Annotated in this window: 47 protein-coding genes and 1 other RNA gene (2 of these 48 cut by a window edge); 25 read left to right on the top strand and 23 right to left on the bottom strand. The window is 47.3% G+C overall.

Translation table 11 applies throughout. The annotated features are described in order from the left end of the window. The 4 genes from IM638_08005 to IM638_07990 all read left to right on the top strand — a co-directional run. Window positions 1-707: the 3' portion of a carboxypeptidase-like regulatory domain-containing protein gene (locus tag IM638_08005; protein ID MCA6362967.1), read on the top strand. It extends 1,951 nt beyond the left edge of the window; 707 of the gene's 2,658 nt are visible here — the last part of the coding sequence; its start codon lies off the left edge, out of view; its stop codon occupies window positions 705-707. 248 nt (window positions 708-955) lie between these two features. After that, window positions 956-3,577 carry a carboxypeptidase-like regulatory domain-containing protein gene (locus tag IM638_08000; protein MCA6362966.1) on the top strand — a complete coding sequence of 874 codons (2,622 nt, stop codon included), beginning with the start codon at window positions 956-958 and terminating at the stop codon, window positions 3,575-3,577. A 596-nt stretch (window positions 3,578-4,173) separates the two neighbouring features. Beyond that, the gene (truA, locus tag IM638_07995) at window positions 4,174-4,956 is read left to right on the top strand and encodes a tRNA pseudouridine(38-40) synthase TruA (GenBank protein MCA6362965.1); all 783 of its coding nucleotides are present in this window, start codon (window positions 4,174-4,176) and stop codon (window positions 4,954-4,956) included. After that, on the top strand, window positions 4,953-6,764 hold the full coding sequence (locus IM638_07990; GenBank protein MCA6362964.1) for an ABC transporter ATP-binding protein: 1,812 nt from the start codon (window positions 4,953-4,955) through the stop codon (window positions 6,762-6,764). The genes truA and IM638_07990 overlap by 4 nt, the downstream gene beginning before the upstream one ends. 2 nt (window positions 6,765-6,766) lie before the next feature. On the opposite strand, the gene IM638_07985 is transcribed toward IM638_07990, so the two are convergent. Genes IM638_07985 through IM638_07935 form a run of 11 tightly spaced genes read right to left on the bottom strand, consistent with a single transcriptional unit; the run spans window position 6,767 to window position 19,281 of the window. Continuing rightward, entirely contained in the window at window positions 6,767-8,275 is a 1,509-nt protein-coding gene (locus tag IM638_07985) for a glycosyltransferase family 39 protein (protein ID MCA6362963.1), read from the bottom strand. 4 nt (window positions 8,276-8,279) lie between these two features. Further along, a complete protein-coding gene (locus tag IM638_07980; protein MCA6362962.1) occupies window positions 8,280-9,803 on the bottom strand; it encodes an AMP-binding protein in 1,524 nt (507 codons plus the stop codon). Beyond that, on the bottom strand, window positions 9,800-10,387 hold the full coding sequence (locus IM638_07975; protein ID MCA6362961.1) for an SRPBCC family protein: 588 nt from the start codon (window positions 10,385-10,387) through the stop codon (window positions 9,800-9,802). Before IM638_07975 ends, IM638_07980 begins: the two co-directional genes overlap by 4 nt. Further along, window positions 10,387-11,394: a hypothetical protein gene (locus IM638_07970; protein ID MCA6362960.1), complete on the bottom strand. Its 1,008-nt coding sequence runs from the start codon at window positions 11,392-11,394 to the stop codon at window positions 10,387-10,389. Before IM638_07970 ends, IM638_07975 begins: the two co-directional genes overlap by 1 nt. 18 nt (window positions 11,395-11,412) lie before the next feature. After that, window positions 11,413-12,117 (bottom strand): phosphatidate cytidylyltransferase, encoded by a 705-nt coding sequence (locus tag IM638_07965; GenBank protein ID MCA6362959.1) that lies wholly within the window; start codon window positions 12,115-12,117, stop codon window positions 11,413-11,415. Beyond that, complete coding sequence (locus tag IM638_07960) at window positions 12,110-13,210, bottom strand: DUF3419 family protein (GenBank protein ID MCA6362958.1); 1,101 nt, start codon at window positions 13,208-13,210, stop codon at window positions 12,110-12,112. The genes IM638_07965 and IM638_07960 overlap by 8 nt, the downstream gene beginning before the upstream one ends. Then, window positions 13,203-15,776, bottom strand: coding sequence for a phosphoenolpyruvate synthase (locus IM638_07955; GenBank protein ID MCA6362957.1), 2,574 nt, complete (start codon window positions 15,774-15,776; stop codon window positions 13,203-13,205). The genes IM638_07960 and IM638_07955 overlap by 8 nt, the downstream gene beginning before the upstream one ends. Window positions 15,777-15,782: 6 nt before the next feature. Then, a complete protein-coding gene (locus IM638_07950) occupies window positions 15,783-16,634 on the bottom strand; it encodes a PIG-L family deacetylase (GenBank protein MCA6362956.1) in 852 nt (283 codons plus the stop codon). A 37-nt stretch (window positions 16,635-16,671) separates the two neighbouring features. Further along, the gene (locus tag IM638_07945) at window positions 16,672-17,622 is read right to left on the bottom strand and encodes a UbiA family prenyltransferase (protein MCA6362955.1); all 951 of its coding nucleotides are present in this window, start codon (window positions 17,620-17,622) and stop codon (window positions 16,672-16,674) included. A gap of 8 nt (window positions 17,623-17,630) precedes the next feature. Further along, window positions 17,631-17,999, bottom strand: a complete 369-nt coding sequence (locus tag IM638_07940; GenBank protein ID MCA6362954.1) for a hypothetical protein — start codon at window positions 17,997-17,999, stop codon at window positions 17,631-17,633. Window positions 18,000-18,003: 4 nt separating this feature from the next. Further along, complete coding sequence (locus tag IM638_07935; GenBank protein MCA6362953.1) at window positions 18,004-19,281, bottom strand: hydroxymethylglutaryl-CoA reductase; 1,278 nt, start codon at window positions 19,279-19,281, stop codon at window positions 18,004-18,006. A 283-nt stretch (window positions 19,282-19,564) separates the two neighbouring features. Between IM638_07935 and IM638_07930 the strand changes: the two genes are divergently transcribed. Together IM638_07930 and IM638_07925 are read left to right on the top strand one after the other, a co-directional pair. Further along, complete coding sequence (locus tag IM638_07930; GenBank protein MCA6362952.1) at window positions 19,565-20,143, top strand: CDP-alcohol phosphatidyltransferase family protein; 579 nt, start codon at window positions 19,565-19,567, stop codon at window positions 20,141-20,143. Between the two features lie 2 nt (window positions 20,144-20,145). After that, on the top strand, window positions 20,146-20,919 hold the full coding sequence (locus IM638_07925; protein MCA6362951.1) for a phosphatidate cytidylyltransferase: 774 nt from the start codon (window positions 20,146-20,148) through the stop codon (window positions 20,917-20,919). A 12-nt stretch (window positions 20,920-20,931) separates the two neighbouring features. Here IM638_07925 and IM638_07920 read toward each other — a convergent pair whose 3' ends face one another. Both IM638_07920 and uvrA read right to left on the bottom strand, forming a co-directional pair. Then, window positions 20,932-21,921 (bottom strand): K+ channel, inward rectifier, encoded by a 990-nt coding sequence (locus IM638_07920; protein ID MCA6362950.1) that lies wholly within the window; start codon window positions 21,919-21,921, stop codon window positions 20,932-20,934. A gap of 126 nt (window positions 21,922-22,047) precedes the next feature. After that, window positions 22,048-24,924, bottom strand: a complete 2,877-nt coding sequence (uvrA, locus tag IM638_07915; GenBank protein ID MCA6362949.1) for an excinuclease ABC subunit UvrA — start codon at window positions 24,922-24,924, stop codon at window positions 22,048-22,050. 270 nt (window positions 24,925-25,194) lie between these two features. Here uvrA and IM638_07910 point away from each other — a divergent pair, with 270 nt between their 5' ends. The 5 genes from IM638_07910 to IM638_07890 all read left to right on the top strand — a co-directional run bounded on the left by IM638_07910 (window position 25,195) and on the right by IM638_07890 (window position 28,977). Beyond that, window positions 25,195-25,779, top strand: coding sequence for a sigma-70 family RNA polymerase sigma factor (locus IM638_07910; GenBank protein ID MCA6362948.1), 585 nt, complete (start codon window positions 25,195-25,197; stop codon window positions 25,777-25,779). 111 nt (window positions 25,780-25,890) lie between these two features. Beyond that, window positions 25,891-26,079 (top strand): hypothetical protein, encoded by a 189-nt coding sequence (locus tag IM638_07905; protein MCA6362947.1) that lies wholly within the window; start codon window positions 25,891-25,893, stop codon window positions 26,077-26,079. A 226-nt stretch (window positions 26,080-26,305) separates the two neighbouring features. Beyond that, a complete protein-coding gene (locus tag IM638_07900; GenBank protein ID MCA6362946.1) occupies window positions 26,306-26,542 on the top strand; it encodes a hypothetical protein in 237 nt (78 codons plus the stop codon). Window positions 26,543-26,656: 114 nt separating this feature from the next. Then, window positions 26,657-27,199 carry a hypothetical protein gene (locus IM638_07895; protein MCA6362945.1) on the top strand — a complete coding sequence of 181 codons (543 nt, stop codon included), beginning with the start codon at window positions 26,657-26,659 and terminating at the stop codon, window positions 27,197-27,199. A 293-nt stretch (window positions 27,200-27,492) separates the two neighbouring features. Then, entirely contained in the window at window positions 27,493-28,977 is a 1,485-nt protein-coding gene (locus IM638_07890; protein ID MCA6362944.1) for a DUF2779 domain-containing protein, read from the top strand. 425 nt (window positions 28,978-29,402) lie between these two features. Here IM638_07890 and IM638_07885 read toward each other — a convergent pair whose 3' ends face one another. Next, a complete protein-coding gene (locus tag IM638_07885; protein MCA6362943.1) occupies window positions 29,403-30,779 on the bottom strand; it encodes a deoxyguanosinetriphosphate triphosphohydrolase in 1,377 nt (458 codons plus the stop codon). Window positions 30,780-30,794: 15 nt separating this feature from the next. Then, window positions 30,795-31,184, bottom strand: a complete 390-nt coding sequence (locus IM638_07880) for a phage holin family protein (GenBank protein ID MCA6362942.1) — start codon at window positions 31,182-31,184, stop codon at window positions 30,795-30,797. Window positions 31,185-31,347: 163 nt separating this feature from the next. Here IM638_07880 and IM638_07875 point away from each other — a divergent pair, with 163 nt between their 5' ends. After that, window positions 31,348-32,088, top strand: coding sequence for a DUF4476 domain-containing protein (locus tag IM638_07875; protein ID MCA6362941.1), 741 nt, complete (start codon window positions 31,348-31,350; stop codon window positions 32,086-32,088). A 267-nt stretch (window positions 32,089-32,355) separates the two neighbouring features. Here IM638_07875 and IM638_07870 read toward each other — a convergent pair whose 3' ends face one another. The 4 genes from IM638_07870 to sppA all read right to left on the bottom strand — a co-directional run bounded on the left by IM638_07870 (window position 32,356) and on the right by sppA (window position 37,298). Then, window positions 32,356-33,933: an FAD-dependent monooxygenase gene (locus IM638_07870; GenBank protein ID MCA6362940.1), complete on the bottom strand. Its 1,578-nt coding sequence runs from the start codon at window positions 33,931-33,933 to the stop codon at window positions 32,356-32,358. 3 nt (window positions 33,934-33,936) lie between these two features. After that, window positions 33,937-34,659 (bottom strand): PorT family protein, encoded by a 723-nt coding sequence (locus IM638_07865; protein MCA6362939.1) that lies wholly within the window; start codon window positions 34,657-34,659, stop codon window positions 33,937-33,939. A gap of 89 nt (window positions 34,660-34,748) precedes the next feature. After that, window positions 34,749-35,480 carry a bifunctional demethylmenaquinone methyltransferase/2-methoxy-6-polyprenyl-1,4-benzoquinol methylase UbiE gene (gene ubiE / locus IM638_07860; protein MCA6362938.1) on the bottom strand — a complete coding sequence of 244 codons (732 nt, stop codon included), beginning with the start codon at window positions 35,478-35,480 and terminating at the stop codon, window positions 34,749-34,751. Window positions 35,481-35,522: 42 nt separating this feature from the next. Then, a complete protein-coding gene (gene sppA / locus IM638_07855) occupies window positions 35,523-37,298 on the bottom strand; it encodes a signal peptide peptidase SppA (GenBank protein ID MCA6362937.1) in 1,776 nt (591 codons plus the stop codon). Window positions 37,299-37,353: 55 nt separating this feature from the next. Here sppA and folK point away from each other — a divergent pair, with 55 nt between their 5' ends. From folK to IM638_07835, 4 genes are all read left to right on the top strand, one after another. Then, window positions 37,354-37,875 carry a 2-amino-4-hydroxy-6-hydroxymethyldihydropteridine diphosphokinase gene (folK, locus tag IM638_07850; GenBank protein MCA6362936.1) on the top strand — a complete coding sequence of 174 codons (522 nt, stop codon included), beginning with the start codon at window positions 37,354-37,356 and terminating at the stop codon, window positions 37,873-37,875. Continuing rightward, a complete protein-coding gene (locus IM638_07845) occupies window positions 37,875-38,510 on the top strand; it encodes a deoxynucleoside kinase (GenBank protein MCA6362935.1) in 636 nt (211 codons plus the stop codon). Before folK ends, IM638_07845 begins: the two co-directional genes overlap by 1 nt. 107 nt (window positions 38,511-38,617) lie before the next feature. After that, window positions 38,618-40,333: a hypothetical protein gene (locus tag IM638_07840; GenBank protein MCA6362934.1), complete on the top strand. Its 1,716-nt coding sequence runs from the start codon at window positions 38,618-38,620 to the stop codon at window positions 40,331-40,333. A 242-nt stretch (window positions 40,334-40,575) separates the two neighbouring features. Next, window positions 40,576-43,878, top strand: coding sequence for a glycosyl hydrolase (locus IM638_07835; GenBank protein MCA6362933.1), 3,303 nt, complete (start codon window positions 40,576-40,578; stop codon window positions 43,876-43,878). A 78-nt stretch (window positions 43,879-43,956) separates the two neighbouring features. Here IM638_07835 and IM638_07830 read toward each other — a convergent pair whose 3' ends face one another. Continuing rightward, window positions 43,957-45,156 (bottom strand): alanine dehydrogenase, encoded by a 1,200-nt coding sequence (locus IM638_07830; protein MCA6362932.1) that lies wholly within the window; start codon window positions 45,154-45,156, stop codon window positions 43,957-43,959. Window positions 45,157-45,318: 162 nt separating this feature from the next. On the opposite strand from IM638_07830, the gene ssrA reads away from it, so the two are divergent. Beyond that, window positions 45,319-45,684: a transfer-messenger RNA gene (gene ssrA, locus IM638_07825) on the top strand. 190 nt (window positions 45,685-45,874) lie between these two features. Here the strand turns inward: ssrA and IM638_07820 are convergent. From IM638_07820 to IM638_07810, 3 genes are all read right to left on the bottom strand, one after another. After that, window positions 45,875-46,882 (bottom strand): response regulator, encoded by a 1,008-nt coding sequence (locus tag IM638_07820; GenBank protein ID MCA6362931.1) that lies wholly within the window; start codon window positions 46,880-46,882, stop codon window positions 45,875-45,877. Between the two features lies 1 nt (window position 46,883). Then, complete coding sequence (locus IM638_07815; GenBank protein ID MCA6362930.1) at window positions 46,884-48,398, bottom strand: HAMP domain-containing histidine kinase; 1,515 nt, start codon at window positions 48,396-48,398, stop codon at window positions 46,884-46,886. 421 nt (window positions 48,399-48,819) lie between these two features. Next, window positions 48,820-49,815, bottom strand: a complete 996-nt coding sequence (locus IM638_07810; GenBank protein ID MCA6362929.1) for an ADP-heptose--LPS heptosyltransferase — start codon at window positions 49,813-49,815, stop codon at window positions 48,820-48,822. Between the two features lie 515 nt (window positions 49,816-50,330). Between IM638_07810 and IM638_07805 the strand changes: the two genes are divergently transcribed. The 8 genes from IM638_07805 to vgrG form a co-directional block, all read left to right on the top strand. Then, the gene (locus IM638_07805) at window positions 50,331-51,059 is read left to right on the top strand and encodes a hypothetical protein (protein ID MCA6362928.1); all 729 of its coding nucleotides are present in this window, start codon (window positions 50,331-50,333) and stop codon (window positions 51,057-51,059) included. Between the two features lie 391 nt (window positions 51,060-51,450). Beyond that, window positions 51,451-52,017, top strand: a complete 567-nt coding sequence (locus tag IM638_07800; GenBank protein MCA6362927.1) for a DUF4255 domain-containing protein — start codon at window positions 51,451-51,453, stop codon at window positions 52,015-52,017. A gap of 125 nt (window positions 52,018-52,142) precedes the next feature. Beyond that, window positions 52,143-52,859, top strand: a complete 717-nt coding sequence (locus tag IM638_07795; GenBank protein ID MCA6362926.1) for a hypothetical protein — start codon at window positions 52,143-52,145, stop codon at window positions 52,857-52,859. Between the two features lie 26 nt (window positions 52,860-52,885). Next, window positions 52,886-54,463: a phage tail sheath family protein gene (locus IM638_07790; GenBank protein MCA6362925.1), complete on the top strand. Its 1,578-nt coding sequence runs from the start codon at window positions 52,886-52,888 to the stop codon at window positions 54,461-54,463. Window positions 54,464-54,588: 125 nt separating this feature from the next. Continuing rightward, complete coding sequence (locus IM638_07785; protein ID MCA6362924.1) at window positions 54,589-55,053, top strand: phage tail protein; 465 nt, start codon at window positions 54,589-54,591, stop codon at window positions 55,051-55,053. Then, window positions 55,046-55,519: a phage tail protein gene (locus tag IM638_07780; protein MCA6362923.1), complete on the top strand. Its 474-nt coding sequence runs from the start codon at window positions 55,046-55,048 to the stop codon at window positions 55,517-55,519. Before IM638_07785 ends, IM638_07780 begins: the two co-directional genes overlap by 8 nt. 188 nt (window positions 55,520-55,707) lie before the next feature. Further along, window positions 55,708-56,376, top strand: a complete 669-nt coding sequence (locus tag IM638_07775) for a hypothetical protein (protein ID MCA6362922.1) — start codon at window positions 55,708-55,710, stop codon at window positions 56,374-56,376. Between the two features lie 7 nt (window positions 56,377-56,383). Next, window positions 56,384-57,671 carry the 5' portion of a type VI secretion system tip protein VgrG gene (vgrG, locus tag IM638_07770; protein MCA6362921.1) on the top strand. It continues 515 nt past the right edge of the window, so only the first 1,288 of its 1,803 coding nucleotides appear in the window; its start codon is at window positions 56,384-56,386; the stop codon falls past the right edge of the window.

Here is a 57,671-nt window from a genome sequence, read left to right as displayed (position 1 = left end):
GCCTTTATTCCGCATTGGCACCGCCGGTCAACTTTCCGCGTTACAAAAAGGCCGAAATAAGGCTGGAATTCCGCTACCGGCATAAGCAGAAATATGTAATTAAGAAAAACCGTAAAATCATACTTGGTTCCAAATATCCCGAACTACGTGTGTTTTACCGCAAAGGCATCCCCGGTTTGCTGGGCAGCGAAGTTAATTTCGATTACCTCGAAGTAGGAACTTTTGATGACCTTCGGCTGAAACGTTTCGGGACAAGCCACTTTAACCTGCAGTACGGGGTGTTTCTGAATAAAACCAGCTTGCGAAGGTTGGAATACCGCTATTTCCGGGGCTCTGAAATTTTATTTTTTGTGGCACCGCTTCAGTCATTCCAACTTCTTGGCGAGCGGATGATGTTTACCAATACCTCGTTTTTCAGATTTAATTATATCCATCATTTCGACGGTGCTTTCGGAAGTAAAATACCCCTGCTCGGACGGTTGAAAATAACTACGGCTGTGGGGGGCGGTACATTAATTATCCCCGAATCCAATTTCTACCATCAGGAGTTTTTTGCCGGACTTGAGCGCGTAATCACCCTCTGGGGGCAACCTTTCCGTCTGGGTGTCTTTGCCGTTACATCAGATAATACATTTAATGATCCTGAAATAACCTGGAAAGTAGGCGTGGGCGTATTTAACCCGTTTACCCGCAAATGGAACTGGTAATTTACCGTTGTTCATTCCCCATAGTTGCCGGTTAGTATGTTTGACTGGCAGATAAAAAGGGAAGAATCACAAATTATTTTTGTCCGGACAGTTCGTCCGGACTTTTTTTGCAACTAGTCACGGACTTACCGGTAACGAAATGTTTTCCCTGCGTCTGTAACAATACGCCAACGCCATTCGTCATATTCCCGTGCCATTTGGCATAATACCCGGGTTGACTGTACGGATAAACCCTAACTTTGCGCAAAATGATCGGAATACGTCTTTTATTGCTTTTTTTGACTTTCCCAGCCCTGCTCAGTGCGGGTGTGGTAAAAGGTGTAGTGCGTGATACTACGGGGCAACCGCTACCGTATGTGGCGGTATCTGTAAAGAATTCTGTTTACGGTGTAAATACCAACCTGAACGGCGCCTTTTTTCTTGAACTTAAGCCCGGAAACTATACACTTATCTTCTCGCAGCTCGGACTGGCTACGCAGGAGCAGGCTGTGACCATTGCCGAAGGAAAGCCTGCGATTCTTAATGTGACCATGCGCGTTTCCACCGTTTCCATGAACGCCGTGGAAATTAGTGTCAAGGGCGACCGCGACAAAGGACGCGAGATAATGAAGCAGGTAATTGATAAACGGAGTGAATACTGGGATCGTGTAAACAACTACCAGTGCCGTACGTATCAGAAAATATCACTCGAAAAAGCCAGTACCAATCCCACTGAACGCGACTCGTCGCTGGCCGAACTGGAACGGAAAAAGAAAAAGGAAGATTCAACGGCACGTTATCAAACTAAACAAAAGAAGGAACGTAAGGAAAAAGAACTGAAAGAGGCTCAGGATGCACTTAAAGACAAACGCCTGAATCTTCTCGAATCGGTTACAGAAACCTATTTCGAGCGCCCCGGCCGATTCAAGGAAAATGTGCTTGCCCAGCATGATTTTACCGAGCGGCGTTCAAACAATGTAATGGATGTGAACAACAACAGCGGCATGGGCTTCAACTATGGCGAGCATGAAATTGCGCCTGTGCAGGTGCTCACAGACAATGTGTATCTGCTTGTAAACGATGCACAGTCGGCCGATTTTAACTTTTACCGCAACCAGATTGATGTGCCCAATATTGCCAGCCGTCCGCTGCTCTCACCGGCTGCAGGTACTGCTTTTCTCAATTACCGTTTCGACTTCCTTACCACATTTACCGAAAACGGTAAACAGGTTCATAAAATAGCCGTCAATCCGCTTTTCCGGTCCGATGCACTTTTCTCGGGGTTCATTTTTGTGGAAGACAGCACATGGGCAATCCTCTCGGTAAACCTGAGCGTGAATACCGACGTGCTGCTTTTCTGCAGAGAGTTTAACATCATTATTGATTATGAAGAAGTGGCCTCCGGTATTTATTTGCCGGTGCGCCGTGAGTTTAATTATACCGTGCGCGAAGGCAAGTTCAATATTATCGGTAACATGCGTTCCGATCATTCGCAGTACAAGGTAAACACCACTTTCCCGCCCAAATTGTTCAATGATGAGGTGAAACATTTTGAAGAAGATGCATTCGACAAAGATTCGGCCTACTGGGTGCAAAACCGCACCATTCAGTTGCAGGAACGCGAACTGCGCTATGTGCATGAGGTTGACAGTATTCTGGCTTATCACAACAGTCCGGAGTATAAAATGAGTCAGGACTCGGCCTACAATCACCTTGATGTATGGAGCTTTCTGATCAACGGTATCAGTCACCGCAACCGCGAGAAGCGTTACAATTTTTACATCTCGCCGCTTGCCGATCAGGTTAACCCGTTTGGCGTTGGCGGTTATCGTCATAACCTTAGCGGCAGTTTTAACAAACGCTTCACCAACAATATGCTGCTCGAAACTGATGGGCAAATAGACTATGGTTTTCGCAACCGCGATTTACGTGGCAAAGTGGGCGTGGGCCTTACGTATGTACCACTCAAATTTGTGCGCACCTTTATCCGCTTCGGCGATTTTTACGATATGGTGAACAATTTTGCTTCCATTCAGCAGGTGTTCAGCCGCAGCAACTGGGTGCGCTGCCGTGAGTTTAGTGTGGCACAGCGGATGGAAATTGTAAACGGACTTTTCGGCGAACTTACCTTCGAGTACAGTGATCAGTTTCCGATTACCGGTCTGCAGCTTGAGCAGTGGTCGGGTCAGTTGTTTGGCTCGCTCAATACGCCAATTAACTTCGACCGGTACGTAAAAACCGAAATCAAGCTCGAACTCAAGTATCGTTTCCGTCAGAAATACATGATCCGCAAAAAGCAGAAAATCATTCTCGGCTCAAAGTATCCCGAACTGCGTTTCTTCTACCGCAAAGGCATTCCCGGCCTGCTGGGCAGCGAAGTGAATTTCGATTACATCGAATTCGGTTCAGTTGATGAGCTGCAGATGAAACGCTTTGGCTTTCTGAGCTGGAATGTATTGTTTGGCGCATTCCTCAATAAAGCCAACCTGCGTTTGCTTGAGCACAAATATTTCCGTGGTTCCGATTCATTCATTTTCTCCGATCCCCTTCGCTCGTTTCAGTTGCTCGGGCCTACACTGAGTACGGCAAGCAGTTTTGTGCGGATCAACTTCATTCACCATTTCGAAGGTGCGTTCGGCAGCAAAATTCCGCTTTTCGGTAGGTTGAAAATTACCGCAGCTTTGGGTGGCGGCACACTTATTATTCCTGATGCCGGCTTCTACCATCAGGAAGTATTCGCCGGACTGGAACGTGTAATCCGTATCCGCCAACAGCTTTTCCGTCTTGGAGTATTCGCCGTAACGGCCGATAACACGTTCGAAAAGCCAACATTGACCTGGAAAGTGGGCTTCAGTTTTTACAACGCGCTTACGCGCCGCTGGAGCTATTGATCACTGCCGTGTCTCAGCAATCGGCGGCTGAGCTTGTTGAAGCCACCGACTGCATCTCAGTAATTGGTGGCTGAGCCTGTTGAAGCCACCGACTGCATCTCAGTAATTGGTGGCTGAGCCTGTCGAAGCCACCGATTGCTGTGCCACCACGACAATCTCAGCCCCCCCGATAATTCCCCTAAAACAAAACAGACAAATTCATCCTCCGGTATTTTTACCTCGGAGGCTTGAGCCCGCTAAAACAAAACAGACAAATTCATCCTCCGGGATTTTAACCTCGGAGGCTTGAGCCCGCTAAAACAAAACAGACAAATTCATCCTCCGAGGTTTCTTTTAACCTCGGAGGATTGCACACAAAATAATTTTGTTTTAGGTATAAAATGTAAAAAAAAAGCAGGAGCGAACCTCAGGCAGCAATTAAAAACCGCTCGGCTCCAGCCTTCCATTACAAGCGCATCGTTGTATTTAAAAGCATCGCGGAAAGCTTTCCATTACAGTCTGGGCTATAAATTCATACTGTCCGGCGCATCAAATCCGGTTTGTTACTCCACAACACCGGCCGCAAATCCGTATTTTTGCAATTCTCAATTCAGCACGTGGCTCGTTACTTCCTTTTTCTTGCGTATGAAGGTACCCGCTATCAGGGCTGGCAGGTGCAGCCGCACACTACCGATACCGTGCAAGCCGTGCTTAACGCCAAACTCAGCATGCTGCTTCGCGAGCCTGTGGAAGTAACCGGCTGCGGCCGCACCGATACAGGCGTGCATGCCTCGGCGTTCTACGCACATTTTGATGCTACTGCCGAACAGCTGCCCGAATCGCCCGAACGCTTTGTGTATCACCTCAACGCCGTGCTCCCGGCCGACATTGCCGTGTATGCCGCACAACGCATGCCCGACAATGCCCACGCCCGTTTCGATGCCACCTACCGCGAATACGAATATCACATTACCCGCATCAAAAATCCGTTTGGCGGCACACAATCCTGGCTCCTGCGCGATGAACTGGATGTGGCACACATGAACGCCTGCGCCACACTTTTTTTGCAGCAAACCGATTTTGGAGCATTCTGCAAAAGCGGCGGCAATGCCAAAACCACGCTCTGCAGCGTAAGCCGCGCATACTGGCGCAGCGAGGGGCATACACTCATTTTTACCATTGGCGCCAACCGCTTTCTGCGCAACATGGTACGCGCTGCCGTAGGCACGTTGCTCGATGCCGGCCGCGGTAAACTCAGCGTGGAAGATGTGCAGCGCATCCTGCAATCGGGCAACCGCTCCGAAGCCGGACAGTCGGTGCCGGCACGCGGACTTTTTCTTACCCGTGTGCATTACCCGGCACACCTCAATTTACAAACCGATATGCTTCCCCGCCAATGAGTGCTGTTTCTGGAAAAACGTTCGACTGGAGTTTGCTGCGCCGCATTATGACGTATGTGCGTCCGCACAAACTTTTATTTGCGCGGGCAGTCGCATTTACTGTTATCCTCTCTTTTCTCTCGGTGGTGCGGCCCATGCTCATCCGCCATTCAGTGAACGAATTTGTGCAGCCCGCTTCATCGGCTGCCGAAGCAGAGTCGCTTAAAGCGCAGCTGCTTGTGTTTTGCCTCGCCATGATTTTGCTGCTTGTTACCGAAGCATTTCTGCAATACTTCAACGGCTTCAGCACATCCAAACTTGGCCAGCGCATTGTGAAAGACCTGCGCATACAGCTGCACAAAAAAGTACTCGGCTTCCGTTCCGGCTATTTCGACCGCACGCCCATCGGTACACTCGTTACACGTGTGGTGTCTGATATCGAAGCCATAAACGATGTATTCTCGCAAGGCTTCATTGTTATTGCCGGCGATATGCTCACCATTGTCATTTACCTCGTGGCCATGCTGGCTGTAAGCTGGAAAATTACGCTCGTGGTGCTTACTACCATTCCAATCATGTTCCTTGCCACATGGTGGTTTAAAAACGCCGTGAAACAGTCGTTTACCGATGTACGCAACGAAGTATCGCGCCTCAATACGTTTGTGCAGGAACACATTACCGGCATGCGCATTGTGCAGGTGTTCAACCGCGAGAACGTGGAAATGGATCGTTTCCGGGAAATCAATTCCAAACACCGCGATGCAAACGTGCGCGGGGTGTGGTACTACTCCGTGTTCTTTCCTGTGGTGGAAATTCTGGTGTCCATTTCACTCGGTTTGCTGGTGTGGTTTGCCGGTAAACAGATATACGGCTTCAATGCCGATCCGGGCGATGTGGCGTTTTTTGTAATCCTCATCAACCAGTTTTTCCGCCCCATCCGCATGCTGGCCGATCGTATCAATACCCTCCAAATGGGCATGGTGGCTTCGGAACGTGTGTTTAAGGTAATGGACACAAACGATGTGATCAGCCGCAGCGGCAGCACCGACGCCTCGCACATAAATGGTGATATTGAATTTGAAAAAGTATGGTTTACCTACCAGACCGAAGACGAAGCGGCAACCGATACGCATTGGATTCTTCGCGGCATTTCGTTTAAGGCCTCAGCCGGCGAAAGCATTGCCATTGTAGGCTCCACAGGTTCCGGAAAAAGTACCACCATCAATCTCCTCAGCCGCTTTTATGAGTACCAGAAAGGCAGCATCCGCATTGATGGGAAAGAAGTGCGCGACTATGAGCTTTCTTCGCTTCGCCGGAATATTGGTGTGGTGTTGCAGGATGTATTCCTTTTTTCCGACAGTATCCGCAATAACATTACGCTCAACAATCCCGCCATCACCGAAACACAGGTAATTGAAGCCGCCAAAGCCGTAGGCGCTCATGACTTTATTATGAGTCTGCCCGGCGGCTATGATTATGATGTAAAGGAACGTGGCGGCATGCTCTCGGCCGGGCAGCGCCAGCTCATTGCGTTCATCCGTGCGTATGTATATAACCCGCGCATCCTCGTGCTCGACGAAGCCACGGCCTCTGTGGATACTGAGTCAGAACGTATGATTCAGCACGCCACACGCAAACTCACCGAAGGACGTACATCAATCATCATCGCGCATCGTCTGGCCACCATCCGCAACGCCAGCCGCATTATGGTGATGGATCACGGTGAAATAATTGAGATGGGAACGCACGATGAATTGTTGCTGCGCGAAAACGGACAGTACCGGAAATTGTTTGAATTGCAGTTCAGGGAAGAGCTGGCGGGGGAGTAGGTTTAATCTTCCTGCACCGCTCCACGCAACGCATCCGCATTGATCACCTCCACATCAGACAAGGGCAATTCCGTTTCTGCATCCGCATTAATCACCAGCCGGTAGCCCAACGCCCGCAACGCTTTCAGCTTATCCGCATCCGGAACTATCGGATAAGCCAAACACCCCGTATAAAACATCGTTTCCACAGGACGGTTCATATTGAAGTAAATGGTTTTCGGATGCGGGTTGTTCGAGTTTATTTGCCGAAGCTGCTGTACCCACCGCGGATTGCGGGTGTTGCCGTCGAAAAACTTAATGCGTTCATTGCTGTATCGAAGCGTAAAAAAAGCAAACACAGTCAGCAACACCGGCGAAATAATTTTCCAGTTTCTTTTTTCGCTGAGATCAATCAGCATGCTGCAAAATTCACCTGCTATGATAAAAGCGGCCGGAGCCGTAAACAACGTGTAACCGGTCATGCGTGTGGCGGCAAGGGTGAAAAAAAGCAGCGGTACCCCAAGCCATGTGAGCAGAATAAGATTATTCCAGCGTGGTTTGCGTAGTGTTTTGTAGATAAACCAGCCTAGCACAATCAGAAAGTAATCGCCAAATGCAATCGACATTTTCTCGAAGTGAAAATACCACGGACCACTATGGCCTTCAAGCGCCTCTGTAAAATGCCGTAAATTATAGCTTTGTTCCCATTTCCACTCGTCGGGAAAATAAATGGCTGAGTAAATTTGCCACGGCAGTACGAGTATTGCAATTGCGGTACAAAGTAACATGAACTGAAGTATTATTTCGCGCCGCTGAAATTTCGCCGAGTGCACCACGGCAAGCAGCCAGAGTGGTAATACAATAAGCGCAGGCAGCCAGCGTGTAAGAATTGCCGCCGACACAGCCACTGCCGTAAGTAAATTGAAAACAGTTTTTTTCGTATCGGCAAAACGCAATGCCATCCATACCCCAAGCGTAATAAAAAACAGATAAAGTACATCGTAATGGTCGGTAGCTGCACGGCCGCCGCTCGTTTCAATAATCAATCCGTTAAGCGAAATGAGCAAGGCCGCAATATAGCCGGTGCGTGTGTCTTTCAACCGTTGCCCGATACGAAAAGTGAACAGTATCAGAAATGTAGTAGCAATGATTGACGGTAACCGGACTCCCCATTCGTTTATTCCTGTAATGTGCATGCTGCCCGCCATGAGCCAGAGCGGAAGCGGTTGTTTATGCAGCCAGATATTATTCGATGTCCAGTCGGTATAATCGAAAGGCAATACATGGTTGGAATACAGTTTTGGTGTAAGCGGTGTTTCCATCATATTGCGCGCCACCAACGCATGAAAGCGTTCGTCCCACTCGTGCAGGTAATTATCCGACGACACATAAATACTCAGCACCGCACCGCAAAGCATGAGCAGGCCTACTGCTGTTTTCGTTTTATGACGTGTAAATGAATACACCGAAACAGCATAAACCGCTACCACTGTAGCACAAACCAGCGAACCTGTGAGAATCGGATTACTCATACATCTACTTCATCATCAACTCCTTCAACTTTCCGTAATCTACTTTCGAAAAATGACGCGGATCTCTTGGGATTTGTGGTAATACGCGGATTTCATCAAACGGATACGCTTCGCTGATTTCACGTTTTATTTTTTCAAGCATTGCATTTTTTAATGGTTCAATTACGGCCACAATTTTCTCGCCCTGTTGCATTATTGTGCCGGCTGCAACACCATCTATCAACCGTAATTTTCCTTCCCACAAAAACGGTGTAAGCATGTGCCCGGCTTTGTCGGTAATAATTGCATTACAGCGACCGCAGAGAAAAAGTTGTCCGTCGTCATTTACAAAGCCTGCATCACCTGTGCGGTGCCAGACTGTGTTTCCGGTAAAGATCTTGTTTTGCTTCACTGCTTCCGGGTTATCAATATAATGACGCAACACATGCGGGCCGCTCACCACAATTTCGCCCACTTCGCCGGAAGATAGTTGCATCGCTTGCAGATGTTGTGCATCATTTACTTCGATGGGCGAATTGGTAATAGGGAGAATGATTACAGTAGCAGCTTTGGCAATGTGACCTACTGCAAGCCCCCGGCTTAGTTCGCCCTGCTGTGTAAGTTCAGAAGCGGTGATGCGGCTTATTGGTTCAGCCTCGGTGGAGCCGTACACTATGTTTATCTGCGCCTGTGCATAGCCTTGCTGCATGGTTGCCGCCTGATCGGGAAACACGGGCGCGCCGCCGGTAAAAATGCGGCGAAGCTGCGTGCTGTCTTTGCCCGGATACAAAGTTGAATGCTTTGCAAGCTGCTCGGCCAGATAAGGCGACGAAATAAAACGGTTTACGCCGTGCGCTGTAATTTGTGTTCGAATGCGCGATGGATTCAGTTTTTTAGGTTTGCGCGAATTGTAATCGGCAATGACAGATGTGATGCCGCTGCCGAGATTGAGCAAAAGGACAATGGGCAGCACGGGCATGTCCACATCATCGGGCGCGGGTTGTATTTCATCCACAAGCGCATCAAACTGCGCCTGCAAAAATGCGTGTGTGCGGTCGGCTGCTTTGGGAATGCCGGTACTGCCTGTGGTGAATGTAATGAGCGCCGTTTCATTAGCTGCTACTGCCTCTGCTTCAGTGGCAGCATCCGTCTTTTTTATGCCTTTGCCCAGCCACACCGGCACACGGCGCAGTTGCGGCGAAAGCAGAAACGCTAGCGCACGAAGTTTGAACGGGGCAATAAATGCTTTGCATTGTGCCATGCGGCAACACAGTTCAAGCCTTTCGCGGCTCACCCATTCGTCGAGAAAAATAGCCACGGCGCCAATGTGAAAAATGGCCAGCACGCTTCGGTAAAGCTCAATACTCATGGGCACAAACACCAGCACACGGTCGCCACGGCCAATGCCTTTACTGCGGTAGTACGCTGCTGCTGTTTTTACTTCGTTGGCAAGTTCGCCAAAGCTTATTGCACGGCCATCGCGGTCGATTATTGCCGCTTTGTGCGGATGTGCAGCGGCCGAAGTAAAAAAATGCCTTGCAATGTTCATCGCTGTTTCTCGATGTTGCGTTTGATGTTGGCTAAGTTACGCGCAAAAATGCTTTCGGCTTTCCACGACGAGAGATGTGTTTTCACAAGCTCCCAAACTGATGGTTCTGCATTTTTGTAAAACAACGAAAGCGTAAGCCGGCATCGTTTGCCGCCATCAAGCGGCGTGTAAAGCTGCTCTGTGTAAAGTCCGTTGGCAGTCATGTCGAAGTCAACCAGGTTGTAAATGGTCAGCTGACGGCGTTTTCCGGGCACAACTTCCGTAATGAGTTCGTCCCATTGCGTTCCTTTTTCATCGGCATTACAATAGCAGCGACGCCGGCAACCTACGGTACCATCGGCAAAACTATCGCTGTTCAGTGTGGTAATGTGATGCACAAATACCGACCATTCGCCCGCTTTTTCCGAGTGTCCGAGATAGGCAAACACTTCTTCGGGTGAAGCATTAATTTCTACTGAATACGCAATGGCTTTGTACGGCAAATTGTCGTGCGATTTATAGCGACTGAAAATCCACACAGCCAGCGCAGCCACAAAAGGCAACACAAGTAATGTGCGGAGAATGAGTTTGCGTCGGTTTTTCATTACAGTGTTTTTTCAAATAAAACATATTCACGTAACAACTCGCCCGAAAATTTCCCGGAAAGGTTTACCGAAGCATTGCCACTGTGCATATAGGCGTGAATTACACTTGTGTAGCCATGTTGTTTGGCATAGCGTGTACCCAGATTGCCCAGCAACGTGCCGATGCCTTTAAATGTACACTGCGGATGCCGAGCTACGGTTTTAATGATGAACCGCTTTTCCGTTTTACAAAAATGATCGGGATAGGCGAGGAGAAGGCCTTGTATTTCGCCCTGCGCATCTTCAATAACTGCGCTGCTTTCCGGTGCAATGTATTTGCTTATATGTGCATAACGCATCATAAAAACTTCTGCACGGATGGGTGCATAAAGTACGTTGTTGGCAAAAGCGGTGGTGCAAAACGTGTACAGTTTTCGCAGACTGCCGGCATCGAAATCGTTTTCAGTTAGTGTGCGGATATGCAGACCTGCAGCGGGGAGTTTTGCCTCGAGTGCAAGAATTTCGGGGCTATCGCAGTGCAACGATTTGTCGATGGTGGAAATGTAATGTTGTGTTTCAGTAAAGCCGGCTTTTTTCCACTGTTCAGGGTATTGCGGGGGATGATAATGCTCGGAAAAAAATAAATCATTGCTATTGCCTTTCCGGAAACGATAGGTGCCCCAGGTGCTTCCGTTCATAGGGCCGAGTATGCGTTTGAAATTCTGCGCACGGGCAAAAGCTTCCGCTTCTGCCAGCAGTGCGGTGGCAGCTTCGTCAGTATCCGCTTCGTAGTTTCCGATAAATAGTGCATCATCTGCATCATCCGCATCACTGCGATACAAAACAGCCACCGCTTCTTTTGTGCCGTTTTGTTCTGCCACCAGCATGAATATGGCGCGGTCTCCGTCGATATCGGTTCCCGTTTTTCTTCTCCACGGTTTCATCTCATCGGGATAGAGTGTGCCATTTAGTTCTCCGAATGCAGCGTCGAATTCATTCTCCTGTTGTGTGATGTAGCGCAAATTCATAGGTGAGTGAATTACAGATTACAGTATTTCCGGTTGATACCAGCCAAGAAAAAAGCCTGCTGCAAGTACAAGTATGGAAATGAGCGGAATAAGCAGGTTGTCGAAACCGTTGCGGCTTATCGCCTCGATAAATGCCCCGAAAGCACCCAGCAGCAATGAAAGTGTAATCAGATTGGAATTGCTGGTTTCAGAAAGTGTATAAAGCAGAATGCCGGACAGCAATGATGCGGAAATAAAAAACATGAGCGAGCCGGTTAGTGTTTTCTTTCCGCTTCCTACCTGAAAAGGTTTCCACGGCCAGCGCTTTCCGCTCAGTGCAGCAATCGGATCGCATACGGCAAGCATAAGTACGGGAATGTAGAAGTAGGCTTTTTGCGGATGCGTGCCTGAAAAGAAATCGTAGAATAAAAATGTACCGTACACGGCCGCCGGATACGAAATACTGCCATGCGATTTACGGTCGATGGCGTTGATGGATTTAAGAAGATTGAATTTTAAACTTGTAAGCAGTATTACTGCAAACGCACCGCAAAGCAAAAGCACAAACCAATGCGAACGCAGAAAAACGGGGAAAAGCAGTGTAAGTACACCTGTACCCAAATGAATGAGCTTGCGCGTGTATTCGGCGCGCACGCCGAATTTATGATATAAAATTTCGCCGGTGCTGAAGAGTGCAAGAAAACACGCACCCAGCCAGAGGCAATGTATAAGCTGATTATCCATTTTTCAGAATATCGAGATGAAAGCGGTGATAGAAAAAGCCTTTGTCGCTGGCGCCAAGCCGGTCGGCCACTTCGTTTTGGCGTTGCAGTTTTTCAGGATACAATGCAGCAAGATTTCGCGGCACCATTAAATTCCAGTAGGCAAAACGCGCTCCTGGTTTTGATGCACTGCAAAGCTGCTGGGCAATGGTGGTTGAAATTTCGGCCGATAGGTATTCGAAAATATTGGAGAGGTTGAACGCATCAAACGGACCATACTCGCGGCAGGCTTCTTCGGCATAGCCTTTAAAAAAGACAATGCGCGAAAGATTTGACCGTATGCGTTCGAAATTTTCCTTTCGGGCATAAAGCGGAAGCTGAGGTTCAAACTTACCGGCAAGAATATGGTGCAGAAAATGATTCTGCTGCATGACTTTGCTTTGCAAATGAGTTTCGGCTTTGCCAAAAATATACTTACCTACCGAAACCTTCACCTCATTCATAAACTCCGGATCACGCCCGTATTTGCCCATTACAAAACGGCTGAAGAAAATGCGGAAAAACAAACGCCAGCGCCAGGTATTCCATTCTTCAGTGTAGAATTTTTGCTGTGCATCTGCCGGTTTTTCTTCAAACAGTTTTGCAATACGTTTTTTATTATGAATGAGCGGTAGCAATTTTGAACGAAAGTAGCCGAAGTAACGTTCAAACTTTCCCTGCATAATTACGCCCGCTTCGATGAGCTGTAAATGGTTGTCGCACCAGCGTTGCGCCGGTTCGGGCATTTGGCTGCGTATTTTTTTATAGGTTTCGATGCGTGAAGATGAAGGTGTGAAGCCAAGAAAAGCCAGAAATTCTTCGTGTGTATCGAGTGTAAAAGCCGCCTTTTTCAATTCACCGAGCCAGAGTTGAATTTCATTTACATCAACAGCCACTACAATTTCGGGCGCATTAATGAGCAGTGCAAAACTATTGTCGCCTGCCGAGGCGATTGACAGCACGCGTTCGCCGGGTTTTACCTGCAATGCTTCGGCCAGTATATCGGCATCTTCCCAGCAGTTGGCGTAGCGGATAAAATCGAATTCTACCCGTTGCTGAAGATCGTTTTTACTCATTGTCGAGAATAATTATTTCGCCGGTGCTGCCATCCATTTGCACACGGTCGCCGGTTTTGAGTTGCTGAAGTAATCCGCTTACGCCCACAATGCAGGGTTTCCCCATTTCGCGCGATACGATTGCCGAATGGCTGAGCAGGCTGCCGCGTTCGACCAGAATAGCCGAGGCCGAAGGGAAGAGTGTAATCCAGCCCGGGTCGGTGCTGGCGGTTACAAGAATATCGCCGTTGAGGCTGCTTACACTGTGCGGGTCGTGAATGACCTGCACGCGGGCTGTAATTTTTCCGGGGCAACAGCCAATACCTTTCAGTGCTTTGCCGTTGGCGGTTTCGTGCAGGCTGGCTGCGGGTGGTGCAAAGTTATTTCCTGCATACACAATGCCGCGCGTGGGCACACGCTCCGACGAAGGCAGCGTTTCAAATTTTGTGTAGTCGGCTTTGCGTATGCGTACCAGTTCGCGCAGGTTGCGCAGGTCGGAGGTGCCGCGTATGTAGTTTGCAATTTCGTCGAGACGCAGCCAGAAAATATCGCGTGGCGAATCGATTAGCTGTTCGGCTGCAAATTGTTCGCCAATGGCCAGCATAATGCGGCGCACCATGCCAAAGCCCCGTGTGCGGGCGTAGCGCAGGTTTTCGCGGTTGCTCACCAGATCGCGCGAGCGGCGAAGAGCCAGATTAAACAGCCAGCGTTTAAGCGGCTTTGCGCGGAGTTTACTTTTTACAATGGCTTCGGCCTCGCTGCGCAGCTTCAGATCGAGATTGGCATGCGTGGTTTCGGGCTGCTTCAAAGCCGCTGCAATTACGCGCACAAAAAGTGCAGGCTGCTGGCGGTAGGTAATTGTTTCGAGCTTCAGCTCGCCCACGGTGCGGTCGCCCCAGGCGGCAATATAGCTTTGCATGAGTTGCTGCACAGGCTCGTTTTCTTTCAGCGTCAGCGACGCCAGCACTTCGCTTTCGGGCTTTTCAAACAAGGCCAGCCAGGCGGCATTGCTGCGCACCCGTTTTACAATTTCGTCGATGCGGCGCAGCGGTTCGGTGCTCACAATATCGCGTGCACCGCAAAGCAAATCATTGTGCAGCGTGGCCGCATGGCCGGGGAAATATTTCGCGGTGAGTTTCTGCAACACACCGTACCAGATCATGGCAAAGAAATCATTTACCAGCGGCGCTTTCCATTTTTTCAGCAGGGTTTGCTCAAAGCGTTCATACAGCACAATAAGCTGATCGGCCCGCTGCCGGCTGAAATCAATGGCATCGTATTCCTGCATCACCGCTTCAAAATCGCGCGTAAAGGCGCGGCGCATACCGGGCAATTGCCGCTGGTTTTTCAGCAGCAAACGTATCATGTTCAGTACACGCAAACGCTCGCTGAATTTGCTGCGCACCGTTACATCGTCGAGCGTAAAACGTTCTTTCACGCCCATCATTTTCTCCATAAACTCCGCGTTTAGCTGATAACCCGGAAGCAGCGAAAGCAATTTGTACCAGCTCCGTAAATTATAATACACGCGGCCGTTGAGCAAGCCGAGCATGTTGGCATACACTACCGCATGCTGCTGCCGCTCCGCCTCATTCACTCCCATCATGGAAGTGAACTGAATATACACAGCCTCATACATTTTGCGGATAAACGAAAACGTAAGCGGCGAGGTAAGTCCGGGATACGATTCAATAATGTTGCTGTTGTCCCACACTAAGTATTCGCCTTCGGGGTCGGGAAGTTGTGCGGTGGTGGTAATGGGGCGTGTTTGCAGGAGATACAAATTTCCATCTGCTACGGCAAATTCAATATCCTGCGCACGTCCGTATAGTTTCTTCAACTGATATAGCCAGCTTTCGATGTGACGCAGCTGTGCATTACTCAACGTGCGTGCATTTTGCAACGAAGTTTCCACTTCTGTAAACGCCGTACCGCCTTGTGCCGATGCAGTTACCTTGCGCGGTTTAGTTACAAGCTGTTCCGTAATTTTTTCGGCCGACACGGTAAACGTATCCGCATCAAGCTCGCCCGAAACCAAACCTTCTCCCAAACCCCACACCGCACTTATCACACATTCATTCCTGTTTCCGCTCACCGGATTTATTCCGAAACCTACACCCGCTACATCGGCATTCACCATCACCTGCACAATCACGGCAATATTACTTTTTCCGATACCGTGAAACTGCTGGTACACCTGCACGCGTTTCTCGCAGGCTGAGCGCCACACATCGCGTATGCGCGCTTCAAGCGTATCGGCATTTACGTGGAGATACGATTCATATTGTCCGGCAAAGGATTGTTCTGCACCATCTTCGCCCAATGCCGAAGAGCGCACGGCGAGTTGCGCATCGTGGCCAAACCGGTTAAGCAGTAACTGAATAATTGTATCGGGAATACGGAAAGAGCGGATAAATGCTTCGGCATCGGTTGTGTTTTCAGGCATCCAGCTTTGCAGTAAGCCTGCGGGCAGCACCGCAAAGTCGGGAACCGGAAAGCCTGCATCGGTCAGCAAAAACAGGTTGGAGGCTTTGCCGCCGCAATCGGCACTGCGTTCGGATGCAGGTGTGTTTGAAAAAAGTATCATACAAAACTATTTCACCTCCAGATAATATTCGCGGGCAAACGCCTGATAGTGTGCGGCTGTGTCTTTTATGTCGGGAAGCATCATGAATTTTTTCAGTGTGGCCTGCTGTGTTTTGTATGCCGCTGCAGCATTTCGTTTTACCGGCCAGTAGTTGCGCACATCAACAGCAGCATTGGGTTCGGGAAGTGTTACCTGTCCTGCATATTTTTGTGTGAGCAGATAAGCCGGATTGTTTGAAAGCCACACCTGTTCGAGCTTTTCGGGCATGGTGCTGTGAAGAATACGCTTTACCGGAAAGTTGCTTTCATTTTTATGTGCCGTAAATACACGATACACAGCTTTGCCGGTAAGCCGGTGCTCGGGATGCCCGTATCCGCCAATAATTGTATCGAATGTAACTACCAGCGACGGTTTGTATTTCATCATAAACGTGTAAATCAGCGTTTCGAGACTGTCTGTTTTTTCATTCCAGAATACAAGATTGTTTTGCTCTACATTGGCCCACGGATTGTTTGGTAAGTAGAGATGAGCAGATTCTGTAATACCAAGAATTTTCATTGAGTTACTCCATTCCACAGCCCGTTTTGCAGCTTCTTTCGAATCGGCATCTTGCGTAAGTGTGAGCGAATAGATTCTCCAGGCTTTTTCACGAAGTAATTGTGCCGTACCGGCACAACAAATCACATCATCATCGTGCGGAAAAACAAACAGCGCAGTTTTATTTTCTTCCTCACAATTCAAAACAGGCACGGTAAAATCCTGTGCATTACGAAATGCATCATAGTTTATTTTATCCGACTTTCCGAAAACGGATAGAATAAGCACAAGGACAAACAGTAAAATACGAATAGCCGGCATTTGACGGGTTTTGGGTAAAGGGTGGATAAAAGATAGTTTATTTCATCAATTCAACTACCATCGGAATTCCGCCCAGACTCAAATACATGGCAATGGTCCAGAGTGCGGATGCGTATTCAATAAATTTTGCACGTTTGGTTGTCATTTTCTGCAGGAATAAAATTGCGGGAATGCTTATGACTAATGCAATGCAAAGCATGGTAATGAATCCCTGCATACCATATCCTGCAAACCACGACGCAGCAATGGCCCAGCCTGCGGTGATGAGTACCATGAGCAACCAGAGCAAAGTGGCTTTGTGCGGGCCATGCATCGACGAGTAGGTGAGAACGCCTTCTTTTTCATCGGCCGGGATGCGGATTTTACGGCCTACTTCAAGTACAATACCGTTGAAATAGGATACCGCGAAGAAAAACAGCAAACCTTTCGGTGCGCTTACACCTTCCTGCAACCAGTCGAGCCCGCTGGCGTAAATGTCGATGAGCGGAATGATGAACATGTGTGAAACCACATACCAGAACTGATGTTTCTTGAGCCATTCGGCCACAAAAAACTCTTTGCCCATGAGCGAAAGGTAAAGTATGACAATGCCCCAGATGATAAGCAGTTTGGGCGCAAACAAGGCATTGAGAATAATTTGCAAAACCACAATGCCGATGCCGATTTTCCGTAATTCGGAAAGCGAAACGAGGCCGCGCGGAACCGGAAGTTCGTTGCGGTAGCGTGCATCATCTTCGGCATCCTTATGCTCATCGAATATGCGCACAAGCAGGAACAGTGAAACAGTTGTAAAAATGCCAAGTGCAAACAGCGACCAGTCCACAAATCCATCAGCACCACGGCAAATTCGCGAGTAGCTGATGGCAGAGAAACTGAATGCCGCCACCAGCGGACCGTGGCCAAACAGCGGGAAACGCTCGCGCTGATAGATCCACAGCCGTTTCAGCAATGGTGCATTATTTTCTTCGGGTTTGCTGTGCGGGTTCATTGTTGAGTTTACTTGAGTGTGAAGCGCGACATTATTTTACGGCCGATCATCCAGGCTACGATGCCCCAGAACGCCCAGAGCAGCGGACTAAGCCAGCCGGGATGCAGGGCGTTTATGAGGTTGCTGCCTGCGGTGGTGTGAAAGAAATCATTCACCTGTGCATGGCCTGATGTGAGTTGTAAGCCGAGGTGGTGCGCCACAGGAATCCAGTACGTTTCGAGAAAAGCCTGTATGGCAATGAGCAGCAGAATGATGAATGCGGCCGGCCATTTTGCTGCACGTTTCGGAAGCAAAGCCAGTACGGTAATGCCCGTAAACACGGCATGTATGAAGCCAATCCACACATACATCAGAATAAGTACAAACTGCGCGTTCATGGTCTTATTTTTTACGTCCCAGCTTTTCGTGTGCCGAGGCAAAGTGTCCGGCAGCGAGTGCAGCGGCAATTGAAATTTCGCCGGAGAGTGCTACTGCGGCGCAGATTTCGGCAAACTTGCGTGCGTTACCTGTGCCGGCGCATTGCATGAGTTCAAGGCATTCGTGTTGTGTAGGCAATGCGGTGCCGCCGCCCACGGTGCCCACAATGAGGTTGGGCAATGTAACGCTGGTGTAAAGGTTGCCCTCGGCGGTGAGCTGCATGCGGGTAATGCCTGTGGCCGCTTCTGCCACGCAGGCTGCATCCTGACCGGTGGCCAGAAAAAGTGCGGTGAGTCCGTTGGCCACATGCCCCTGCGCACCAATAGCGCCGCTTTGAATCACACCAATGGTTGAGCTTTGCCAGTAATCGGCCATGGCTTCGGGTGTGGTTTTGAGCACTTTTTCCACCACCATGCGGCTAACTACGCACTCGGCCGTTACTTTTTTGCCGCGCACACTTGTAAATGAAAGAGCCGTAGCCTTTTTATCGCCCGAGTAATTGCTTTCAATGTACCAGGCCAGCGGTTTTTCCGGTGCTTCGGGCACAAGTGTACTGCAAATGGCATTGGTGCAAATGGTCACCATGTTTTGGCCGGCGGCATCACCGGTTTGAAATTCGAAAGTGAGGATGAGGTGATTGCCTTCGATGTTGGCGCGCACATCGCTAAGTACGGCATGGCGGCTGTGCGCACGCACAATTTCATCCATCTGCTCACGACGGCTGTAGGCAAACGCCAGAAAGCTCACCGCACCCGATACATCAGCAAAACGAAATACCGGGCTGCGCTGCACACCATCAACCAGACAAACTGAAGTAATACCACCGCTAAGCCGCGTAGCCTTTGCCCCACGATGATAGGAAGCTACCAATGCGCCTTCGCTTGTGGCCAGCGGAATATAGTAATCGTCGTTGGCGGCAGTGCCTGTAACACGCAGCGGACCAATTACACCCGTGGGCACCATCGTCATACCGATGTAGTTTTCAATATTACCTTCAAGCTGGCTGAGATCCGTAAATGTTGTTTCTCCGTTGAGGTATTGAAAACTATGGCCGGTTTGCTCTTTCAGAAACTGCAATCGTGTATGTTGTCCGGCGGCCGAAGCCATTTCTTCTATCGGGAAACTATCGCGCGGGGGAAGCTCGGCAGCGCGTGTACGGATGTGCTGAGTAAGTTTGGCGAGACCGTAAATTGCTTCAATTTTACTTAAAGCCTTACTTGTTTTGTCTTCTGAGGAAGCCATGGAGTTTAGTTTTAGTTGTTCTGTTACGTTTAGGGTAATGAACAGAATCAGGGCAAATGTATTGCCAGAGTGAAAACGTCAAAAATGATTTTTCTCTTCGGCCACACAAAAAACAGCATAATATCCTATTCTTCCCAAAAAACACCCGAGTATGATCTGGTTTTTGCAATTTTTGCAAGAGCAACCTGCCGAACAGTAAGTTTTGCAAGAAATAACGGTCAGGACAGCACGAATTACTTTTTATAAAATTTGACGCACATCTTTCGTGTTGTAAACTTGTCTCATGAAAAATATCGGTAAACAAATTCCCAATATCCTCTCAGGCTGGCGGCTGCTTTCGTTTCCGCTGGTGATGTATTTTATTTTTACCCTTCAGCGCGAAGCCTTTATTCTATTACTGAGTATAAATCTGATTACCGATATTCTCGACGGATTGATTGCGCGGGTATTTAAGCTGCAAACAAACTTTGGCGCACGGCTCGATTCTATGGCTGATATGGGGACTTATATCGCCGCATTTACAGCTTTTATTTATCTCGAATGGAGTTTTGTGAGTGAAAAAGGCTGGGCATTTTCAATGCTTGTTTTCCTCTGGATATTGCCACAGGTAATAAGTCTGATCAGGTTTCACCGCCTGCCGCACTTTCATCTCTGGTCGAATAAATTTGCCGGATACCTTCAGGGTATTTTTATTTTTACCTATTTCAACTGGGGAAATTCTGAACTTTATTTCTGGGTGATGTGGAGTGTGAGTGTGCTTGCATTTCTTGAAGAGTTAATTGTGGTATTATACATTCAGCAACTTCGTTCAAATCTGAAGGGAATTTTCTGGATGATGCGTGAACAGGGTAAAATAGCATAACAATGGCGAAATCACTTGGGCTGCAGGTTGAGGAAATCATGTATGGTTTTGCCACTGATTTCTTCGTGAAAACAATTATCGTCAGCTTTGCCGCAGGGGCATTACTTATTTTTTTGATTCTGAAAAAACGCCCCGAACTGAAGCGGGAACTCTGGACCAAGTACATGGTGTATTTGCTTGTGGTGCTTCTCAGTGCTGCGGCTATACTCACCAATTTCGAACTTTGGTGGCTGGGATTAATTTGCGGAACAGGTTTTTATGAGATCATTCGTATCAGTCATAACCCAGTCACAAAACAAAATCTGCCGCAGGTCTTATTGCTCTATCTGGTGATATGCGGTGGCGCTTTTTATCTCACATTTTATGTTGGCCATTATTTGTTCTGGCTTTACGCGCTAATCGTGTTGTTTGACGGGTTTAGCCAGCTTGCCGGACTCTTATTTGGCAGGCATAAACTCGCTCCGCAGATAAGTCCGGCAAAAACATGGGAAGGTCTGGCGGGAGGCTTTACAGCCATTTTGCTCACGCTGTTAATCCTGCCGGGAAATTTAAAGCCGGAAATGATTTTGAGTGCCGCATTACTTTCTCTGCTTATCGCATCAGGAGCAGTTGCGGGCGATTTGCTGGCTTCAAAATGGAAGCGTTTGGCAGGAGTTAAGGATTACGGCAGCTGGATTCCCGCACACGGAGGTATCCTTGATCGGTTTGATGGTTTTATTGGAGCGGCCGGGGTGTTGGGGGGCGTGTATGCAATTTTACGTCCGTTTCTCGATTAGCAATTGCAGCAGCTATACAGTGGGATCTTCAGCCGCTGCAAGTTCGGGTACAGGTTGGGCAAGCGGCGGCAGTTCTACATGTTCAATAGCATCAATCAGGCGCATATCAATTTGGGTGCTTCCGTCGGATTGAAGCGAAAACATGGGAATGAATTTTGCGCCCAAGATAATTTCTCTGCCCTGATAAGAGGTACGGCTGTACACCGTTTGCGAAAACGAATCGTCGAACGCTTTCACGAGAATAAACAACTCTACCTGCTGATCAACAATTTCCTGTTCAGACATGCCGTAAAGCGGGCTGTTTTCATCAATAGGATGAACCAGTGTCCAGCTCAGGGGGAAAAGGTTAATTTTTTTTCGTTCGAGATTGAGCTGATAAAAAGATCGGTTGCCCGCACCGGGTTCAACCATTGCCATGGTTACATCCACCTCCACCTCAATAAGCTGGTTGCTTCGTTTGTTGGTCATACGAAACATGAGGCCACGCTGTGTTTCGCGGTAGGGCGCAATTATGGCGTGTGTGCTGTAAAGAATATTTGCTTTTGGTTTTGAGAAACGTCCGTAGAGCAAACCCGTGGCCATGGCAAATCCCAAAAGACCAATCATTGATTCAATTGCCGCCACCGTACTTGCAAGTGTACCTGTAGGGCTTATTCTTCCGTAGCCCAGTGTGGTAAGTGTTTGCGAACTGAAGAAAAAAGCATCAAAAAAACGCGCCAGCGGGGTTGTGCCTTCAATTCCGGCAAGATGCTCAACGCCAATCAATACATATATTCCGGCAAAGATGATATTGACAACAAAATAGATTGTGAAGATGAGAAAAAGCAGTTTGCCCCACGACATGAACACGAGCGTGTTGTACAGTTCATAGGTTTTGAAGCGGGGCAACCCGATGCGGTTTACGTTAAAGGAACCATCTTTATTTAAATTCCGGGCAGCGGTGTTTTTGGTGCCAAAACCGAGGTCGTTGCTGATGGCGTTGTTGCGGCGGTTTATGCGCATTTTGTTTTGCTCCTTTACGGTGAATGAAGTTAGGAATAAATTAGCTCAGGCAAGTAATTCGTTCGGGTAAAATAATCACTTCCAAAACAGAATTGATTTACAGTGTCTAAATATATCTGTAACAAATTACTTTTTTCCTCCGCTCAGTTTTTCCTTCAAATACATTCCAGTAGCCGATGTTTTACTTTTCACCATCTGCTCCGGCGTACCTTCAAACACCAGATGGCCGCCCTCCTGTCCGCCTTCGGGGCCGAGGTCAATTACCCAGTCGGCGCATTTCACTACATCCATGTTATGCTCAATAATAATGAGCGAATGCCCCTGCGCAAGCAGTGCATGAAATGCATCGAGCAGTTTGCGTATGTCGTGGAAATGCAGGCCGGTGGTGGGTTCGTCGAAAATGAAAAGTGTGGGCGGCTGGTTGTGGCCTAAACCGAGGAACGAAGCAAGTTTGATACGTTGTGCCTCGCCGCCGGAAAGTGTGCTTGACGACTGGCCGAGGTGAACATAACCTAAGCCGGTGTCTTGCAGCGGGCGGAGCTTGTTTACAATTTTTTTGCCGTGGTTGCTGCCGTCGTTGAAGAAGGTAATGGCATCATCAACGGTCATTTCCAGTACATCGGCAATGTGTTTGCCGTTGTGCTGTACTTCCAGCACTTCCTCTTTAAAGCGTTTGCCCTTGCAGCCTTCGCAAAGCAAATGCACATCGGCCATAAACTGCATTTCCACTACTACTTCGCCTTCGCCTTCGCATACTTCGCAGCGGCCGCCTTCTACATTAAATGAGAAGTGTGAAGCCTTGTAGCCGCGCATTTTCGAAAGTTGCTGCTCGGCATAAAGTGCGCGTATTTCGTCGTAGGCTTTTACATACGTTACCGGATTGGAACGTGATGATTTGCCGATGGGATTCTGGTCGATAAATTCAACTGCAGCAATATGTCTGAAATCGCCGCCAAGCCGGTCGAAATGGCCGGTCTGCTCGCCGTAGCCGCCCAGGTGTTTCTGCACGGCAGGGTAGAGGATGCGTTTCACGAGTGTTGATTTACCCGATCCGCTAACGCCGGTTACAACCGTCATTACATCGAGCGGAAATTTTACCGAGATATTTTTGAGGTTGTTTTCGCGGGCGCCGTTTACTTCAATGTGGGCTTTCCACGGACGGCGTTTTGCGGGAATCGGAATTACTTCGCGTCCGGTGAGGTATTTTGCGGTGAGGCCGTTGGAGAGGAGCAAATCTTTGTGTGTGCCGCTGAATACTACTTCACCGCCGAGGCTTCCGGCCATGGGGCCCATGTCAACCATCGCATCCGACGCACGCATGATTTCTTCGTCGTGCTCCACCACAATTACGGTATTGCCAATGTCGCGCAAACCGTGCAGCACGCGTATCAGACGCTCTGTATCGCGCGGATGCAGGCCAATGCTGGGCTCGTCGAGAATATACATCGAACCCACCAGACTGCTTCCAAGCGAAGTAGCCAGGTTAATACGTTGCGATTCGCCGCCGGAAAGGGTTGATGACAAGCGGTTGAGTGTGAGGTAACCTAAACCTACGTCGCAAAGGAAACGCAGGCGGTTTGTAATTTCGGCCAGCAGGCGTTTGGCCACAAGCTGCGCATGTTTGTCGAGCTTTATTTGCTCAAAAAACACCAGCGCATCCTGCACCTGCATGAGCACAATATCGCTTATCGACTTATCAGCCACTTTTACATAGTTGGCATCTTTGCGCAAACGTGTGCCACGGCAGTCGGGACAGGTAGTTTTGCCCCGGTAGCGGGAAAGCATCACGCGGTATTGAATTTTGTAGCTCTGCTCTTCTAGGAATTTGAAAAAGTCGTTCAGTCCCCAAAAATATTTGTTGCCTGTCCACAGCAGTTTGCGCTGGGCTTCGGTAAGTTCATATACCGGTTTATGAATGGGGAAATCGAATTTATAGGCATTCATAACCAGCTTCTCTTTCCATTCGCCCATTTTTTCACCTTTCCAGCAGGCCACGGCATCTTCGTAAATGGACAGGCCTTTGTTGGGAATCACGAGGTCTTCATCAATACCGATTACGTTGCCAAATCCTTCACAGGTTTTGCAGGCACCAATAGGATTATTGAAGCTGAAGAAATGTACGTTTGGCTCATCAAACTGAATGCCGTCGGCCTCAAAGCGGTTGGAGAACAGCAGCTGGCCGGGCGTTTCCGGGGCTTCAGCTTTTTTCTTTTTTCCTTTTGTTGGTGCCGGATCTGGTGCAGCTGCATCGGCCAGTTGAATGATACAATCGCCTTCGCCCTCGTAAAAAGCCGTTTGTACCGAGTCGGCCAGCCGTGAGCGCGAATCTTCGTCGCCAGCATTTACAGCCACACGGTCAATAACAATAAACAATTCCTCTTTAGCTGATAGCTCCGACACGTTTATCTCGTTCAGGCGCAGCATTTCGCCTTTGTAGAGTATGCGTGTAAAACCTTGTTGCAAAAGCAGGCCAAGTTGTTCTTTGAGCAATTTTCCTTCTTTTTTGGGCAGCGGCGAGAGAATATATAAACGTGTCTGGTCGGGAAGGGCCAGAATAGCATCCACCACATCGCTCACCGAATGGCGTTTTACCAGATTGCCGCTTACCGGCGAGTAGGTTTGGCCTACCCGGGCAAACAGTAGCTTGAGATAATCGTAAATTTCGGTTGATGTGCCCACAGTAGAGCGCGGGTTGCGTGTGTTCACCTTTTGCTCAATAGCCACAGCGGGCGAAATACCTTTAATGTATTCGATGGCCGGCTTTTCTATTTTGCCCAGAAACTGCCGGGCATAGGCCGATAGACTTTCCACATAGCGTCGCTGCCCTTCGGCATAGAGCGTGTCGAAAGCCAGCGATGATTTCCCTGACCCGGAAAGCCCTGTAATCACCACAAAGCGGTTGCGGGGCAGCGCCAGATCAACGTTTTTAAGATTATGCATCCGCGCACCTTTAATAATAATGTGCTGTTTCGGATCGAGTTGTTCAATAGAGGATTTAGCCACGTTCGGAAAATAAAGTGCAAAATTACGGCACGATGCTTGATTTTTTACCGAAAGCGTCTATATTTGCCATAGACGATTTCTGAAAAAGAGGTTGCCCGGGAATTTTTTTTATTTTCATGCAACAAATCAAAACGGATTTCGTTTAGGAATACATAAACTTCTTTTATTGTCTCACAGGTCTTAAAAAAGGCCAAAATACAAGTCAGGAATAGCGAAACACCTCTACGTTTTCAAACAGACCCACAGCTGAAAACCCGAAAGGAGGCCACTATGCGCTATGACCAACTGAATGACCAGGAACTGGTTGACCTGTATGTTGCCGGAGACGAATCCTGCCTCGAATTACTGATTCAACGCCATAAAAAGCGTGTATTTTCTTACATTATGATGGTTGTTCGCGACCGTCATCTGGCGGAAGATATTTTTCAGGACACCTTTATTAAGGTAATCCAAACCCTCAAACGCGGTTCTTACAGCGACGAAGGGAAGTTTTTACCCTGGGTGCTGCGTATATCGCACAACCTGATTATCGACCATTTCCGCCGTCAGAAGCGTATGCCGCTGGTGGATGCCGGAGAAGATTTTGATATTTTCTCGGTATTGGTGCTCCGACAGGGCAACCATGAGGACAAACTGGTGAAAAAACAAGTTCGTTCCGACATCCGTCGATTAATCGATAAACTTCCGCAAGAGCAGCGGGAAGTATTGTTGATGCGTCATTATATGGATATGAGTTTCAAGGAGATAGCAGATTTTACGAATGTTAGTATCAACACTGCACTAGGCCGCATGCGTTATGCGCTGATCAATATGCGCCGCATGATGGAGAAACACAATATTGCCCTGTCCGCCTGATAGGTGTTAGGCCATTGAATAAAAAAAACCGGGATTTTCCCGGTTTTTTTTATTCAGGCACAATATGCGCATACCGGGTGCGTTAAGCAATAGAAACCAATCTTCAGTTTAATGAATAAAACATCTACACGAGAATTAAACAGTTTTCCGATAGATCATGCAGAATTGCTTCGCTATGTGGAAAACAATGCCGGAGAAGAGCCTGGAGATCATGTGATAGAAGCCCTGCTTCGTTTTTCAAAATCGCTTGAAGTCCGAAACTCAGAAATCACTGGTAAAACAGAATTAATCTACAACTAAAAGTAAAGGCTGTCTGCAAAGGCAGCTTTTTTTTACGTGTTTATCGGAGTATTAATGATGCATATCTTGTGGGAGATGCAAATTGTGCAGTTTTATTTATGCGTAGCATAAGTATGAAGTAAAGAGGGAAAGATATTAACAGAAATAGTTTTGAACTTGACAAGGGGGTTGGGGAGGGGATACTTTTGTGGGGAAATAAAACGAGACAGCGAACGAAATTGTATTCATGATGGTTAATTTTAAAGAAATTATTGAAGCGTACGGCCCTTACCTGGGATTAATATTAATGCTGCAAATTTCATTTATGATTATGCAGTTCAGATGGTTTAAGCGGGTAATAATGGCTAAAGATCAGGAAATTGAGAGGTTGATTCTGCGCGAAGAGGCTGTAAGCAAACGGCTAATGTTTGTGATCGATCAAAGAATACAGTATCCGGAGGCAGATGCGTTACCAGCTGCCTGATTGCTTTTTTGAATTCATTTTACAGGAGTATGCTGCTTGTGTTTGTCTTACATAAGCAGGTATAACAAATGTGATTTGCGGTGAATGGTATTGATTAATCTTAAAAATATAAAAATGGTACTATTAATTATTCTTACAGTTGCATGTTCGGCTGTGTTTTTAATACAGCACATTTATTTAAAATCAATTTATAATCGCCAGGTTGTTGAAGCACGGTTTCGTATGCTTCACAGCGAGGCAACAATGATGCTTTTTGACGGCGTGTTTTCACAGAAAAATCTTTCACCTACTGATTTGATTTTTTTGAGGAAAATTATTGATCGTCTGTCGTCTGATATTCATCAATTAAAAGCGAACCGGAAGAACTATTTTACGTTGTTCAATTATCTCCGGTTTAGTATTGAAGGCATAAGAAATGAAGAGTCGCAGACATTAGCAATGGCACATGACAAGGATGTGGTAAATCTGCAGCGCAAGGCAGGTGATGCCATGGCAATGGCGTTTCGTGCGTTTGTACCCTGGTTAAGGTTCAGAATACTGTATTTATTGATGAAGGTTGGTTTGTATCTGCTCGTGCTCATTGGTTTGGATCAGTTCAGAGGTATTTATGAACAGCTACTATCGTTAGGCCGGCATCATTCAGGCCGATTGGGGTAGTGAAAATATTGATGTGTACTGGCTGGTATGTGTGGGGAGTAGTTTCGTAGGGTTTGTGCACCGAGGCAAACAATTTGACGGTACTATTCAGCTGTTTTTGGGGGAATTGTTTTACAGAGCCGGGCTGGTTTGTGTTGACTTGGACTGATTGGTTAGCGTAGGTTTGGGGGCATGTATATGCAGGTATAGTAATCAGGGTGGCAAGATTCAGGCTGAATGGAGTAATTGTTTTATTGATGCGGGATATTGCATTGAATTCATAGCTCGAAAGCAATTATTACCTTAGTCCTGTTTTGGCAACTCATTATCTGCTCAGTAAGACCTCTTATATGCGGGGTGTACAATGTGCAAAAGCATTGTTCCTGTATCGTTATTATCCGCAATATCGTGATCCGCTGCCACCATCTCGTCAGGCAGCACTCAATCGCGGGCATGATGTGGGTTTGCTGGCGAGGCAGCTTTATCCGGGAGGCACTGATGCAACACAAGGTAGCGGACCGCGGGCAATTGAGGCGGTAGAGAAAACGCAGTCATTAATTGCCTCGGGCACAGCTGTAATTTATGAGGCTGCATTTGTATATCAGGATGTGCTGGTGCTGGCCGATATACTTGTGCGAAACGGAGAGGCGTGGGAAGTATATGAAGTGAAAAGCTCATTGCGTACTTCGCTTTCTAATCAGCAGGATGCGGCTTTACAATACTATGTAATTTCAGGTTCCGGTTTGCAGGTGAGTGAATTGGCGCTGATTCATATTAACGGAAGTTACACGCGTAACGGAGTGCTAAACCTGCAGCAGTTTTTCAGAAAAACCTCAGTGCTTGCTTTTGCACAGAGCCAGGTTGACTTAATTGCGGCACGTATAGAAGAGCAGAAGCAGTGGTTGAATTCGCCGCAAATACCTGATGTAGATGTGGGGGCACGTTGCTTTACACCCTACAACTGTGATTATATGGGGCATTGCTGGAAAAATTTGCCCCAGCCTTCAGTGTTTGATCTGGCCGGTATGTCGCGGGCCGATCAACAATTATTATTTGCAAAGGGAATGCGTACGCCCGAGCAGGTTCCGGAGAGTGAAGAGCTTTTGCCTTTGGCAAAGTTGCAAATTGCAACCCGGAAAACTGGATTACCCTTTGTGAATAAGGAAAAGCTAAAGACTTACTTAACTGCATTGCAAGGTGAGCTTGACTTTTTGGATATCGAAAATTTTCAGCCTGCGGTTCCGCGATTTTCGGGTACCCGGCCGTTTATGGCATTGCCTTTTGCCTACTCATTACACCGCCGCAATGCGGGGCGGGATGCCTTAACACATTTAAACTTTCTGGCCGAACCGGGTGAAGATCCGCGCCCGGAATTCATAAAGCACTTTCTGGCGCATACCGAAGGCAGCAACCTGATACTGGCTTATGATATATCTGCCGAGCGTTATACATTGCATCAACTGGCACAGCAGTTTCCTGCATTTGCCATAGAAATTAAACAAAGGCTTGACCGATTGCGCGATCTTATGCAACCTTTTGCCGAAGGCTGGTACCACGCTCCGGCGCAAAATGGCTCTATTTCGCTCAAAAATGTTTTGCCTGCGCTAATTCCTGAACTCAGCCATGAGGCCCTGGTAATTAAAAACGGCAGCCACGCCATGGCGGTGTACGATCAGTTGCATCTGGTAACTGACATGTTTTTGCGCGAAGAACGCAAAGAAGAGCTCCGCGAATATTGCCGGCTGGACACACTGGCGATGGTGAAGATTTTTGAAGTGCTTGAGAAAGCCGCGGGCTGAAAAGCTAAGCAGGCCGATGTATTCGTTTTGCTTTAGTCGGTGAGTACACGTTTTTACGTAGCCTTTTGCCGTTGAGTTGATTTTCCAATTACTGATCTGCATGTTGCAGTATGTGCTTCTTTTTATACTCAAGTCTGGAGACTTGAGTATAAAAAACGGAAAGTTTATCAGCTTCGCTGATTGAAACTTTCCGCAGCTTAGTGAAACTTTCCGCAGCTTAGGACTGCTGAAACTTTCCGCAGCTTAGGCTTAGTGTAGAATATTTGTGAATTTGATGCACCGGACGGTAATTAGTTATAGCCCTGACCGAACGGAAAGCCCGCAGGGTGCAGAATGCCAACCAAATCACAATTTACCGAGATTTGCAGGGAGGGCAGGAGCCGAACGGTTTTTTATTGCTTCCCCCAATTCGCTCCTTATTTTATTTACCGGGGCAATTCGATGCCTTTTAATTTCCGGTAAATATTCACGGCATAAGTATCTGTCATGCCCGCCACAAACTCGCAGATGCGGAGGATGCGCAGATAAAGATCGCGGCCATGCGCCTCGCCTTTGAAGAGAAACTGATCGGGCAGGATGCTGAGGATTTTTTCGCTGTAAGGCTTTTTCTTCTTCAACTCTTTACCATATTGATGATCGTCTATGGCGGCATTGATAAAAAGATCAAGCAACTCCGCTACCACATTGAACCCTGCAGCTTCTATTTCGAGTACGGAGCGGCTTTTGTAAATGTTGTTTACTGAGAGATCATTAATTTGTTTGAGTGGTTGTTCGAGTTCGGCCGGAAAAACTTTTAAAAGTGCTTTGTCAAATTTTCCGGAAAGAATTTCACTTTCATGATCCATAAAAGCGGTGAAAGCCTCATCAATAAGACGACTTATGCATACGGCGCGGAGATAGCCCCGCTGCTCGTTTTTGTTTTTTGGGTCGATGCGTTTGAAACGCTCTTCGTTGTAAAAATGGCCGGCCACTTTTTTCAGCAGATCAGTGCCTTCTTTGTCGCCGATGAGGCGCATGCGCAGGCCGTCTTCGAAGTCGATGATGCGGTAGCAGATATCATCAGCCGCTTCAACCAGAAAGGCCAGCGGGTGACGATGCCAGGCGTAGTCGGTGCCGGGAAGTTTTTCGATGCCGAGTTCGGTGAAAATGCGTTCGAAGAGGGCCTGATCATCGGCAAAGTAGCCGTATTTTTTCTGGCTGCCACGCCACTGATGTTCGGTATTGGTTTTGTGCGAACGCGTGGGATATTTGGCAAATGCGGCAAGGGAAGAAAACGTAAGGTTGATGCTGCCGCCGCCTGTTGACTGGTCGTAGGCAGTGAGCAGGCGAAACCCGTTTGCATTGCCTTCGAAGTTTACAAGATCCTGCCAGAGTGTTTCGTCGCCGATGGCGTCTTTAAACCGCTTTCCGTTTCCATTGAGGAAATAGTCGCTGATGGCAGCCTCGCCCGAATGACCGAAAGGCGGATTACCAATATCGTGTGCCAAAGCCGCTGCGGCTACCACGGCGCCAAAGTCTGACGAGTGCAGGTTTTGCAGCTTGTGCCGGGCAATGATTTCGCGCCCTACCATTTTGCCCAGTGAGCGGCCTACGCACGACACTTCGAGACTATGCGTAAGGCGCGTGTGTACAAAATCATTATCGGGCAGCGGAATTACCTGTGTTTTATCCTGCAGCCGGCGAAAGGCCGATGAAAAAACCACGCGGTCGAAATCGCGCTCAAAGTTGGTGCGGTCTTCAGAGGTTTGTCGCGGGCTGCTATCGCCGGGGCGGGTTTCTGAAAACAGGGTTGACCATTGCATACGCAAGCGAAAAAATCAGTTGAAACGATTGAAATTGTTGGTGCCATCGGCCCGCTGCTCATCACGTTTGCGAATGCCTTCGAATACGCCGGTAATAAGAGACAACAGTAAGCTGAAAAGTAATGCCGACCAGAAGCCGCCCACGCCAAACCCATCAATAAACTTGTCGGCCAGCATGACCATTCCGGCATTGATCACAAGCAGGAAAAGCCCCAGCGTAATAAACGTGATGGGAATGGTAAGCACAATGAGTATGGGTTTAATCACACTATTGAGAAAAGCCAGTGCAGCAGCCACAATGAGCGCGGTGGTAAATCCGTCCACATGCACCATACGGTCAGGCAGGATGTAGCAGGTAAGCAAAACCGCCAGTGTGGATATGAGTATGCGAATAATGAATTTCATGTGTTCAAAGTTAAGCGATCAGCCCGAAGCAGTGGCATTACGCTTTACTTTCTTCTTCACAACTTTTAGGGCTTTTGGTACCGGTACAACTGCTCTCATGAAAATTTTGGCACAGCTCTTGGTATGTATAACACAAGGAAAACATCCTGAAAGGAGTTTAGCCATGAAAAAGAAAAGAAACCTCTTACTTATGTTGCTGGGCGTTGCGTGTATGCTGCCCGCGTTGTTAATGGCCCAACAGACCGGCCTTAAACTTACCAATGCTTCAAACGAGGCCATGACTGTTACAATTAACGGGCAGCGTTACGAATCGACATCTCCCGTGCTTGAAATTAATAACCTCACACCCGGCAATCAGTTTATACGTGTAAGCAGTGTGCAAACTACAGGTGCCAATGGCCGTATTGTTCCTCCGCGCCATTTATACAGCGGCTGGATTAATCTTACCCAAGGCGGACAAACCGATGCCCGCATCGACATCCTGAACGGCTTGCAGATTCTTGGAATAAACTGGCCGTGGCAGCAGGGAGGCAACACCAATCCGAACGGGCAAAACCCTTCGTATATACCTTGGCCTTTTCCTCCGGGATGGCCTTTCCCGAACCTGCAAATGGGAATGCCTGAAGCGGATTACCTGCGGCTGAAAACCACGATTGATAACCAGTCGTTTGACAGTAACAAGCTGGCAATTGCCAAGCAGGCAGCAGCCGCCAACCGGATGACAGCGGCACAGGTAGCAGGATTAGTAAGGATGCTGACTTTTGAAAGCAGTAAACTTGAACTGGCCAAGGCGGCGTATGCCAACTGTGTGGACCGTAACAACTATTACCTCGTAAACGATGCCTTTACGTTTAGCAGCAGCATCAGCGAGTTGACGAATTTTACCAGCGGCACAGGCCGTTAGTACACCACAATACCTCAGATACCATCCGCTCGGTATCGGGGCAACAAGGCCGGGTTTTAGTAGCGTTTTTCCCGGCCGGCACTTTGAAGCGGCTGCGTGTTGGTTGCGCAGCCGCTTCTTTTTTGTGGATAACTGAAAAGCGGTTTGTAGTGAGAGATTTCCGTAAGACAGGACATGAATTTGTTTTGTAAACTGATGTCAGTTACAGGAAATTAGTAAGTAAAGTGTTGGAATATTAACAGGATAATTGCAATAAGGGAAAGCGAGTTACGCCAGTTTTTTTGCAATAGCCTCGGCACAACGTTGTCCGTCTATTGCAGCGGATACAATGCCACCGGCGTAACCGGCTCCTTCGCCGCAGGGGTAGAGGTTTGTAATTTGCGGATGCTGAAGTGTATCGTTCTCGCGCGGGATGCGCACTGGCGATGAGGTGCGTGATTCGACGCCCACGATTAATGCTTCGTTGCTCAGGTAGCCTTTCATTTTCTGGCCGAATGCGCGGAAGCCTTCCTGCAGGCGTTTGCCTATTTCGGGCGGGAGGAGTTCGTGCAGCGGAGCCGAAACTACACCGGGCTGGTACGAGCAGCCCGGAAGCTGTGCCGAGAGTTTGCCGTTCACAAAATCGCTCAGCGCCTGTGCGGGTGCGGTTTGTGTTTTACCGCCTGCTTCCCAGGCCATACGTTCGAGCGCCTGCTGATAGCGCAGTGCCGCAAACGGCCCGTGCTTTTCGTATTGCTTCAGTGCGGCCGGATCAACCGCCACCACAATGCCTGAATTGGCGTAGGGATTGTTGCGGCGTGAGGGCGACCAGCCATTGGTAACCACTTGCTCAGGGCCGGTGGCGCAGGGAGCAATAATGCCGCCCGGACACATGCAAAACGAATACACGCCAAGTCCGTTTACCTGCTGCACAAGGCTGTATGACGAGGCCGGCAGGTATTCGCGCACGAGCGGTACTTTGGATGTGGGGCAATGATATTGCACCGAGTCGATGAGTGCCTGAGGATGTTCGGCGCGGACGCCCATGGCAAAGGCTTTCGATTCGATGCGGATGTTGTTGCTGTGCAGCAGCTCGAAAATATCGCGCGCCGAGTGGCCGGTGGCGAGTATGATTTGTGCGGCGGCAAAGCGCACCTCGCTGCCGTTTTGTGTGGCAATGAGGGCTGAGATTTCGCTGCCGCTGCGTTCAATGCCTGTTACTTTGGTGTCAAAATGTACTTCGCCGCCACAGGCACGGATATTTTCGCGCATGGCCACGATAATTTTGGGCAGTCGGTTTGTGCCAATGTGCGGATGTGCTTCGGCAAGAATGACCGGGTCGGCACCATGCGCTACAAACAATTCAAGCACGCGGTTAATGTCGCCGCGTTTACCCGAACGGGTGTAAAGCTTTCCGTCGGAATAGGTGCCCGCGCCGCCTTCGCCAAAACAGTAGTTTGAATCGGGATTTACAATATGCTCTTTATTGAGTGCGGCCAGATCGCGGCGGCGGCGTTGTACATCTTTGCCGCGTTCGAGAATTACCGGCTTCAGTCCGAGTTCAATTAAACGCAGTGCAGCAAAAAGTCCGGCCGGACCGGCGCCTACAATAAGCACAGGTTTGGCCTTGCTCACATCGCGCAACGGCCATTGGGGCAATTCATCGTTTACTTGTTCGTTTATAAAAACCTCCAGCCGCAGGTTTATCTTAATTTGCCGGTTACGCGCATCAACAGACCGGCGCAGCAAACGCCAGCCACTCAGCGATTCGTCGGAAACAGAGAGGTATTCGCAGAGAAAACCGCGCAAATGTCCGTCGTGATAAGCAATTTGCGGCGCAACAACCAGATCAAGCTGCCTGATCATACCTTAGCCTTCAAAGGTGAGTGTAATCCAAAACACCTGCGAACGCAAACGATCGAGTGATTGTGAGTAGATGCCTACGTCTTTTACATGCAGGTTGCGAAGTCCCTGAGTAAGTTTGAGTTCGACACCGAATTTGAAGTAGGGGAGGAAAAGATCAATACCGGCACCCACGTCGTAGGCAAAATCATGTTTATTTATTTTTACAATTTCCTGCCCCGGAATCTGGTTCTTAGCATCGCGCTGCGAAGCCAGATCCAGTGTGTAGCGACCGCCGCCAATCATGTATGCCGCAAAATTATTCATACGTTTGGAGCGCACTTTCAGGTTGAGGGGAAAATCAAGAAAGGTGGATTCTATTTTACGCTGAATATCGTATGATCCGGTATTGGTTTCGAAATGATAATCGAGGTTGCGCTGCCCGAACGCGATATCAGGAGTAAAGCGCAGGGTGAGGTATTCGTGCAACCGGAGTTCGGAAACAATACCGAGATTGAAACCGGTAGAAGGTGAGGAAAGTATGGTTTTGAGGGAATCGCCGCCCACCACATTCGTGAAATCGTTTATGGGGGTCACTAGAAAATTACAGCGGTTTGCGCCGAGGAAAAAGCCAAAGTGAATGACTTCCTTGTAATATCCCGGACGGTTTTGCGAAGCTTTGTAGCGTTGGGCATTGCCAGACAGTGGCAGCAACAAAACAATGAGCAGCAGGAGGCGGATCAGTTTCATACCTAAATCTCTAACGGTATCAAATGTAAGTTATTGCAGCGAGTTTAACGACTGAATAAAAAGACGTAGCAGCTGTAAAAGGTTGGGTGTTATTTTTTGATTCCGGTGTAGATGGAGGCAATGCCAAAGGTGAGGGGCTGGCAGGTCACATCGGTGTAACCTGCTTTGCGCAGCCTTTCGAGGAACTGATCACCATCGGGGAAAGCGTTTACTGATTCGGGGAGATAGGTGTATGCGCGTGCATCTTTCGAGAAAAGTTTGCCGATGAAAGGCAGCATTTTCAGGAAATAAAATGAATAGAGTTGTTTAACCGGGAATTTTCGCGGGCGTGAAAACTCGAGTACAACCAGCATACCGCCGGGGCGAAGGACACGGAACATGCCGCTGAGGCCCTTGTCGAGTGTTTCGAAGTTGCGTACACCAAAAGCAACCGTAATTGCATCGAACGAAGCCTCGTTAAACGGAAGGTTTTCGGAGTCGCCGTAGGTGAGCGTGATTTTTTGTGCAAGCCCCTGCTCATTTATTTTCACGCGGCCGTGGCTGAGCATACCTTCGGAAATATCCACACCGGTGATGTGTGCGGGTTTTAGCTGCTTGTTTATTTCAATGGCAAAATCACCGGTGCCGGTAGCTACATCGAGTACCTGCTGCGGTTTGAGTGCAGTTAGCTTGCGGGTGGCTTTTCGTCTCCAGCCTTTGTGAATGCCTAAGGAAAGCAGTTGATTGAGAAAATCGTAACGGTGGGCAATGTTATCAAACATCGACGCAACCTGCGCTTTTTTACTTTCTTCGGTATTGTACGGAGTTACACTGGAAGCCATGATACAAAGGTAGTTAGTATTTATGCCGGAGCGGGTTAAAACTTAACGAATCTCCACTTCGTATTCCATGCGTGCCTGTACGCCCCGCAACTGAAGCAGTTTGCGTGCACGCAGGAAGCGCCGGTATTCGTCGCTCAGCAGGCCGAGTTCATAATGAGCGGCGGCGAGGCGGGCTTCGGTGCCTGCATTTTTGAGGAAATCGTCGAACGGACTTTTCTGTGCGGGAAAGCTTTTTATGCTGTATTTCTTGCCCAGTTTGCCCATTTGTGCCGCTAAGGCAATGGCTTCCTGCAAGCCGCCCAGTTCGTCAACCAGCCCGATGCGCTTTGCATCCACACCGCTCCACACACGGCCCTGCCCGATGCTGTCAACCTGAGCCAGTGTGAGTTTTCGTCCTTCTGCCACGCGAGTGATAAAGGTTTGATAAACGTTTTCCACACCATCCTGAAACACCTGTGCTTCAAGTGTATCGGTGGCGCGCAGGGTGGTGCCAAAATCGGCATGGGGAGCAGAGTTTACAGTATCGTGTGTGAGGCCGATTTTGTTTTCGAGCATGTTTTTCAGGTTGGGCAGCAGGCCGAATACGCCGATGGAGCCGGTAATGGTGTTGGGCTGAGCCAGAATTTTATCGGCTGCGCAGGCAATGTAGTAGCCGCCGGAGGCCGCCACATCGCCCATAGAAACCACAATGGGCTTTTTACCTTTGGTGAGGCTTACTTCGCGCCAGATTACGTCAGAGGCCAGCGCACTTCCTCCGGGCGAGTTTACACGCAGCACAATGGCTTTTACATTATTGTCGTTGCGGGCATCGCTTATGGCCTGTGCAATGCGAGCCGAACCAATGGTTTCGTCGTCGCCCTGTCCGCTTTCTATGTCGCCCACGGCATACACCACAGCCACGGCGCCCTGATTTTCGTCCGTCTCTTCTTCGGGTGTTTCGGCTGCGGCATACTGGTACTTGCGCAAGGTTACCAGTGCCGGATTGTTACCACCACAACGTTGGGCGAGTAGGGGCATTATCTCATCGCTGTAAACCTGTTTATCAACCATGCGGAAGGAAATGGCTTCCTTCGAAGATCGGATCATAAGTCCGGCGGCCAGCGCTTGCAGCTGATTTTCGGGAATATTGCGCGAGCGGGAAATCCGCTGAAGCATTTGTTTCCAGAGCGCATTTACGTATGACGCGGTTTGCAAACGGTTCGATTCGCTCATTTTTTCGAGATCGAAAGGTTCAACCGCGCTTTTAAACTTGCCGTGGCGGAAAATCTGCACGTCAATCTCCAGCTTATCAAGCATTTTTTTGTAAAAGGTGATTTCTGCACTCAGGCCCACCCATTCAAGCCCGCCTTCAGGGTGTACAAGTACCTCGTCGGCCACGCTTGCTAAGTAGTAGCCTTTCTGCGCGTACATTTCACTGTAGCTGACCACAAATTTTCCTGATTGGCGGAAATCGGCCAGCGCATTGCGTATTTCTTCCACCGTAGCCATGCCTGCGGCCACGTCGGGCGCTTCGAGGTATATGCCTTTGATGTTGGCGTCAGTTTTAGCTTTTGCAATCTGGTCGAGAATAAGATTAAGGCCAATGCTGCTTTCTTCGCCGCTCAGTGCATTGAGTTTGGGAAACGGATTAAGCGGTTCGCGTTCAGCAATTGGTGCATCCAGTTTGAGGTGCAGCACACTGCCCGGAACCACCTCGGTTATCATCCGGTCGTCTTTAAAAGCCGATTTTACGCCACTTATCAGGATGATCACAAATACAATTCCCACAACAGCCACGCCCACAAGTGCGCCGAGCAGAGAGCCAAAAAAGTTTTTCATCAGAAATACGAATCTGTTTGATTGGATGCAAAGATACGCAGCATATCTTCGCACCATGCAGTCAAATTCCGTCAGGGCTTTTCTTTCGCTGGGTTCAAATCTGGGCAACCGGCTGCACATGTTGCATGCCGCACTTGAATTACTGCATCGGCATGATTCGGTAAAGGTTGTTTCTGTTTCGCCTGTTTACCAGACGGCTGCCTGGGGTAAGACCGAGCAGCCTGATTTTTTCAATTGTGCCGCGGAAATTTCCACCAGTCTGGCGCCCGAAGCCCTGCTTGATGTGCTTTTGGCTACCGAGCGAGCACTTGGGCGCGAAAGGCTGGAACGCTGGGGCCCGCGCACCATTGATATTGATCTGCTGTTCTGGGGCGATGTACAGCTTACCACCAACCGCCTTGTGGTTCCGCACCCCGAGCTCCATCGCCGTCGTTTTGTACTGTTGCCGCTGGCCGATATCGCCTCCGGTTTTATCCATCCCGGCGAAAAGGAAACCATTGCCAGCCTTGCCGCCCGCTGCCCTGATCTGCTGGACGTTACCGTTTTGCCTGAACCCATTTCACCACTCAGCTCATAATGTCTTATCCGCCTTACTCATACATCGCCATTGAAGGAAATATTGGTGCGGGCAAAACCACGCTCACACACCTGCTTGCGAACGAACTCGGAGCCGCCCCCCTGCTCGAAGAATTTGCCGATAATCCTTTTCTGGCCCCCTTTTACGAAAACCCCGAACGGTATGCCTTACCGCTCGAACTTTCCTTCCTCGAAGAGCGTTTCCGCCAGCAGAAAGCCGCAATGGATGGAAATAAAAGGTTAATTTCTGATTATATATGGGAAAAGTCGTTTGTTTTTGCCGGAGTAACCCTGCACGGGCACGAATGGGCGCTTTTTCAGCGGTTTTACAGGCATCTCGCCGGTCAGTTACGGAGTCCGGACCTGGTAATTTACCTGCATCGCTCCACATCCCGTCTTCAACAACAAATTGGTATGCGCGGAAGGAGTTATGAACAACAGATACCATCTGAATATTTAGACAAAGTAAGCGCCGGATACCACCGGTTTTTTAAAGAAGAACACCGCATGCCCGTGCTCTGGATCGAGGAAAACGACGAAAAACCGGTATCAGCCGAAGTAATGGCGAAATACATACTATCGATGATTTACGACCAACGGCCCCCCGGTTTGCATCCAATTGTCGCCCGTTTTTGATCGAATGATTTTTCCCGCCCATCCATCTACCGAAAAAACTACTTTCAGGTGTAAAGAATTTAATTAATTTTGCCGCGTACCTGAAAAAAGGATAATAAACCTTAATCATGAAAAACCACCTTTCTGCCCTCGGCCTCGCTGCGATTGCTGTTATGAGCCTTGCCTCATGCTCCGGTCTCAAGAAAATGGCGAAAAAAGAGCCGACCGTAGTTTACACTGTTACTCCCTGTCCGCTTGAAATGCACGGCGACAGCGTAGCTGTTACGGTTAACGTAACCTACCCGGCCAAGTATTTTGCTAAAAAAGCTGTACTTACCGTTACTCCCGAAATGGGCGGTATTAAGTTTAAATCGGCTACCCTGCTCGGCGAAAAAGCGCAGGGAACCGGTACCCGCATCAATTACAAAACGGGTGGTTCTTTCACCTATACCGATAAAGTAGCTTACAACGCTTCAATGGACAATGCCAACCTCGTAGTAAAAGCTACCGGTCAGGTAAAATCCAAAACAAAAGATATGCCCGAGCGCGCTATCTGCAACGACATCAAACTCACCCCCCAGCTGCTGATGAACACCGATAAGTCGGTAATCGGTGCTGACAAATTCGTGAAGTTTGTGAATCGTTCAGCCGAAGGCAAAATTTACTACGAAATCAACAAATCAAACGTTCGTCCGAACGAAATGAAATCAGAAGGCATGAAGCCCCTGAACGATTTTGTAGCACTTGGCAAAGGCAAAGCCTACGAGTTTAAAGGCGCTACCATTTCTTCCTATGCCTCACCTGATGGTGAAATGTCACTCAACGAAAACCTGGCCGAAGAGCGTTTTACCTCCGCTAAAGGCGCTATGGTGAACATGGCTAAAGACAAAAAGAGCCCGCTTCCCGCTGCTCAGGCCGAAACTTTCTACACCAAGCAAACCACCGCCGAAGACTGGGCTGGTTTCCAGGACCTCATGTCTAAGTCGTCTATCAAAGACAAAGACATCATCCTTAACGTACTCCGTCAGTATCCTGATGGCGAAAAGCGTGAGCAGGAAATCAAAAACATTGCTGCTGCCTACGAAGAAGTAGCCCGCGACATTCTCCCCCAGCTCCGTCGTTCGGTAATCACCTTCAACGCTGTAGAATACAGCCGCACGGATGCCCGCATTCTGGAGCTCGCCCGCAAATCGGCCGACAGCCTTTCTGTAGAAGAAATTCTTTATGCAGCTACGCTTACCACCGACGTAAACGAGAAACTTACCTTCTACCGTTCGGCCGAGCGTATGTATCCCAACGACTGGCGTACCTCTAACAACGTAGGTTGCATCCTGCTCCAGCAGAACAAACTTCAGGACGCAAAAGCCCAGTTTGACAAAGCAGCCAAAGTTTCGGCTAACAACCCCATCATCATGAACAACCAGGCTATCTGCATGCGTTGGATGGGCGACCGCAAAGGCGCTAAAGAAATGCTCAAAAAAGCTGGTGCAGCTGGTCCGGAAGTAAACTACAACCTCGGTATTATTGCTGTTCAGGATGGTATGTACACCGATGCTGTTTCTTATTTCGGCAGCAATAAAGATTTCAATGCGGCTCTTGCTCAGGTACTCAACGGCGATCTCGACGGTGCTTCACGCACACTTGATGCCAGCCCCGACAAAGAATCTGCTATGGCTTACTACCTCCGCGCCATCATTGGTGCCCGCAAAGGCGACACTGCGATGATGAACAACAACCTGCGCACTGCAATCAGCAAAGATGGTTCACTGAAAGCAAAAGCTGCTCAGGACGCTGAATTCCAGAAATACAAAGATGATTCTGAGTTCAAGTCAATCACTCAGTAATCTGTTTTAATAATTATAGAAACCCGCTTCGGTATTCCCGGAGCGGGTTTTTTGCTTTCTTGTCATTTCCCGGCTCCGCCCGAAATGACAAGGAATGGGATGCTTTTCGGGATGACAGTAAAGGATAATCTCATTTGTCATTTCGGGCGTAGCCGGGAAATGACAGATTTTCCACCGTTCATCACAACCTACTTCATTATTTCACATAACCGGTTAGCTTTGCATTACCACACAGATAAACTATGAACTATCTATCCTTGTTACTCGTGTCGGCAGCGGTTGTTGGTTTTACACCGCTACAGGCACAGAAAAAAGGCGGCGCACCTGTGGCCGCTGCGACCGAAAAGCCCAAAGAGGCACATCTCGATCCGGCCAGCTATTCGGCACTTAATTTCCGCAGCATCGGACCGGCTGTAACTTCAGGACGCATAGGCGATATTGCCGTGCATCCTTATGATAAATCAATCTGGTACATTGTAGCGGCTTCCGGCGGTGTATGGAAAACGGTGAATGCCGGCGTAACCTTCGAGCCTGTATTTGATGGCGAAGGTTCATACTCCATCGGTTGCGTGGCACTTGATCCGCAAAACCCCAATGTGGTGTGGATTGGTTCGGGAGAAAACAATAACCAGCGTAGTGTAGGTTACGGCGATGGTTTGTACAAATCAGAAGATGGTGGCAAAAGCTGGAAGAATGTGGGGCTGAAAACTTCAGAGCACATTGGCCGTATTGCCATTGATCCCACCAATTCCGATGTGGTTTTTGTAGCTGCTTATGGGCCGCTCTGGTCGGCTGGCGGCGAGCGTGGTATTTACAAAACCATTGATGGCGGCAAAACCTGGAAAGCTGTGCTAACTGTAAGTGAAAATACGGGCTTCAACGATGTACTCATCGACCCGAAGCATCCGAACATTGTGTATGCAGCTGCGCACCAGCGCCGCCGCCACGAGTGGACGTATGTGGGCGGAGGACCGGAAACAGCTGTTTACCGCAGTACCGACGGTGGTGCCAATTGGGACAAGCTTACGAATGGTCTTCCCAAAGGTGATGTAGGCCGCATTGGCCTTGCCATTTCGCCGGTGAATACCGATATGGTTTACGCTATTGTGGAAGCACGGGACGGAAAAGGCGTGTACCGCAGTACCGACCGTGGCGCAAGCTGGGAAAAGCGTGGCGGATATTCCACCTCCGGCAACTACTATCAGGAAATTGTATGCGATCCGGTAAATCCTGATCGTGTGTATGCTATGGATGTATGGATACAGGTGTCCAACGATGGCGGAAAAACATTCTCCGGCCTCGGCGAACGTAACAAGCATGTGGATAATCATGCACTTTGGATTGATCCTTTAAACACTAACCACATGCTGGCCGGCTGCGACGGTGGCTTGTATGAAACATTTGACGCGGCTGCCAACTGGCATTACAAAGCCAATCTGCCCATTACCCAGTTTTATCATGTAACTGTGGACAATGCCCTGCCGTTTTACAATGTGTATGGCGGCACGCAGGACAACAATACACTTGGCGGGCCTTCGCGCACGGTAAGTGCTACCGGAATAATCAATTCCGACTGGTTTGTAACTGTGGGCGGCGACGGATTCAAGAGTGTGGTTGATCCCACCGATCCGAATATTGTGTATTCCCAGTGGCAGTATGGTGGCCTTGTACGCTACGACCGCCGCACCGGCGAACAGATTGACATTAAACCCCAGGAGCCTGCCGGTGCTGCAGCTTACCGCTGGAACTGGGATGCGCCTATTTTAATCAGTCATTTTGATAATAAGCGCGTTTACTTTGCAGCCAATGTAGTTTTCCGAAGCAATGACCGTGGCAATTCATGGAACGCAGTAAGCAGCGACCTCAGTCGTGGTATTGACCGCAACAAACTGCCTGTAATGGGTAAGGTGTGGGGCATGGATGCGGTAGCTAAAAACGGCTCTACATCAATTTACGGAAACGTAACTGCACTGTCTGAATCGTGGAAGAACGAAAACCTGCTTGTGGCCGGTACCGACGACGGGCTGATTCAGATTACCACCGATGGTGGTAAAAACTGGCGCAAAGTTGAAACTGTAGCCGGTGTGCCCAATCAGACACTTGTGCAAAACGTGCTTGCTTCACGTCACGATGAGAATGTGATTTACGCGGTGTTCAACAATCACCGCAGCGGCGATTTCAAGCCGTATCTGATGAAGAGCAGCGATAAGGGAAATACCTGGACCAATATTGGCAGCACATTACCTGAGCGTGGTTCAGTGTACTGCATTACGGAAGATTCGAAAAATCCGAATCTGATTTTTGCAGGTACTGAATTTGGCATGCACTTTTCGGCCGACGGTGGTAAAAACTGGGTGCAGCTCAACGGTGGTTTGCCCACAGTTGCCGTGCGCGAAATTGCCATTCAGGAACGCGAAAACGATCTGGTGATTGCCACATTCGGTCGCGGTTTTTATATCCTCGATGATTATTCGCCCCTGCAAAATATTACCCCCGAAACCTTCAAACAAACAGCTGCCGTGCTTCCCGTGCGCGACGGACTGGCGTTTATTCAGTCCACACCTTTCGGACACAAAGGCAAATCGTTTCAGGGCGCTTCACTCTACAATACAGAAACTCCCGGACCGGGTGCCACCATTACGTGGTATCTGAAAGACGATTACAAAACGCTGAAAGAAATTCGCAAGGCGAAAGAAAAGGAGCTGGTAAAAAATAATAAGCCGGTTCCGTATCCTTCAGCCGACAGTATTCGTCTGGAAGATCAGGAAGAAGCGCCTTATATTCTGATGGTAATTGCCGATGAGCAGGGCAACATTGTGCGCCGCATGAAACAATCGGCCAAAAAAGGTTTGCACCGCACTACGTGGAACGGTCGCATCGAGCGTACCAGCCCGGTTTCGTTTTATACGCCCGATCCTGATAACCCATACGAAAGCGAAGATGTGGGCCCGCTGGCCTTGCCCGGCCGTTATCAGACCTATCTTGTGAAAGTAGTAAACGGTGTGAGCGAGCAAATCACACAACCCGTATTCTTCAACCTGCGCACACTGCTTACGCCCACACTGGCTGTGGATGCTGCGAAACTGGCCGATTTCAACAAACGTCTGGCCGATTTCCGTCGCGTGGCACTTGGTACCGAGGCTTACATGCAGGATCAGCGCAGCCGCATCAAATTTTTGAAGCAGGCCGTGCTGCAAACACCCAATGCATCGCCCGAATTGCTTAAACAAATCCGCGAAGCCGAAAACATGCTTACCGCATTGAACATTGCGTTCAACGGTGATCAGTCGATGGCCGGCCGCGAGTTTGAAACATTGCCCGGTCTCACCGGTGTAATTGAAAATATTGTGTTTAACCTTTGGGCCACCAGCGGCCAGCAAACCGGCACTTACGAACAGAAGCTGGCCGATGCCAAAACACAGTTTGCTCCGCTCTACGCGCAGGTAAAACAAGCCGACGAAAAACTTGCTGCGATTGAAAAGCAGCTTGAAAATTCGAAAGCTCCCTACACCCCGGGCCGCCTGCCGGTTTGGGATGGCAAGTAAGCAATAAATGAAAACTGAAAAGCGCCTGTTGCAAGTAATGCAGCAGGCGCTTTTGGCTGGCAGCTTGTGGGTAATAAATTATGCTTTGGCGTAGTTTGCAAGGTATTCAAACCTCGGCATGAGTTTGCCGTTTTTGCAAATACTGGCGCGGTCAATGAGTTCGTCAGTATCGTTACCGAGAAGGGCCGGAATTACTTTTTCCATGAGTTCCTTACCGAAGTTCTCGGAAGCATCGCGCGGCAGTTCACAAGGCAGATTGTCCACAGCCATTACCGTAATTTCATCTTTACCGAATGCTTTATCGGTAAGCTGTTCGGTTTCGGGATTGTAGCCGTAGAAAGGTTCGGCAATGGTGCTGGGGCGCATGGTGCTGGGAATGGAGCCGTCGATATCGCAGGTTACATCGGCTATTACGCTGATGCGGAAATCGGGTGTGCGCATAGACGCTTTTTCAAACAGGCGCGGCGCTTTCGGATTCCAGTATGAGCAATGAATGAGCAGGTCGCAATGCGGTGTGTATTTACCGAATGTGCTGCGGAATTCCTCCGGATGCGAATAAAAGCGTTGTGTATCCCACTGACTTCCGTCGAGCGGCTCGTTGTAATTATTGGAGTGAAGCTGGGTGTACACCGCTTCGCGGAATGAGTAATGAGTGAACTCGTAAGGGGTAACGCGGCGCAGCCCGAGAAAACCGAGCAGGGCAATGGCGCCGTTTGCTACGCGGCCATTTCCGGTAATGATGAGTTGTATGTTTGGCAGGCGCACTTTGCGGAGTTCTTCCTTTAACTCCTGCATGTCGTGGCATAGCCAGGCCGGCTTCAGATCAAAGAAGCCGAAACGAAGTCCGTAGCCGCGGATACCGTTGTAGGCGCCCACAATGCCGGCGTAATAGCCAAAACCGATAATGCGGTTAAATTCCGGATCGGTGAGGCATTCGTAATCAATCATTTGTATGCGCTTCTCGATGAGCGCCAGCATGAGTTTTTTGTTGTGCGGTTGTTCTTTAATGGTGTGTGAAAAGAACAGGTATTGTTTACCCGGGATCAGATCGGCAACCGGAACTTCTTTAATGCCCATAAGTACGTCGCAGTCTGAAAGATCTTCGGCCAGTGTTACGCCGGCCGCGCGGTATTCATCATCAGAAAAGCCACGCCATTCACTGGGCTGTACCCGTATTTCAACGTTTAAATCGCGTTGCAGGGCTACGCATTGAGCAGGCGTAAAGGGAACGCGTTTGTCGCGGGGCTGTTTGCCTTCGCGGAGAATTCCAATTTTCATAGTTGTATGCCGCTTCCGGGAATGAATGCAAAGGGTCCGGAAAGCCCGCAAAGATACGATTTATAGGCCTTTGCGCGATTGATAATGGCTGCAGAATTGGCTTGGAAAAATGAAATTTGACAAAGCCCGCTGCAATTGCGTACCTTTGTACAACTTCTTACCGGGGCCGACCGGTTTTGACAGCGGGTTGGCGGGTGTGTAAGCATGCCGGGCATTGGGAAAGTGGCCCGTAAATCTCAATTCTCAAAACAACAACTGGCGAGTCTAACTACGCCCTTGCTGCTTAATACAAGGTATTAACCGGCAATGCTTCGCGGGAAGCCCTGCCTTATGGCGGCCCGATCCGAAGCACCGAAAAGATAAGGCTGGTGCAGTAAGGTTCCGCGTCTGCACGACATTAAGGAACTAAGGAAACAGTAGGTGCGCTTCTGGACCGGCTTTTTCCCTACAATGAATAAGAAGCTACGCATGTAGAAAGCACAGTCGTTGCTTGTTTGGACGAGAGTTCGATTCTCTCCGGCTCCACAGATCATTAAAAGCGTCCTCAGTAGGGACGCTTTTTTTATCATATAATCAGAGAAATATAGCCCTGCATATTAAACAGAGTTCCATCTTAACGTGCCCCATGAAGTAGATAGGCAAACACAGTACGTTTGACCTCTACATGTACCATCCCAACCGACAGCCGAATGCTAGGTTGATTTTTACATCTTTACTTTTAGAAATACTGAGTAATTCCTGTATCAATAATTTCTTTCTTTTGATCCTTCATTATATTTGTCTGTCGTGAGGAAATTTTTTTAGTTTGTTTATAAAAAATAATCTGTATTAGTTGGTATGAACCACAAAATGTACAACTTTTACAAAGTACACCCCTAAATTCCATATAAACAGGGGCATACTCGAAAATTCGTTTTACAATATAATTTGAGTTCAAATCAGAAGGTTGAGCTGGTAAAGTATAAGTCGTCTTTCTCTTTTTTGTTAAAATCTTACTCGTTGAAGTAGAAAGGGAAAGTTTCTTATTAATTTCAGTATTAATACCTATCTTTAATAAATCAAGTTTTTTACTTGAGAAAGCAAAACCCGATTTTATCTTCTGCTCAAAGTCTTCGTTTAGTATTATCGCTTCTTCATAAGTAAAAGTATCTTCGAATTCTAAATTTTGTCCGGCATTTACTTCTACAGTTGTTATCCACTTATTGTCAAAGATAAAATTATCGTTTATTTTTTCTATACTCAAAAAATGAAAATTGACAGTATGCTGTGTCGAGAAAAATTTTCTCAAGAACGAAACTTCATCAGATAAAATGATAGGAAAATTGGCTACTTGATGCTGTCTAGCAAAATCAATTTCATATCTTGTATAAAGTTCAAATACTTTTTCAGGAAGAAGAGCAATTTGTGATTTTTCAAGAAAAGAAAGAAAGCCTGATAAATAGGCATCACTTACCTCTTGCCTATCCGCTTCCCCACTAAACATTAAAGCCTTGACCAAAGGGTTGATATTTTGGATTTCTCTATATAAATCCGTACCTTTTTTGTTAGGCATTCTTTGATCAAGAACAACTACTTTAATTGCGTATCTTTTTACTATTTCTAAAGCTTCCGCTGGGTTGTCAGTTGTTATTACAGCGAATCTATATTTAGCCTCAATTAAATCTCCAAAATCCTTCGCGGCATTTGGAGCATCATCTACTATCAGAATTTCCGGAATAATATTCATATTATTGACTATTTTTAAAAGGAATCGAAATTGTAGCTATGACTACATTTTTATCTATCTCAAAAGCTATTGATCCTTTATAGTGCCCTTCGACTAAATGCCTTGCAATAAACAAGCCAGTACCTGTGTGATCATGTTTAGAGGAAAAACCTGGAGTATTTAACTGATTAATTGTAAGGGGATTTTGCGTCTCGTTCTCAATTTTAATATTAATCATTGAGTCTAACGTTTGAAATGCTATTAGAATATTTTTGTTTGGAGGAGAGGCCTTTATAGCGTTTTCCACCAATGGAAGTATTACCGCTAATAAATAATTAGTCGAATACGCTGGAAATTTATCGGGCATATTAAGAATAAAATTAACCTCTTTTTCCATGCTCTCTTTATAGAAGTTTGCTGCGTCCTGTAATTTAGATCTCAAAAAATCTGGTGAAGATTCAGATGAAGGCGTTACGAAGGCTAATTCCCTATATGCAGACAGAACGGCCTTACATATATCGACGCTTGTTTTAATGGTGGAAACTGCTGTTTTAAATTTACCTTCATTTTCAAAAAAAAGGCTAGGATTTTGGTTAAATATTATGATTTTTGACTCAATCTGAGAAAGTGGAGTAATCAGAAAGTGATTGAGCTCACGAATGAAATTTTGATTTTGGGAATTCGAATATGGCCCTAACTTTTCATGAAGCGATTCATCATTTTTTATATCTAGCTTTGAATTAATATCATGAATTGCCCTTACTATCTCAGCAATATTTCGGTCGTCAGTGTTAGATTGTTTTGGAGAATTATTAGAGTTGGAGTTTATCTTGATGATGACAGACTCTATTAAATTACTTTGACGTGCGGTTAGTTCTTCAAGTTTTCTGAAATTTATTTCAAAAATATGTTGAAACTCCTCATATAGGTTTTGCCGTATTTTAATATCAAATTCCCTGAATCTATACTTTTCATTTGTATCGTAATAAGAAGAGTCATTTGACGAGCGCCCATCCTTATCTAAAAGATAAAGCAGGAGTCCTTCTTGTCTTTTTCTTTTTGATTTATCTGTAAAACCGAATAATATAAAACTAAACAGGATCAAAGCTAGAATCGGAAGCCAAAACGAAAAAATTATCTTTGGATAATTATTGCTAAACTCGTTTAGGATAGATAACGGGGTATTTATGTCTGTGAAGTTGACATTTATAATAAATGGAATTGCTGAGAAAAAAATAGAGAAACCAACACATATTCTCCAATGAATTTCGATTTGTTCTCTTTTTATCAAAGAACAGATAGCCAAGTTTATTATAGCAATGATATTTTCTATTTTCCAAAGCAAAACAGAAGTATTTAATGCAAGCAGAGATTTAGCCAAAAAGAATGAAAATCCAATAAAAACAAATGGTATTAGCGATGTATAAATATTAATGTCGTCCATATCATCTGAATCAGTCGCTGGATAAAGTATAATGAGACTACCAAGTATTGCTGATAAAGAAAGTATAAATAATACCCAAGTGAAAATTTCCATATTCGAATTATGCTAGGTTTGACTCTATAAACATATATGAACTTGGAGAATATAGTCGGTAATAATCGCTTGTAAACGAATAGGGTGCGACTTGTGCACGAATGTTGTAATGCGATCAATATCCTCCTTTAAAAATTTCTCCAAATCCTCCCTCAAAAGATTCGAACGTTGTTGCTCTCCGGCTCCACAGATCAGATAACCGGATCAATTTATTTTGATCCGGTTATTTATTTTCCCTTTATACAGCCTCTCAGCATTCCTGGTAAATGGTTGATTTTTTGCATAATGAAGCATTGTTCAATTATACAAACCAGTACCAATAACCAGTGCTGTTGTGTTACTAATTATGCATATTAAACCGATTTTATGATTTTGATAGGAAGTATAACCGTGGTTAGCTTCTTTAACGAATAGACTGCAACTATGATTGTGTTGTTTGCTGTGTCACTTTATTCATATCATTAAACATTAAAGCTCCGCCCTCATAGTAAAGTGATATTCTCCGTATCACTTCTTCGGCACTGATCATGTCGAGGCAGCGTGGGAGATTGCCCACCACATCCACGCAAAGGTTTTCGGGTTTATCTTTTTCGTCACCATCGCCGAGTGGTTTTACACGTGCTTTCCAGCAACCGCCATTGTCGCAACACATGAGTGCGCCGTTGGTGTGTATAAACTGATGATGCGGATAGGCTTCCCACTGCGAAGGTTCACGGCCACCGGCTACAACTACACATGCTCTGTTTCGCGGATGGCCGGGTTTGGTTTCTACAGCTGCTGCAAGGTGCATACCCAAACTTACGGGCGAAAGTACGCCGGCCGAATGATAAACAAGCCTGACCAGTTGCCTCAGGTTGGTTTTGCCGCGCAGATCAATCACATTGTGAAGCGCCGGATGATGGTGATTGTTTTCACCAACCTGTACAAACCGGATTTTGCCCCTGAAATGATCAACAACCTGCTGATACCGTTCCTGTGCCCACCATTTGGCTGTAAAATCATATTTCCCGCCTGCAAATACAATCCAGAAAGGTGAATCGTCGCCCGTAATTTCCTGTACCTGCGACATCCATGCCTTTTCCTGCGGCGTAAGGTGAATGTCGCCCCGAAAATGGTGCGGACTTAGAGTAAGGTTGAGTTTTTGATTCAGAAAATCAATAAACCCGAAGATAAAATGATAGGGCGTGGTATTACTCCGGTGTATTAACGGGTATTCACAACGAATTTTCTGTGCCTGCGGGTCAGTATCCTGAATTGGGGTGATGTAGGGGTTGTTTTCCCATAAATCAGGACAAGGCGTGCGTACATCGGTAAGATACCGGCCGGGATAATTAAGGTGTAGATCACGCACTGCGGCAGTAAGCATGACAATATCACCGGGCGACTGGTAGTTCTGCAGGATTAATTTATTAACCATTTCATAATTGATTTATCAAGGGCTGCGTTCGAAATACGCATATAAATACGTGTTTTCTGTTCAATAAATTTATAAAGTTTTGTATTGAATGTCGGATTTTTTAATATTGGTTCTGTTTGCTGGATGTAAATAAAGATAAACCAGCACACGGATGAGTCCGGCACAACTCGTTTTAACAGTTCAATAACCTTTAGTGGCTGTGAAAGAATTTTGTTGTGCTTTGATTTCTCTCTTGTTCAAGACCGTATTAACCAACTTCCCGTTCGGCAGAATTACCTGCGTTTGATTAAAATTAGCGCAGCTTGAACGAGAAAACATGCCATCAGCAGGATGAAAATCCTTTAACAGTTTCTTAAAGCCGTATTCTGACACACATACAGAAAAATATCGTTATAGGCTGCGACAGTCGATCGCGTCTTTCGGCTGTTATCAGTAACATCCGGAACGATTCGTATTTTGCCTACACGATTCTTACGGCTAACTCCTATGATGATATTTCGGCATTTGTGCAGGAAATGCATGTCGATTTGCTTATATTAAATTTCAGTGCGATACAAACCATACTCAACGATTTTCATCGTCTTCCGGGGTGTGCATTTACTCCTGTTATTTGCCTGACCGGGTCCACATGTCGCGAAATTCTTCGCTGGAATCATGATCAGGTTGTATTTGTCTTTCCCGAAAATGCCGATGCGGCGGGGCAGTCTTTCAGTGCTCATTTGCATTCTATTCTTACACTGGCTGGTTCGCATCGCCCTTCAGCGATACAGACACATCCGGGCTCGCTGGTTGTACCTGCAGCGCTTTCTGAAAACCGGAGCCTGAGCCGTTATGTGATGGAAATAGAACAGAAATCGCAGGTGCTTAACCGTGTACGTGAAAAAATAAGCAGCCTGTACCGCAATGTAGATGATTCGACCCGCAAAGAACTGCTTGCAATCGTTTCATCCATTAAATCATCAATGTCTAACACCCGACTTTGGGAAGATTTTAAGCTATATTACCAAAACACCGATCCCGATTTTCTCTTCAAATTAGCGAACCGTCATCCGGAGCTCACTTCACGTGATATTAAATATTGCTGCTACCTGAAAATGAATATGTCGAACGAAGACATTATGAATTTGCTGGGGATCAATCAGGAAAGTGTAAGAACACATAAGTACCGGCTCAAACGCAAACTGAACCTTCCAAAAAATACCAGTCTTGCGAGTTACCTGCAATGGGTTTCTTCCGAAGCGTAAAGCTGACTTTTGCTTTGTCGTTTAAACTTTACCCGATTTGTTTGTATTTATTCTTTTGGTTATCCTTTTAATAAGGATACTTCAGCTATTCGTCATCATTACTGTGTGCGTAGTAAATACCATCAGAAATTTCAACACAAATATCTTCTTTAAGCCCTTTCTGATTGAATAATTATGGAATTAAGCCAAACTTATTAACAGATCTTGTTGTTGTAATTATTCATTATTTGTTGAGTGACGCGATGTCTATGTTTTGTCTATGTTTTTTTAAAGGTTTCGTTTATTTTGTATATGATACGTTCATGCCGCATTTGTCAGTACTTGTTTGTGTAGTAATAGCTTTACAGTGCTTGCCAGGCCATCTTGTTAAAAGGCGCGGCAAGAACAGCACATGATCAATCAGGCCTTACAGTTTACACGTATTACACTGGACCAGTTTCTGCGTCAGCGTTTTCTTGTACAGGAAAGTAAGGTGATCCTGAACAAGCTCAACGATCCGTCGGGCAATGCTGCTAAGAAGAATGAAAACAGGGTTGTGATTACCCTGATCAATATTGAAAAGGAAGTAAACAAACAGTTTTACGGCCGTAGTCAGCGAACAGCAAGCGGAAGTTTTTCGGAGGTACAACCATTCGAGCGATACAATATTGATTTGCTAATCAGTTCGAATTTCGATGACTATTCTGAAACTTTAAAGTTTCTTAACGCTTCTATACTTTTTTTTCAGATTAATCCTTCTCTCACCGGTGCTTCGTTCGGAAATATACCACCGGGCATCAGTAAACTGGAGTTCGATATCGAGAAGATCACCTATCATCAGATGCATAGTTTGTGGACGGCTATGGGGGCGAATTATGTTCCATCTGTGATTTACAAGATGAGATTGGTTACCATTCAAGGCGAGGAGACCAGTGGTTATACTTCGGCCGTTTCGGGTGCAACAGCTAACGTATCATGAGTGCAACAAATTACATAAAGCTATTTAGTTTGCGTGCTTTTCACAGCTGGTACACAAACAATCAGTGCCTGTGTCTTCGTTACGGCCCTGATTCGCTGACCGGGCAGCTGATAAGCCGCTATGGTTTGCGTCAGCATATTCAACCGAATGGTTTTGATTTTTATGCGGCTACTTCAGAAAGTACGCTGCAAAATTACCTTAGTTATATCACCGCTGTTACCGGAGCATCTTCATTTTTATTTGAAATAACGAGTACACGAAGTGATTTCAGATTGATAACCGGATATCCTTCCGGCGCACCTGTTTCCATGAATTTTACCTCCGAAACGGTAACTACTGTTGATGAAGAGGTTGCTTATGAATTATCCCCTGAATTCAATCCGTCACCAGTCACGTCAGTAGTGGGTAATCTGACTGTGCGGTTTTCGGATTTAATTACATATCGGTCGGCAGGGAACGCACCGGCTTTTCAGATGAGGCTGAATGCGCGCACTACCGAATGGCAGTATTACATTATTCCCGGTGAGGGAGGCACACCTGATCATCCGACTATTACGGGCAAAGATGGTTTGCGCTTTGCAGGCCCTGAACCCGTAACTACGGTTTCGGACGAGAAGGCGATGCTTTTCACCAGTTATGAATTACTGCCTCTCAGTGAAGCACCAAGGTACAAACTGGATCTCGTCAGCGATCCTCTTGCAGGTAATTTCCCGAACGGGCCAAACCGAAATGAGAAGAAAATTCTTTTTAAGGGATTGCCCAATCCGGGAACTGAATTCTATGCAATGGCATCTGATGGAAGTTCTGACCGGATGGTTTCACCGATGTATGTCTATCTCTAATTACAAAAAATTTAAACAAGAAGTGCATGAATTTACTGAACATCAAAACACCAGGTGTTTATATCAATGAGGTGAGCGCCTTTCCGAATGCAGTTGTGCCTGTGGCAACAGCAGTACCTGCATTTATCGGTTACACGCCGCAAGCTTCGTACCAGGGCAAATCGTACTACAACGTGCCGGTACAGATAAACTCCTTTGCCGATTTCCAGGCTTACTTTTGTTTGCCTGATCCGGCGCCTCCGGCAAGTCCTACAAAGCAGTACAGCCCTGAGTACTATCTCGTGCAGCAGAAGGGCCAGCCTACATCAGGCGATTATCTGCTCATTAATGGCAGCTATTATTCCATACTGCCTGATCCGAATACGATCTATTACCTGTATAACAGTGTGCGGATGTTTTATGCAAATGGTGGAGGAACAGCCTACATTGTTGCAGTGGGAACATACGGACAGGCTTCGGGTAAACCGATGACGCTTGGCGCACCACTGGTTAACCCGAACGTACAGTTATCGGACTTACAGCGCGGACTATCACTGCTGCTCAATGAGCCGGAGCCCACCATGTATATTTGCCCGGAAGCAACACTGCTTAGTTTGGCTGAGAACGGCACACTCATGGAGAGCATGCTTCTGCAAAGCAGCAACATGGGAACCAGCGTGAGTATTTTCGATATTATCGGAGGTAATAACCCGGATCCGATTCTCTACACAAACGATATTCAGAACTTCCGCAACAACACCGGATCAGTGGGGCTCAGTTACGGAACGGCTTATTATCCGTTTATCGAAACCACCACAATGCAAAACAGCGAGATTGATTACACCAATCTTTTTGGTGGCGATATTTCGCAACTGGCAGCCATTATTAATCCGGCCAGCAACCCTGATCCGGCAACCACCTCAATTCTGGCTAACATCCAGAATCCGCAGAGCGGGCTTACCGTACAGCAGAACAACAATGCACTGCTCATTGCAAACCAAACCTACGGGCTTATCGTGCAGCATGTATTGAATGATGCAAACGTGTTACCTCCCAGCGGAGCACTTGCCGGTGTAATTACAAACACGGATAACAATACGGGCCCCTGGCAGGCTCCGGCCAATACATCAATTGTAGGTGCTGCGGGTTTGCCCATTAACCTAAATGATACGCAGCAGGCCAATCTGAACGTGGATGCTGTTTCCGGAAAGTCAATTAATGCAATCCGTAGTTTCAACGGCCTGGGCATTCTCATCTGGGGGGCACGTACACTTGACGGCAACAGTTTAGACTGGCGCTATCTGCCGGTGCGTCGTACCATGATCTTTCTTGAGCAATCTTCGAAACTGGCAGCTCAGGCTTATGTGTTTGCACCGAATGATAAAAACACATGGAACGCTGTGATTGCGATGATCAGCAATTTCCTTACACAGGTGTGGAAACAGGGTGGGTTGCAAGGCGCCACTCCGTCAGATGCATTCAGTGTACAGTGCGGGTTGGGCACCACCATGAGTGCTGATGATATTCTCAACGGATTTATGAATGTTTCCGTGCTTGTGGCGGTAACACATCCGGCTGAATTTATCGTGATCAATTTCACGCAGCAAATGGCTAAATCAAGCTAAGAAGCTGTTTGAGATTTTATTACTAATCGTTTTGCACAATCAACGCAAAACAAAATTCAAACACAGTTTCGAAAATACCATCAACAATCATTAATCAGTTTAATCCTATCAAAAGATAAAATAACATGGCAACTGACGACGGTAGCGTAGAAGGCGCAACATGGCCCATGCCCAAATTCCGGTTTGAGGTCGATCTGGGTACACAGATGACTGGCGTTGCATTTCAGGAAGTTTCCGGAATGGACGTAGAGAATCAGATTATCGAGTACCGGAAAAGTAACAGTCCGCTTTTTTCAGTGGAGAAAATGCCGGGAATTACCAAGTATGGTAATGTAACCATGAAACGTGGCGTATTTGTGAATGACAATACCTTTTGGAACTGGCATGCACAAATTTCAATGAATACAATTCAGCGCCGTACGGTAGTGATCAAATTACTTGACGAAAACGGGAAAGTAACCATGCAGTGGACCCTTAACAATGCATGGCCAACCAAAATTACCTGTACCGATTTGAAGTCGGACGGGAACGAGGTTGCTGTTGACTCGCTTGAAATTGCTCACGAACAATTGATCATTTCAAATGGCTAACGGAGGCAGCACATATCCGGTAAGTTTTTATTTCCAACTGTCCTTGCCTGGAGTTGATGCTGCTTTTCAGGAAGTTTCGGGTATATCCAAGGAACTTGCTACAGAAGAAGTCACCTGCGGAGGGGAGAATCGGTTCAAATACCGACTCCCCACCGTGGTGACCGGTCAGCATCTGGTGCTCAGGCGTGCACTGGTTCCGTTGGGTTCGCCACTGGTTTACTGGTGTGCTGCCTGTGTGGATATGGGATTGGCCAACGGAATTCAAACCTTTCCGATTATCGTTACGCTGCTTGATGCATCGGGCTTGCCACTCATGGCCTGGACTTTTTTCAATGCCTATCCGGTAAAGTATTCGATTTCGGATCTCAAATCGCAGGAAAACGGTATCGTGATTGAATCAATCGAACTAGCCTATACTTATTTCGATGTGTCACCGGTATCCACATTTGCTTCTGCTCTTTTATAAGAATCGTCATGCCTATAGAAATACGGGAAATTACCATCAAAACAGAAGTTACCTCCGGCGCTTCACAACGTGCCGGACGAACGGATGAAGAGTTGAACCGGTTCAAACGTCAACTTACAGAAACCTGCAGAAACATGATTCTACAGGCTACGCGAAAGCAAAAAATTAAACGCTAACTATCACGTATCATGAGTGCCAGTTTACAGCTGATGAAAATTACCGGATATACCGATGAGAATTTCTCCACACCTTATTCGGGAAATCCTTATACGGTAATGATTAATCCGGATAGCATAAAGTGGTCGAGAAATGTGGAGTATAATGAAGTGCAGGCACCTGATACAAGTTCGCCATCGCAGAAATATAAAAGTACTCCCTGTGAAAAACTGAGTTTCGATCTTGTGATTGATTGCACAGGAATTGTGGATAGTTCGAGAACAGACATGGATACTGAGCTTACTGCGCTCGAAGGAATTATTTACAAGTATAACGGCTCTATTCACCGGCCTAATTTTGTGGGTATTCAATGGGGCGAGGACATTAGTTTCAATGGAGTACTTAGTTCGTTTGAAACCAATTTCACCTTGTTCAGTCCCAACGGAAGCCCGCTTCGGGCCAAAATATCACTATCGTTCAGCGAATACATTGCTCCGACTACTGTTGTCAAACAAGACGCTCCCAAATCGCCTGACCTTACGCATATGCTTGTTACCATGCAGAATACAAGTCTTCCGCAAATGTGTCAGCAAGTATGGAATGATTACTCGCTTTACGTGAAAGTAGCCCGTTTCAACGGGTTAAATAAATTCAGAAATCTACCTGGTGGAATTAACCTGTTATTTCCTCCAATAAAATAATTGTCCTATGGCAGGTCCTGTAATTCCCACAGCCAGTGTGGCCGTATTCAATTTAAGTGTTGGCGGTAGTCCTGTTCCTGATACGGTACAGGTACTTGCGGTAGATATTCAGAAGAAAGTGAATCAGGTTCCTTTTGCCCGTATTGTTATTCGCGACGGAGAGCCCGATCAGGGTGATTTTGTGCAGAGTTCATCTTCTACTTTTGTACCAGGAGCCACCATTGCAATTGATGCGGGTTACGATTCCAGTTTGTCCACAATTTTTACCGGAATAATCACGGGGCAGTCTGTGGAGTTGAACGCGCTTGGGGAAAGCACGCTTGAAGTACTTTGTTACGACCCGAGCATAAAAATGACAGTAGGCCGGAAGTGCCTCACATTTTCAAATCAGAAAGACAGCGACATTCTCACATCGATAATCGGGAATTATTCGGGTGTTACGGCCAATGTAACTGCAACCGGTACGCAATGGCCTGAGCAGGTGCAGTATTTTAGTACAGACTGGGATTTTGTACTGGCCCGTGCCGAAGCCAATGGAATGATTGTGGCGGCAGTGAACGGAACATTGAATGTAGCAAAACCTTCGGCCAACAATACTTCGGTACTGACGGTGGGTTACGGATCTGCTTCGGGCAATTCGTTGTATGAGTTTAATACCCACATTGATTCACTTACGCAGGTTTCGGGCGTAACGGCAAGTTCGTGGGATTTTACTCAGCAGGCAATTGCTACGGGTAATGCTTCTTCAAGTTATCAGGGACCGGGAAATCTGGGGCCGTCAACGCTTTCCTCGGTGGTAGGACTAAGTACATACGCATTGCAGACAAGTACATTGCTCAATGCCGAACTGAATACATGGTCGGAGGCGCAGCAGGTGAAGTGTGATTTTTCGCGCATAACGGGTACTGCCAAATTTCAGGGCAATACGTTTGTTGAGATTGCCAAATACATTACCATTGAAGGACTTGGCGATCGTTTCTCGGGAGACTATTTTGTATCAGGTGTCCGGCATGATTACTCGGCGGGAAACTGGATGGTTGAAGTTGATCTTGGGCTTTCATTCAATTGGTTTACGGAGCAGCCTGATGTGATGGCACCACCGGTATCGGGTTTATTGCCCGGTGCGCGTGGACTCATGAACGGTACGGTGAAACAAATAGACAGTGATCCTGATAATCAGTTTCGGGTGCTGGTAGAAATTCCGCTTTTCGATCCGAATGGAGCCGGTATCTGGGCAAGGCTTGCCAATTTTTACGCGACAAGTGGTTTCGGCGCTTTCTTTTATCCTGAGGTTG

This window comes from Bacteroidota bacterium (genome assembly GCA_020402865.1).
In the GTDB taxonomy this organism is placed as follows: Bacteria; Bacteroidota; Bacteroidia; order Palsa-965; family Palsa-965.
This window is presented reverse-complemented; position numbering and strand designations above follow the sequence as displayed.

Excerpts from the sequence above, each read along its gene's own strand:
- IM638_07820 (MCA6362931.1), bottom strand. The coding sequence starts at position 46,882 with ATGAATATTATTCCGGAAATTCTGATAGTAGATGATGCTCCAAATGCC.
- IM638_07885 (MCA6362943.1), bottom strand. The coding sequence starts at position 30,779 with ATGCAATGGTCAACCCTGTTTTCAGAAACCCGCCCCGGCGATAGCAGC.
- IM638_07840 (MCA6362934.1), top strand. The coding sequence starts at position 38,618 with ATGAAAAACCACCTTTCTGCCCTCGGCCTCGCTGCGATTGCTGTTATG.
- IM638_07975 (MCA6362961.1), bottom strand. The coding sequence starts at position 10,387 with ATGAAAAACCGACGCAAACTCATTCTCCGCACATTACTTGTGTTGCCT.
- IM638_07955 (MCA6362957.1), bottom strand. The coding sequence starts at position 15,776 with ATGATACTTTTTTCAAACACACCTGCATCCGAACGCAGTGCCGATTGC.
- IM638_07930 (MCA6362952.1), top strand. The coding sequence starts at position 19,565 with ATGAAAAATATCGGTAAACAAATTCCCAATATCCTCTCAGGCTGGCGG.
- IM638_07775 (MCA6362922.1), top strand. The coding sequence starts at position 55,708 with ATGAGTGCCAGTTTACAGCTGATGAAAATTACCGGATATACCGATGAG.
- IM638_07845 (MCA6362935.1), top strand. The coding sequence starts at position 37,875 with ATGTCTTATCCGCCTTACTCATACATCGCCATTGAAGGAAATATTGGT.
- IM638_07920 (MCA6362950.1), bottom strand. The coding sequence starts at position 21,921 with ATGCGCATAAACCGCCGCAACAACGCCATCAGCAACGACCTCGGTTTT.
- IM638_08000 (MCA6362966.1), top strand. The coding sequence starts at position 956 with ATGATCGGAATACGTCTTTTATTGCTTTTTTTGACTTTCCCAGCCCTG.
- IM638_07780 (MCA6362923.1), top strand. The coding sequence starts at position 55,046 with ATGGCTAACGGAGGCAGCACATATCCGGTAAGTTTTTATTTCCAACTG.
- ubiE (MCA6362938.1), bottom strand. The coding sequence starts at position 35,480 with ATGGCTTCCAGTGTAACTCCGTACAATACCGAAGAAAGTAAAAAAGCG.
- IM638_07965 (MCA6362959.1), bottom strand. The coding sequence starts at position 12,117 with ATGGATAATCAGCTTATACATTGCCTCTGGCTGGGTGCGTGTTTTCTT.
- IM638_07970 (MCA6362960.1), bottom strand. The coding sequence starts at position 11,394 with ATGAATTTGCGCTACATCACACAACAGGAGAATGAATTCGACGCTGCA.
- IM638_07945 (MCA6362955.1), bottom strand. The coding sequence starts at position 17,622 with ATGAACCCGCACAGCAAACCCGAAGAAAATAATGCACCATTGCTGAAA.
- IM638_07790 (MCA6362925.1), top strand. The coding sequence starts at position 52,886 with ATGAATTTACTGAACATCAAAACACCAGGTGTTTATATCAATGAGGTG.
- IM638_07875 (MCA6362941.1), top strand. The coding sequence starts at position 31,348 with ATGAAAAAGAAAAGAAACCTCTTACTTATGTTGCTGGGCGTTGCGTGT.
- IM638_07980 (MCA6362962.1), bottom strand. The coding sequence starts at position 9,803 with ATGAACATTGCAAGGCATTTTTTTACTTCGGCCGCTGCACATCCGCAC.
- IM638_07905 (MCA6362947.1), top strand. The coding sequence starts at position 25,891 with ATGAATAAAACATCTACACGAGAATTAAACAGTTTTCCGATAGATCAT.
- folK (MCA6362936.1), top strand. The coding sequence starts at position 37,354 with ATGCAGTCAAATTCCGTCAGGGCTTTTCTTTCGCTGGGTTCAAATCTG.
- IM638_07925 (MCA6362951.1), top strand. The coding sequence starts at position 20,146 with ATGGCGAAATCACTTGGGCTGCAGGTTGAGGAAATCATGTATGGTTTT.
- IM638_07835 (MCA6362933.1), top strand. The coding sequence starts at position 40,576 with ATGAACTATCTATCCTTGTTACTCGTGTCGGCAGCGGTTGTTGGTTTT.
- IM638_07940 (MCA6362954.1), bottom strand. The coding sequence starts at position 17,999 with ATGAACGCGCAGTTTGTACTTATTCTGATGTATGTGTGGATTGGCTTC.
- IM638_07985 (MCA6362963.1), bottom strand. The coding sequence starts at position 8,275 with ATGAGTAATCCGATTCTCACAGGTTCGCTGGTTTGTGCTACAGTGGTA.
- sppA (MCA6362937.1), bottom strand. The coding sequence starts at position 37,298 with ATGAAAAACTTTTTTGGCTCTCTGCTCGGCGCACTTGTGGGCGTGGCT.
- IM638_07950 (MCA6362956.1), bottom strand. The coding sequence starts at position 16,634 with ATGCCGGCTATTCGTATTTTACTGTTTGTCCTTGTGCTTATTCTATCC.
- IM638_07900 (MCA6362946.1), top strand. The coding sequence starts at position 26,306 with ATGATGGTTAATTTTAAAGAAATTATTGAAGCGTACGGCCCTTACCTG.
- IM638_07880 (MCA6362942.1), bottom strand. The coding sequence starts at position 31,184 with ATGAAATTCATTATTCGCATACTCATATCCACACTGGCGGTTTTGCTT.
- IM638_07910 (MCA6362948.1), top strand. The coding sequence starts at position 25,195 with ATGCGCTATGACCAACTGAATGACCAGGAACTGGTTGACCTGTATGTT.
- IM638_07800 (MCA6362927.1), top strand. The coding sequence starts at position 51,451 with ATGATCAATCAGGCCTTACAGTTTACACGTATTACACTGGACCAGTTT.
- IM638_07990 (MCA6362964.1), top strand. The coding sequence starts at position 4,953 with ATGAGTGCTGTTTCTGGAAAAACGTTCGACTGGAGTTTGCTGCGCCGC.
- IM638_07870 (MCA6362940.1), bottom strand. The coding sequence starts at position 33,933 with ATGATCAGGCAGCTTGATCTGGTTGTTGCGCCGCAAATTGCTTATCAC.
- IM638_07960 (MCA6362958.1), bottom strand. The coding sequence starts at position 13,210 with ATGAGTAAAAACGATCTTCAGCAACGGGTAGAATTCGATTTTATCCGC.
- IM638_07865 (MCA6362939.1), bottom strand. The coding sequence starts at position 34,659 with ATGAAACTGATCCGCCTCCTGCTGCTCATTGTTTTGTTGCTGCCACTG.
- IM638_07785 (MCA6362924.1), top strand. The coding sequence starts at position 54,589 with ATGGCAACTGACGACGGTAGCGTAGAAGGCGCAACATGGCCCATGCCC.
- IM638_07935 (MCA6362953.1), bottom strand. The coding sequence starts at position 19,281 with ATGGCTTCCTCAGAAGACAAAACAAGTAAGGCTTTAAGTAAAATTGAA.
- IM638_07830 (MCA6362932.1), bottom strand. The coding sequence starts at position 45,156 with ATGAAAATTGGAATTCTCCGCGAAGGCAAACAGCCCCGCGACAAACGC.
- IM638_07810 (MCA6362929.1), bottom strand. The coding sequence starts at position 49,815 with ATGGTTAATAAATTAATCCTGCAGAACTACCAGTCGCCCGGTGATATT.
- IM638_07895 (MCA6362945.1), top strand. The coding sequence starts at position 26,657 with ATGGTACTATTAATTATTCTTACAGTTGCATGTTCGGCTGTGTTTTTA.
- IM638_07815 (MCA6362930.1), bottom strand. The coding sequence starts at position 48,398 with ATGGAAATTTTCACTTGGGTATTATTTATACTTTCTTTATCAGCAATA.
- IM638_07805 (MCA6362928.1), top strand. The coding sequence starts at position 50,331 with ATGCATGTCGATTTGCTTATATTAAATTTCAGTGCGATACAAACCATA.